The following is a 57,671-nucleotide window of genomic DNA, read 5'->3' as shown; positions in this document are numbered from 1 at the left end:
TGTTACAGGGTTTTATCAACCTGCCCGACGAGCACTTGCACAAACAGCACCTGGCCCTGGACGGCCAGACACGCTGGCTCAACCTGCACAAGGCCGCCATCGACGAGCCCCTGGCCCCCGGCAACAGCGGCCTGGTGCTGCTGGTGGAAGACCTGACCGACACCCAGATGCTCGAAGACAAGCTGGTGCACTCCGAGCGCCTGGCCAGCATTGGTCGCCTGGCCGCCGGCGTGGCCCACGAGATCGGCAACCCGATTACCGGTATCGCGTGTCTGGCGCAAAACCTGCGCGAAGAGCGCGAGGAAGACGGCGAGATCACCGAGATCAGCGGGCAGATCCTTGAGCAGACCAAGCGTGTGTCACGCATCGTGCAATCGCTGATGAGCTTTGCCCACGCGGGCGCCCATCAGAATCAGGACGAAGCGGTGTGCCTGGCAAAAGTCGCCCAGGATGCCATTGGGCTGCTGGCCTTGAACCGGCGCAATTTCGAGGTACAGTTCTTCAACCTGTGCGACCCGGAACACTGGGTCGACGGCGACTCACAACGCCTGGCCCAGGTGCTGATCAACCTGTTGTCCAACTCCCGCGATGCAACGCCCGCCGGCGGCGCGGTGCGGGTCAAGACCGAGGCTTTCGAGCACACGGTCGACCTGATCGTGGAAGATGAAGGCAGCGGCATTCCACAGAACATCATGGACCGATTGTTCGAACCTTTCTTCACCACCAAGGATCCCGGTGAAGGCACCGGTCTGGGCCTTGCGCTGGTCTATTCCATCGTTGAAGAGCATTATGGACAAATCACCATCGACAGCCCGGCTGACCTTGAAAGCCAACGCGGCACCCGTATACGGGTGACCTTGCCGCGTCATGTCGAAGCGACGTCCGCTGTGAACTGAGACCGTCGAGAGAATTGAATCAATGCCGCACATTTTGATCGTCGAAGACGAAACCATCATCCGCTCTGCCTTGCGTCGCCTGCTTGAGCGCAATCAGTACCAGGTCAGCGAAGCAGGCTCGGTGCAGGAAGCGCAGGAGCGATTCAGCATTCCCACGTTCGACCTGATTGTCAGCGACCTGCGCCTGCCCGGCGCACCGGGCACCGAGCTGATCAAGCTGGGCCAGGGCACCCCGGTGCTGATCATGACCAGCTACGCCAGCCTGCGTTCGGCCGTGGACTCCATGAAGATGGGCGCGGTGGACTACATCGCCAAACCGTTCGACCACGACGAGATGCTCCAGGCCGTGGCGCGCATCCTGCGTGACCGTCAGTCGTCCGGCGGCACACCGGCCGAACCGCGCCCGACCGGCAAAACCGCCGAAAAACCGGGCGTCGACAACAGCAATGGCGAGATCGGCATCATCGGTTCCTGCCCGCCCATGCAGGATCTGTACAGCAAAATCCGCAAAGTGGCGCCCACCGACTCCAACGTGTTGATCCAGGGCGAGTCCGGCACCGGTAAGGAATTGGTGGCGCGTGCGCTGCACAATCTCTCCCGGCGCGCAAAGGCGCCAATGATCTCGGTGAACTGCGCGGCAATCCCCGAATCCCTGATCGAGTCCGAGCTGTTCGGCCACGAAAAAGGCGCGTTCACTGGCGCCAGCGCCGGGCGTGCGGGGCTGGTGGAAGCGGCGGATGGCGGCACCCTGTTCCTTGACGAGATTGGCGAACTGCCACTGGAAGCGCAGGCGCGGTTACTGCGGGTATTGCAGGAAGGCGAGATTCGACGCGTCGGCTCGGTGCAGTCGCAGAAGGTTGATGTGCGCCTGATCGCCGCGACCCACCGGGATCTCAAGAGCCTGGCCAAGATCGGCCAGTTCCGTGAAGACCTGTATTACCGCCTGCACGTGATCGCCCTCAAGCTGCCCGCCCTGCGTGAGCGTGGCGCCGACGTCAACGAGATCGCCAGTGCGTTCCTGCTGCGCCAGAGCGCGCGCATCAACCGTACCGACCTGAAGTTTGCTCCGGACGCCGAGCAGGCGATTCGGCACTACTCGTGGCCAGGTAACGTGCGCGAACTGGAAAACGCAGTGGAGCGCGCGGTCATCCTGTCGGAGAGCCCGGAGATTTCCGCCGAGCTGCTGGGTATCGATATCGAACTCAGTGATCTGGAGGATGACGACTTCATCGGCCTGGCGCCGCAACCGGGCGGCAGCAACACCAGTCATGAGCCGACCGAAGACCTGTCACTGGAAGATTACTTTCAGCATTTCGTGCTGGAGCACCAGGATCACATGACCGAGACCGAACTGGCGCGCAAGCTGGGTGTGAGCCGCAAATGCCTGTGGGAACGGCGTCAGCGCCTGGGCATTCCGCGGCGCAAGACCGGCGTTGCCAGCGAGAGTTGAGGGGGCGCCCTCACAGGTAACACCCTCAGATGTGAAAAAACTGTTACCGCGGATATTTCGCGTAACAAAAGCCGGGGCTTACGGTAACGAAGCCCCGGCTTTTTTTCGTCGGCAAAAAACCTGAAACCGTCTCAACCCCCTGCTTTTGCTGGGCGTCGCTAAAGTTGGCACGCACCCTGCTATATGCTTAGTACAAAAACAATAACAAGCTCTGAACAAGACAATAAAAATAAGACGAATCGACTCACGCATAACAAAAACAACACGGCGGAGGCGCAGCTAACTGATTCTTTTGGAGAGGCGTTGCATTTGGGGCTTGCCCCGCAACCAGGCCGAGAACAACAAAAACTGCCCTAAGGCAGAGCCTGAACTGGTTGGATCGTAGATCAGCAACACAGCGACCAAAGCAATCCGTTTGCTCTTGGCTCCCAATTGGGAGTGTCATGAAGGTGAAGCTTCCTGACGAGGGCGATCAATAAAAACAAGAAGCCCGACACTAATAATAAAAATAGAGTACGCAACTACTTCTGGGGGAGCTTCGGCTCCCCTTGTAGTTTCTGCGTTTTACCCCTCCCGGCAGTCGTTTGAAGCTTTCAGAGCAACGCTTGCAGCTTGTTCCTACACCATCCCCTGACTAAATGCTAGAATCCCGGCCCATCATGCGGTCATTCCTCGTTATGGCCGAACATTCCTTCAAACAGTGCATCCCATGCTGAAGAAGTTGTTCCAGTCATTCCGTTCTCCCGTGCGTCGTACGCAACACATTCGCAGCACGCCTGAAGTGCTTAACAGCAATCAGCATTCATTGCAGCGCGCTCAGTTCAGCCGCTACGCGGTGAACATCGTCGAACGTTTGCAGAACGCCGGCTACCAGGCCTATCTGGTGGGCGGCTGCGTACGTGACATGCTGCTCAATATCACGCCCAAGGATTTCGACGTCGCCACCAGTGCCACGCCCGAACAGGTGCGTGCCGAGTTTCGCAATGCGCGCATCATCGGTCGCCGTTTCAAGCTTGTGCACATTCACTTCGGTCGCGAAATCATCGAAGTCGCGACCTTCCGTGCCGGTCATCCGCAAAACGATGAAGAGGAAGACACCAACCAGTCTTCCCGCAACGAAAGTGGGCGCATCCTGCGCGATAACGTTTACGGCACTCTGGAAGAAGACGCGCAGCGCCGCGACTTCACCATAAATGCGCTGTATTACGATCCGGTCAGCGAGCGCATCCTCGATTACGCCAATGGCGTGCCCGATATTCGCAACAACCTGATCCGCCTGATCGGTGAACCGACGCAGCGCTACCAGGAAGACCCGGTACGTATGCTGCGGGCCGTGCGCTTTGCCGCCAAGCTGAATTTCGGCATCGAGAAACACACCGCCGCACCGATTCGCGAACTGGCCCCGATGCTGCGCGAAATCCCCTCGGCGCGGTTGTTCGAAGAAGTGCTCAAGCTGTTTCTCTCGGGTTATGCGGCTGACACCTTTGAAATGCTCGTCGACCTGCAGCTGTTCGATCCTCTGTTTCCGGCCAGCGCCGAAGCCCTGGAATACAACCCGACGTACACCCACACCCTGATCAGCGAAGCGTTGACCAACACTGACCTGCGCATCAAGCAGAACAAACCGGTCACCCCGGCGTTCCTGTTTGCCGCGCTGCTATGGCCTGCCTTGCCCAAACGCGTGTTGCGCCTGCAGGATCGCGGCATGCCGCCGATTCCGGCGATGCAGGAAGCCGCTCACGAGCTGATCACCGAGCAATGCCAGCGCATCGCCATCCCGAAACGTTTCACCATTCCCATCCGCGAGATCTGGGACATGCAGGAGCGCCTGCCACGCCGCAGTGGCAAACGCGCCGACATGCTGCTGGACAACCCGCGCTTCCGTGCCGGCTACGATTTCCTGCTGCTGCGTGAAAGCGCCGGTGAGCAGACCGACGGCCTGGGCGAATGGTGGACCGATTACCAGGACGCCAACGACAGTGGGCGCCGCGACATGATTCGTGACCTGGGCAGCAAAGGCGACGGCGAAGGCGCTGCGCCCAAAAAGCGTCGGCGCAGTAGCAGCAGCAAGCGCAAACGCAGCGGCACCGATGCCTCGGGCGCCGCAGGCGAGTAAACGTGGAACGTATCTACATCGGCATGGGCAGCAACCTGGCTGCCCCGGATCAGCAATTGCGCAGCGCCATTGAGGCGCTGGCGCAGTTGCCAGGCACCACCGTGGTCGGTGTCTCCGCCTTCTATCAAAGTGACTCCCTGCTCCCGGGCCAACCGCGCTACACCAACGCGGTTGCCGCCCTGAACAGCAGCCTTGCGCCCCTTGAACTGCTGGATGCGTTACAAGCCATCGAGAACGATCAGGGCCGCGAGCGCATTGAGCGTTGGGGGCCACGCACACTCGACCTGGACATCCTGTTGTTCGGCGATCGTGTTATCGACGAGCCTCGTCTGAAGGTGCCGCATTACCACATGCACCTGCGGGCATTTGTGCTCTATCCACTGGCCGAATTGGCGCCGGCAAATTTCCATTTACCGGACGGCCTGCCTTTAAGCCACTTGCTGGCAACTTGCCCGTTCGAAGGCCTGGAACGTATTCCCCAGAACTGACGCGGTCAATGTGGGAGCTGGCTTGCCTGCGAAGGTATCGACCCGGTCTAACTGAAAGACCGAGGTGCCTGTATGGCAGGCAAGTCTGCTCCCACCTTTGATCGTCATCGCCTTCAACCTGCTGAATCGGGTCAGTAACAGCGGTAACAACGCCCTCGTAACAATGCGGTAACACATCCAATTGACTTCCCGTGTCCTCCTCACGACTATAGGCGTCCCGCTGCCGCCAACCCGGCGCTGAAGGGCGCAATCCAGGCCTTATAAGCACTGCTCTCAAGACGGTGCGCCTGTATAAACGAAGACTCACGCGCGTTACTCGCTGTTTCCAAGCGCCTGAACGAGGACCCTTTCGATGCCAGACATTACCCTGACCACCTTGCAGAGCCTCAAGCTCAAAGGTGAAAAAATCACCATGCTGACCTGCTATGACGCCACCTTCGCCAACGCCTGCTGCCAGGCGGGCGTCGACGTGTTGCTGGTAGGTGACTCCCTGGGCATGGTTCTTCAAGGGAATGACAGCACGCTCCCCGTCACCACCGATGAACTCGCCTACCACACCGCCAGCGTCAAGCGCGGTAACGACGGCGCATTCATCATCGCTGACCTGCCGTTCATGGACTACGCCACCGTCGAACAGACGTTCCTCAACGCCAGCAAATTGATGCGCGCCGGTGCGCACATGGTCAAGGTCGAAGGTGCGCTGTGGCTCGCCGAGTCGATCCGCCTGCTGGCCGAGCGCGGCGTACCGGTGTGCGCCCACATGGGCCTCACACCGCAGTCGGTGAACCTCCTCGGCGGTTACAAGGTGCAAGGTCGCAACGAAGCCCAGGCGCGCCAGATGCTGGCTGATGCCATCGCCCTGGAACAAGCCGGGGTTGCCATGATTCTGCTCGAATGCGTGCCCAGCGAACTGGCCGCAGAAATCACCCAGGCCGTCAGCGTGCCGGTCATCGGTATCGGCGCGGGCTGTGCCACCGACGGTCAGGTGCTGGTATTGCACGACATGCTGGGCCTCTCGATCACCGGTCGAGTGCCCAAGTTCGTGAAGAACTTCATGGCCGGCCAGGACAGCATCCACGCAGCATTGAGCGCGTACGTCGCCGCCGTCAAAGGCGTGACCTTCCCCGCCGCCGAACACGGATTTTCTGCATGAACACCGTAAAAACCCTGCGTGAACTGCGCGCGGCCGTGACCCACGCCCGCAGCGCCGGCAAGCGCATCGGCTTCGTGCCAACCATGGGCAACCTGCACGACGGTCATGCCACACTGGCGACCAAAGCCGCGCAGCAGGCCGACTTCGTGGTCGCCAGTATCTTCGTCAACCCGCTGCAATTCGGCGCCAACGAAGACTTGGACAAGTACCCGCGCACCCTCGCCGCCGACCAGGAAAGACTCTTGCAGGCCGGCTGCAACCTGCTGTTTGCACCCACCGTTGAGGAGATGTACCCCGAAGGCATGAGCGGCCAGACCCGCGTCAGCGTCCCGCACGTGTCTGAAGGCCTGTGCGGCGCCAGCCGTCCCGGGCACTTCGAAGGCGTGGCCACGGTGGTCAGCAAGCTGTTCAACATGGTGCAGCCGGACATCGCCGTGTTTGGCCAGAAGGACTACCAGCAGTTGGCGGTGATCCGCGCCATGGTGCATGACCTGAACATGCCGATCCAGATCATCGGCGAGCCCACCGTGCGCGCCGAAGACGGCCTGGCGCTGTCCTCGCGCAACGGTTTTCTCTCCGAGCAGGAGCGCGCAATCGCACCGGTGCTGTATCGCAGCCTCAGCCATATCGCTGCCGCCATCAAGGCCGGCGACCATGATTTCGCCAGCCTGCGTGCCGAACAGGTACGGCAGATCGAAGCCGCCGGGTTGCGCCTGGATTACCTCGAAGTGCGCCAGGGCGTGCACCTGCGCCCCGCCACCGCGCAGGACCAGGACATCGTGATCCTGGTCGCGGCGTTTCTGGGCAGCACCCGGCTGATCGATAACCTGCACCTGAACCTCAGCTGACCCGCCCAGGCAGCCCGCCTGTTGCCCTGATCGCCGGGTCGGTATAAAAAAGTACCGGCCGCGGCGCAGACAAAGCCAAGACATATCGACACGCTAGGTTTAATGTAATCGCCCGGCGCTAAGGTTAGCGCTGTCCGCAACCCAATTGTTGCGACAAGACTGGACGTTCCGGGCTTTGAAGTGTCCTAAAGGCAGTCCCCGTAATAAAAGGAAACCCGCAGCGATGGCGTACTACCGCACTCCTCATGACGTTACCGCGCTGCCCGCCTGGCAAGCGCTCACTCAACATCGCCAAGCCATGCAGGATTTCAGCATGCGCGAAGCCTTTAATGCCGATCCGCAGCGCTTTTCCCAGTTCACCCTGAGCAGCTGCGGGCTTTTCCTCGATTACTCGAAGAACCTGATCACCAGCCAGACCCGTGACCTGCTGGTAGGGTTGGCCGATGAAGTAGGCCTCAAGGACGCGATCAACGCGCTGTATGCCGGCGAACCGGTCAACTCCTCCGAAGGCCGCCCTGCCCTGCACACCGCCCTGCGCCGCCCGGTGGGCGACAAGCTGTCGGTCAACGGCGTGAATATCATGCCGGACGTGCACAAGGTGCTGAACCAGATCACTGACCTGGTCGGCCGCATTCACGACGGCCTGTGGCGTGGCTACACCGAAAAGCCGATCACCGACGTGGTGAACATCGGTATCGGTGGTTCGTTTCTCGGCCCGGAACTGGTCTCCGAGGCGCTGTTGTCCTACGCCCATAAAGGCGTGCGCTGCCACTACCTGGCGAACATCGATGGCAGCGAGTTCCACGAGCTGACCATGAAGCTGCGCGCCGAGACCACGCTGTTTATCGTCTCGTCGAAATCCTTCAACACCCTGGAAACCCTGAAAAACGCCCAGGCCGCCCGCGCCTGGTACCTGGCCCAGGGTGGCTCGGAAGCCGAGCTGTACCGCCACTTCATCGCGGTGTCGAGCAACAACGCGGCGGCGGTGGCCTTTGGTATCCGCGAAGAAAACATCTTCCCGATGTGGGACTGGGTCGGCGGTCGTTATTCGCTGTGGTCGGCCATTGGTTTGCCCATCGCCCTGGCCATCGGTATGTCTAACTTCAAGGAGCTGCTGTCGGGTGCCTACACCATGGACCAGCATTTCCTGACCGCACCGTTCGAACAGAACATGCCTGTGCTGCTGGGCCTGCTGGGCGTGTGGTACGGCAACTTCTGGGGCGCGCAGAGCCATGCGATCCTGCCGTACGACCACTACCTGCGCAACATCACCAAACACCTGCAGCAGTTGGACATGGAATCCAACGGCAAGAGCGTGCGCCAGGACGGCACGCCCGTGGCCACCGACACCGGCCCGGTCATCTGGGGTGGCGTGGGCTGCAACGGCCAGCATGCGTACCATCAGTTGTTGCACCAGGGTACCCAACTGATTCCGGCCGATTTCATTGTGCCGATCGTCAGCTTCAACCCGGTGTCCGACCACCATCAGTGGCTCTACGCCAACTGCCTGTCGCAAAGCCAGGCGCTGATGCTAGGCAAGACCCGCAGCGAAGCCGAAGCGGAGCTGCGCGACAAAGGCATCGCAGAAGACGAAGTGCAGAAGCTGGCCCCGCACAAGGTGATCCCGGGCAACCGTCCGAGCAACACCATCGTGGTCGAACGCATCAGCCCGCGTCGTCTGGGCGCACTGGTGGCAATGTATGAGCACAAAGTGTTCGTGCAGAGCGTGATCTGGGGCATCAATGCTTTCGACCAATGGGGCGTGGAGCTGGGCAAGGAGCTGGGCAAGGGCGTCTACAACCGCCTGACCGGCGCCGAAGAAACCTCCGCCGAAGATGCTTCCACCCAAGGCCTGATCAACTACTTCCGCGGTCGTCATCGCGGCTGATACCTGCCTCAACGCGACCCCGGCCTGCTCTGGCCGGGGTTAGCTGTTAAACTCCCCGCCCCTGTTTTCCTCATTTACAGCAAGGCGCGCTCCATGTCCCCCCTGAACCAGGCGCTGCGCGCCGCCCTCGATTATCGCCAAGACCTGATCAACGAACTGCACGCCCAGGGCACCGACTGCTATCGGCTGTTCCACGGCAGCCAGGAAGGCGCCGGCGGCCTGACCATCGACCGCTATGGCCTGCAATTGCTGGTGCAAAGCTTTCATCAGTCGCTCGACACCGCAGACCTGCTGGACCTGCACCAACAGATCAATCAGTTCATGGGCCTGGAATTGCTGCTGGTGTACAACGACCGTTCCCGGGGCAACTCGCGCATCGACCGTGAAGACACGGTGTACCGCGCAGACCCGGCGGCATTGGAAGACCTGATCGGCCACGAATGGGGCCTCAATTACCGCGTACGCGGGCGCCATGCCGGGCAAGACCCGCTGTTGTTCCTGGACCTGCGCAACACCCGTGGCTGGATCAAGGCGCACAGCGCCGGCAAAAGCGTGCTGAACCTGTTCGCCTACACCTGCGGCGTTGGTTTGAGCGCGGCTGCCGGTGGTGCGCGCGAGGTGTGCAACCTGGACTTTGCCGAGGGCAACCTGGCGGTCGGGCGGGAGAACGGCCTGTTGAACCCGCAATTGCCGACCATGGAGTTCGTGCAGTCCGATTACTTTCCGGCGATTCGCCAACTGGCCGGCCTGCCGATCACCCAGCGTCGCGGCCATACACTGCCCGCTTATCCGCGCCTGGAGCAACGCCAGTACGACCTGGTGTTGCTCGATCCGCCCGCGTGGGCCAAGAGTGCGTTCGGCACGGTCGATCTGCTGCGTGACTACCAGAGCCTGCTCAAGCCAGCGCTGCTGGCAACCGCCGACAATGGCGTGCTGATCTGCTGCAATAATCTGGCAAAAGTGGGCATGGACGACTGGCGTGAGCAGGTGCTGCGCTGCGCCGAAAAAGCCGGGCGACCGGTACGCGACTGGCAGATCATAACGCCGGGAGCCGATTTTCCGTCGCAGGATCAACAGCCGCCGCTGAAAACCCTGATCCTGCAGTTGTAGTCCTTTTCCCAATAGGCCCTGTGCTTCGGAACCGACAACCCGTGCCATACTCCAAGGCACTCCTGTTCGATATAGATGGCGTCGCCCATGTCCAAAGGATTGATCCGCGCCATCGGCGCACTGCTGACCGCACTGGCCCTGTACAGCTTGCTGGGCTTTCTGATTCTGCCGGGCATCGCGCTTCGTATTGCCAACCAGCAACTGGCCCATTACGCCACGGTGCCGGCGAGACTGGAGCGTATCGAACTCAACCCATTCAGCCTGGAGGTGACGGCCTGGGGCCTTAAAGTCGGGGAACCGGGCAAGGAACAGGTCGGTTTTGAGCGCCTGTATGCCAACCTTCAGCTCGACAGCCTGTGGACCCGCGCGCTGCACCTGGCGGATGTACAGCTGGACCAGCCCAAAACCGAGCTGCTGTTCGACAAGTCCGGCACATTGAACCTGGCCCGGCTGTTCAAGCTGCCGCCCAGCGAGCCCACCCCGAAAGACCCGGACGCCAAGCCATTCCCGCTGCGTATCGACAGCGTCAAGTTGGCCGGTGGCTATGTGCACTTTCAGGACCTGCGTCCAAGCGAGCCCATCGAATTCCTCTACGACAAGCTCGACTTCGAGCTGAAAAACCTCAGCACGTTGCCTGAAGACAATGCCGACATGACCCTGGTGGCCGCCGGCCCTGCGGGCGGGCAAATCGACTGGAAGGGCAATTTCAGTCTGGTGCCCATCACCTCTGAGGGCACCTTGAAAGTCACCGACGGCAAGATGAAAGCCTGGTGGCCCTATGTGCGTGACGCCTTGCCACTGGTGCTGGAAGACGGGGTGCTGAATTTCAACACCCATTACACCTTCAGTCTGGCCAAGGAAACCGAACTCAAACTGACCAACACCACCGCCAGCATCGCGCCGTTTGCCATCAAGGCCCCGGATGGCCGGCCGCTGGTACGCCTGGAGCGCCTGGATGTAAGCGACACCACAGTCGACCTGGCCAGGCAGCAAGTGGTGGTTGGCAAAATCCGCAGCAACAATCTGGAAACCTGGGCCGCCCGCGAAGCCGATGGGCAACTGGACTGGCAGAAACTGTTCGCCAGCCAGCCGAACAAACCGGCCAGGGCGCCGGAACCAGCCAGCGCTCCGGCGACGGCCGACTCGCCCAAACCTGCCCCTGCAGCACCAAGCAAACCGTGGCAAGTGCTGCTCAAGGACGTGCAACTGCGCAATTATCAGGTACACCTGGCTGACCGTCAGGCTCAACCCGCCGTCGCGTTGGAACTGGGCCCCCTGAACGTCGATGTGCAGAACTTCGACAGCCTCAACCAGAAACCCTTCACCCTCAAGCTCGACAGCGGTCTGGGCAAGCAGGGCAAACTCCAGGCCAGCGGTGAGGTGAACCTCAACCCGGTCAGCGCCAGGCTGAAGGTGAACACCCAGGACATCGACCTGCGAGTGGCGCAGTCCTATATCAGCCCCTTCATCCGCCTGGAACTGCGCAGCGGCATGCTCGGCAGCAACCTGGATGTAAACCTTACCAGCACCGATCCGCTGAAGCTGCAGGTCACCGGCCGAGCGCAGGTCGACCAGCTACACACGCTCGATACCCTCAAGACCCGCGACTTTCTCAAATGGCAGCGCTTGGTGCTCGAAGGTGTGAACTACCAGCACGGCGACAGCCTGTCGATCGACAAGGTCAACCTGCTGCAGCCCTATGTGCGCTTCATGATCAACGATGATCGCACCACCAACATCGACGACCTGCTGATTCCGCAGCCGGCCGACAGTGGCGCCAAGTCGACTGCCAAGCCGGCAGCGAGCAAAGACAAGCCGCTGGGTATCCGCATCGGCCAGGTCGCGATCAATGACGGCTCGGCCAACTTTGCCGACTTCAGCCTCACGCCCAACTTCGCCACCGCCGTGCAACAACTCAACGGGCAAATCGGCACGATTGACAGTCGCCAGGGCAAACCGGCCAGTGTCGACATCAAGGGCAAGGTGGACCGCTATGCGCCGGTGACCATCAAGGGCAGCGTGAATCCGTTTGATCCGATGGCCGCGCTCGACATCGCCACCAGCTTCAAACGTGTCGAGCTGACCACGTTGACACCCTACTCGGGGAAATTCGCGGGTTTTCGCATCCGCAAGGGCCGCCTGAATCTAGATTTGCACTACGTGATCATCAAGGGCCAGTTGAAGGCCGAAAACAAGGTGGTGGTCGAACAACTGCAACTGGGTGAAAAAGTCGACAGCGCCGATGCCGTGGACCTGCCGATTCGCCTGGCGATTGCACTGCTCAAGGACACTAACGGCAGAATATCCCTCGAATTGCCGGTGAGCGGCGACTTGAATAATCCACAGTTCAGCGTGATGCCGATTGTGTGGCAGACGCTGCGCAATCTTGTCGCCCGTGCGGCCACCGCGCCGTTCAAGTTCATTGGCGGGCTTGTGACAGGTGGGGGGTCGGAGGATCTGGGCAGTGTGTCGTTTGCGGCAGGCTCCAGTGACTTGGACAAGAATGCCGAAGGCGCGCTGAACACGCTCGCCAAGGCCTTGAAGGAACGCCCTGCGCTGCGCCTGGAAATTGAAGGCACGGCGGCGGCCAGCAGCGACGGGCCGTTCCTGGCACACGAGCGTCTGGAGCGTGAATACCAGTACAACTACTACAAGATTCTGCAGCGCCGTGGCGACAAGGTTCCCGCCCAGGCATCACTGCTGGAAGTACCGGAGAAGGAAAAGGCGCCATTGCTTGAAGGTATCTATCGCACGCGTCTCAAGCAGCAACCGCCCGCTGAATGGAAAGGCTTGGGTGACACTGAGCGCGCGGCAAAACTGCGCGACGGTGTGCTCAAGTTCTGGAGCGCCAGTGATGTGTTGCTGCGTCAGCTGGGTCAGGACCGGGCCAGTACCATCAAGGACTACCTGGTGGACAAGGGGCAGCTCGAAGATGACCGGGTGTACTTCATCGACACTCAACTGGGGCAGGCAGAGAAAGACGGCCGTGTAGTCACACCGATGCATCTGGATGCCGAGTGACCTGAAGACCCTATAGATCCAAGCCCCCTCCCATTTTTTTGGTTTGGGTATTTCAGCCCCACAATAAAACAGGCCCCGGCACAAGTGCCGGGGCCTGTAATGACCACATCCGTGTGGTCGGTCGCATGAACTCCAGGGTGCGTTGGGTGGATATCTGACTCACCCGCCGCCGCCATTCAGTTCAGTCGAATCGTTGCGTTACTCTGCTTTCAGGCCATCAGCCGATACAGCTTTAACGCCTTTGATTTTCTTGGCGATGTTCACAGCAGTGGTTTTCTGAGCTTCAGTTACCGCTACGGTGGAAGACAGGGAAACAACGCCTTTGTTGGTTTCGACTTTAATGTCGGTGCCAGGAATGCCTTTCTCGGTTACCAGGTCAGCTTTGACTTTGGTAGTGATCCAAGTGTCGCTGGTGGTTTCTTTGGCGTCATGAGCTGCGCCTTTGGTCTTGTCGATGTTGTCTGCCTTGGTAGCGCCGCCAGCCATCAGGCCGTCAGCGGAAACAGCAGTCACACCTTTGATTTTCTTGGTGATGGCTACAGCGGTCGCTTTCTGCGAATCCGAGATAGCTACCTTGGAGGACAGGGAAACCACACCTTTGTTGGTCTCAACCATGATGTCCGAACCTGGGATGCCTTTTTCAGTCAGCAGATCAGCTTTGACTTTGGTGGTGATCCAGGTGTCCGAAGTAGTTTCTTTGGCCTTGGTCATTTCACCAGCAGCCAACGTCATCGGGGCTTGGGAAGTCTGAGCAAAGGCTACGTTAGCACCCATGGCCAGAGTCAGAGCGGTAGCAGTAGCGAAAGCGAACTTCTTCATACGAGTAACTCCTGTTTTATTAAAAGTCTGCAGCGTGTAAACCTCGATGCTGCAGCGTTAACGGGGATATTGCAGGCAGTGTGCCAAGTCGACAAATCCGATTAAGTCCTTTAAAAACAGTAAGTTACAAAAACTCCAATTTTCCGAAATCGTGCAACTTGCATGAAGGCGGGTGTATCTGCATGCAAGTTGCGGCTTTTGCCTGTGGCGCTAAGCGCCTGATTACGCTTGCCTTTCGTGCGCCCATAAAAAAAGGACTCCGAAGAGTCCTTTTTCAGCGTGAAGCCTGGGGGGTGATTAAACGCCCGAGGCCTTGGCTGCTGCAACGTCTTTGATGGACAGCTTGATACGGCCGCGGTTGTCCACGTCCAGTACCAGCACTTCCACTTCCTGGCCTTCTTTCAGAATGTCGGTCACTTTCTCTACGCGAGCATCGCTGAGCATGGAGATGTGAACCAGACCGTCTTTGCCCGGCAGAATGTTAACGAAAGCGCCGAAGTCGACGATGCGCTCAACCTTGCCGACGTAGATCTTGCCGATCTCGGCTTCGGCGGTGATGCCCAGAACGCGCTGACGCGCAGCCTCGGCAGCTTCTTTGGATTCGCCGAAGATCTTGATCGAGCCATCGTCTTCGATGTCGATCGAAGCCTTGGTCTCTTCACAGATCGCACGGATGGTCGCGCCGCCTTTACCGATGACATCACGGATTTTGTCGGTGTCGATTTTCATCGCGATCATGGTCGGAGCATTTTCCGACAGCTCGGTACGCGACTGACCAATGATCTGGTTCATCTGGCCGAGGATGTTCAGGCGCGCTTCCAGGGCTTGGCCCAGGGCGATTTCCATGATCTCTTCGGTGATGCCCTTGATCTTGATGTCCATCTGCAGCGCGGTCACACCTTTGGCGGTACCGGCTACCTTGAAGTCCATGTCGCCCAGGTGATCTTCGTCACCCAGGATGTCGGTCAGGATGGCGAACTTCTCGCCTTCCTTAACCAGGCCCATGGCGATACCGGCAACCGGTGCCTTCATCGGCACACCGGCATCCATCAGTGCCAGGGACGCACCGCACACGGAAGCCATGGAGCTGGAACCGTTGGATTCGGTGATTTCCGACACAACGCGGATGGTGTACGGGAACACGTCGGCAGCCGGCAGCATGGCAGCGATCGAACGACGGGCCAGACGGCCGTGACCGATTTCGCGACGACCAGCGCCACCCATGCGACCACACTCACCGACCGAGAACGGCGGGAAGTTGTAGTGCAGCATGAACGGGTCTTTTTTCTCGCCTTCGAGGGTGTCCAGCAGTTGCGCGTCACGCGCAGTACCCAGGGTTGCAACAACCAGGGCCTGGGTTTCACCACGGGTGAACAGGGCCGAACCGTGAGTCTTGGGCAGCACACCGACTTCGATGTTCAGCGGACGCACGGTGCGGGTATCACGGCCGTCGATACGTGGCTTGCCGTTAACGATATTTTCGCGAACGGTGCGGTATTCGATTTCACCGAAAGCGGCTTTGACTTCGCTGGACGAAGGCTGGCCTTCTTCACCGGACAGTTTGGCCACGACCTGATCCTTCAACTCACCCAGGCGAGCATAACGGTCGGCCTTGACGGTGATGGTGTAGGCGTCAGAGATGGCAGCGCCGAACTCGGAGCGGATAGCACCCAGCAGTTCGGTGGCTTCGGCTTGTGGAGCCCAGGCCCAGGTAGGCTTGGCCGCTTCGGCAGCCAGCTCTTTAACGGCGTTGATCACCGACTGGAACTCGTCGTGAGCAAACAGCACCGCGCCCAGCATCTGGTCTTCGGTCAGCTCTTTGGCTTCCGATTCAACCATCAATACCGCTTCGGAAGTACCGGCAACGACCATGTCCAGGCTCGAAGCTTTCTGCTGCTCGTAAGTCGGGTTCAGCAGGTAGCCGGTGCTTTCGTGGAAAGCAACGCGGGCGGCGCCGATCGGGCCATCGAACGGAATGCCGGAGATGGCCAGGGCAGCCGAGGTACCGATCATCGCAGCGATGTCCGGATCGGTCTTCTTGCTGGTGGAAACGACGGTGCAGACAACCTGCACTTCGTTCATGAAGCCTTCGGGAAACAGCGGACGGATCGGACGGTCGATCAGTCGGGAAGTCAGGGTTTCTTTTTCGGAAGGACGACCTTCGCGCTTGAAGAAGCCACCAGGGATCTTACCGGCAGCGTAAGTCTTTTCCTGGTAGTGAACGGAAAGAGGGAAGAAGCCTTTGCTCGGGTCAGCGGTCTTGGCGCCAACAACGGTCACCAGTACGGTAACGTCGTCATCAACGGTAACCAGCACTGCGCCGGAGGCTTGACGGGCGATACGGCCTGTCTCGAGGGTAACGGTCGACTGACCGAACTGGAATTTTTTGATAACCGGGTTCACGGTGTCCTACCTTCTTTGTGGCTCTTGGGGAACTTGTTTTCTTGCGAAATTCTTGGGCAATGTCGGGAATCGGCCCAACGCCTGTCCAGGGTAAAACGTGTATCCAGATAAAACTTGAGGCTGGGAGCCTGCCGTGGGCCAGCGGGAATCCCACTGACACACGGCAGACAACCAACCTCTAGCGCAATCGCTTGTTAGCGACGCAGACCCAGGCGACCGATCAGAGCCTGATAACGACCCAGATCCTTGCCTTTCAGGTAGTCCAGCAGCTTACGGCGCTGGTTTACCATGCGGATCAGACCACGACGGGAGTGGTGGTCTTTACCGTTGGCCTTGAAGTGACCTTGCAGCTTGTTGATGTTGTGGGTCAGCAGTGCAACTTGCACTTCTGGCGAACCAGTGTCACCAACAGCTTGCTGATAGTCAGCTACGATTTGTGCTTTTTCTTGAACGTCGAGAGCCATGAGGCAATCCTTTTTTCAGGAAACCACCCAAGGGGTGATCTCAATAGGCCAGGGACAAATCCCTGTATCTAAAAATGAGAAGTGACCGTGCCTATTAACAGCCACCCTCGTTCGGTCATTCTGACCGAATCAGTCGACGCGGCGCTATGCGCCCGTCTTCGCTCACTTCACCGATACCGATGAAGCGACCGTTATGATCCTGTACCCGCACCATGCCGAACTTCGGGGCATCCGGGGCACGTACCGGCTGGCCGTTGAGCCAGTAGAACGCGCTGTGCTCCGAAAAGTGCAGCAACGGCCAATCGAGCAAACCGCTGTCCGATGGCATCAGGAAGCGATCAACCGCTTCGTTGCCGCCTTCGGCGTGAACCGCTTCCAACTCTTCCAGCGTGACCGTCTGAGCCAAGCTGAAGGGCCCTGCCTGGGTACGTCGCAGTTCTGCTACGTACGCGCCGCAACCAAGCTGTTCACCTATATCTTCCACGAGGGTACGGATATAGGTGCCCTTGCTGCAATCCACGGCCAAGCGTGCGGTGTCGCCTTCACAGGCGAGCAATTCCAAGCGCGCAATAGTAACAGAACGCGGTTCGCGCTCCACTACTTCGCCCGCACGAGCCAACTTGTAAAGAGGTTGGCCATCACGCTTGAGAGCCGAGTACATCGGCGGTATCTGGCTGATTTGCCCACGAAAACCGGGTAAAGCCGCCTCGATATCAGCACGACCAACGGTCACATCGCGCACCTGCAAAACATCACCTTCGGCGTCAGCCGTGGTGGTGGTCTTGCCCAATTGCATCAGGGTTTCGTAACCCTTGTCGGAATCGAGCAGGTATTGCGAGAACTTGGTGGCTTCGCCAAAGCACAACGGCAACACGCCGGTGGCCAGGGGATCGAGACTGCCGGTGTGTCCGGCTTTCTCGGCATTGAGCAGCCAGCGAACCTTCTGCAACGCGGCATTGGAGGTAAATCCAATGGGCTTGTCGAGCAGGATGATGCCGCTGACGTTGCGACGGATACGTTTGACCTGAGCCACCGCTTACTCCTTGGCGTCTTCAGGTGTGGACGGGTGCTGGCTGTCTTCGGCCACTGCGCGCTCGATCAGTGCCGACAGGTGCGCGCCACGCACGACACTTTCGTCGTAGTGAAAGTGCAACTGGGGCACGCTGCGCAGCTTCATTTCACGGGCCAACTGCATGCGCAGGAAGCCTGCGGCCGAGTTGAGTACCTTGATGCTCTGCGCGATTTCTTCGCTGTTGTCCTGGCCCATTACGGTGATGAAGATCTTGGCGTGACCCACGTCACGGCTCACTTCAACGGCGGTAATGGTGACCAGGCCGACACGCGGGTCTTTGACTTCGCGACGGATCAGTTGAGCCAGCTCGCGCTGCATCTGATCGCCGATACGCTGGGTACGGCTATATTCTTTTGCCATGTCTTGTTACCTGTTACTGCCACACGGTGAAACCCGTGGGGTCTGAAAGCGGCAAACGCCCGGCCTGACAAAAGCCAGACCGGGCGTTGCGTTTAGAGTCCGGACGCCGCGTGGGGCATTGCATGCCTACACGCCGCGTGGCTCCTGAAGTGCGCGAGTCAGAGGCTGCGAGCAACCTGAACCTTCTCGAAGACTTCGATCTTGTCGCCAACCTTGACGTCGTTGTAGCTCTTGACGCCGATACCGCATTCCATGCCGGCACGTACGTCAGCAGCGTCGTCCTTGAAGCGGCGCAGGGATTCCAGCTCGCCTTCGAAGATAACGATGTCATCACGCAGTACACGGATTGGACGGTTACGGTACACGGTACCTTCAACCACCATGCAGCCGGCGATCGCGCCGAATTTCGGCGAGCGGAACACGTCACGCACCTCGGCGATACCCAGGATGTTCTCCCGAACGTCGCTGCCAAGCATGCCGGTAAGGGCTTTCTTGACGTCTTCGATGATGTCGTAGATGACGTTGTAGTAACGCATGTCAAGGCCTTCCTGCTCGACGATCTTGCGAGCGCCAGCATCGGCACGCACGTTGAAGCCGAACAGTACAGCGTTGGAAGCCAGTGCCAGGTTGGCGTCGGACTCGGTGATACCACCGACACCGCCACCGACAACGCGCACTTGCACTTCGTCGTTACCCAGGCCATTCAAGGCGCCGTTCAACGCTTCGAGGGAACCACGAACGTCAGATTTGAGGACGATGTTAAGCGTCTTCTTCTCTGCCTGGCCCATGTTCTCGAAGATGTTTTCCAGCTTGCCGGCGTGAGCACGGGCCAGTTTGACTTCGCGGAACTTGCCTTGACGGAACAGAGCCACTTCACGGGCTTTCTTCTCGTCCGACAGCACGCTCATCTCGTCGCCAGCGTCCGGGGTACCGTCCAGGCCGAGGATCTCGACAGGGATGGAAGGACCGGCTTCCTTGATGGGCTTGCCGTTTTCGTCGAGCATGGCACGTACACGGCCATAGTTCGAACCGACCAGTACCATGTCGCCCTGACGCAGGGTGCCGTCTTGAACCAGAACGGTCGCAACCGGGCCACGGCCCTTGTCGAGACGCGATTCAACCACAACACCGCGACCCGGGGCCGATGGGGTTGCTTTGAGTTCAAGTACTTCAGCTTGCAGCAGGACCGCTTCGAGCAGCTCGTCCACACCGGTACCGACTTTCGCCGAGACCGAGACGAATGGCGTATCACCGCCCCACTCTTCAGACGTCACGCCGTGAACCGACAATTCGCTACGGATGCGATCGAGATCGGCGCCCGGCTTGTCGATCTTGTTCACAGCAACCACCAGCGGAACACCGGCAGCCTTGGCGTGCTGGACCGCTTCAATGGTCTGCGGCATCACGCCGTCGTCCGCTGCAACCACCAGAATCACGATGTCAGTCGCCTTGGCACCACGGGCACGCATGGCGGTAAACGCGGCGTGACCCGGGGTGTCGAGGAAGGTGACCATGCCGCGCTCGGTTTCAACGTGGTACGCACCGATGTGCTGGGTGATACCGCCGGCTTCGCCAGCCGCTACCTTCGCACGACGGATGTAGTCGAGCAGGGAAGTTTTACCATGGTCAACGTGGCCCATTACGGTCACGACTGGCGCACGGGAGAACGTCTCACCTTCAAACTTCAGCGACTCGGCCAAGGAATCTTCCAGGGCGGTGTCGCTGACCAGGGTGACTTTGTGACCCAGCTCTTCGGCTACCAGCTGAGCAGTTTCCTGATCGAGCACCTGGTTGATGGTGGCTGGAGTGCCCAGCTTGAACATGAACTTGATGATTTCAGCTGCCTTGACCGACATCTGATTGGCAAGATCGCCAACCGTGATGGTCTCGCCGATCTGCACATCACGCACGACAGGGCCGGTTGGGCTCTGGAAACCGTGGGCATTGCGCTTCTTCAGCTTGGCCTTGCCGCGACCACCACGACGGAAGCCATCGCTTTCTTCGTCGGTAGTACGGGGGGCAACGCGCGGTGCAGGCGCTTTCTCTTTGACCGAAGCACGATGCGGAGCGTTTTTGCGCTCGCCATCGCCACCGCCGCTGCGACGATTGTTATCGTCGGCACGTGGTTTGTCCGGACGACGAGGTTCGTCGCGCTTGCGAGCGTCAGCTGCCGGAGCGGGCGCGGCGGCAACCGGAGCGGCCTCACGCACGGCTTCAACAGGTGCAGCAACCGCATCAGTGGCAGCAGGTTGCGCAGCAGCAGGCTGGCGACGCGCTTCTTCTTCGGCGCGACGCTTGGCTTCTTCTTCAGCCTTCTGACGTGCAGCATTTTCTACTGCGCGACGTTCTTCCAGATCGCGTTTGCGCTCGGCTTCGATTTCTTCCGGGCTGCGCTGTACGAAGACTTTCTTCTTGCGTACTTCAACGCTGATGCTCTTGCTACCCGCAACACGCAGGGTGCTGGTGGTTTTGCGCTGCAATGTAATCTTGCGCGGTTCTTCCACTTTCGCCTTGTGGCTGCTCTTCAAGTGAGTCAGCAAAGACTGCTTCTCACTATCGCTCACACCTTCGTCGGCGGCGGTGTGCGGCAGACCTGCCTCACGCATCTGCTGCAACAGGCGCTCTACCGGTGTTTTGACCTCATCGGCCAGTTGTTTCACCGTGACTTGCGTCATGCACTTCTCTCCTCAGGCCGCGCCTAGTTACTCGAACCAATGGGCTCGGGCGGCCATGATCAACTTGCCGGCACGATCTTCGTCAATGCCGTCGATGTCGAGCAGATCGTCAATAGACTGCTCGGCCAGGTCTTCGCGGGTAATTACGCCGCGCACCGCCAGTTCCATCGCCAAATCCTTGTCCATACCCTCAAGCGAGAGCAGGTCTTCGGCCGGATGGGCGTCTGCCAGCTTTTCCTCAGTAGCGATGGCTTTAGTCAACAAACGATCCTTGGCCCGAGCGCGAAGCTCGTTGACAGTGTCTTCGTCAAAGCCGTCGATGTTGAGCATTTCTTCCAACGGTACGTAGGCAATCTCTTCCAGGCTGGTGAAGCCTTCATCTACCAGTACCTGCGCCAGGTCTTCATCGACTTCCAGCTCTTCGATAAAGTTTCGCAGGATGTCACCGGTTTCAGCTTGCTGCTTAGCCTGGATGTCCGATTCGGTCATCACGTTCAGGGTCCAACCGGTCAGTTGGCTGGCCAGACGCACGTTCTGCCCACCACGACCAATGGCCTGAGCCAGATTGTCTGCGCCAACGGCGATGTCCATTGCATGGGCATCCTCGTCAACGATAATTGCCGCCACTTCAGCCGGCGACATTGCGTTGATGACAAACTGAGCCGGGTTGTCGTCCCACAGCACGATATCAACACGCTCACCGCCCAACTCACCCGACACTGCCTGTACACGCGAACCGCGCATACCGATGCAAGCGCCCTGCGGGTCGATGCGTTTGTCCTTGGAACGGACCGCGATCTTGGCGCGCGAACCCGGATCGCGGGACGCAGCCATAACCTCGATCAGGCCCTCGGCGATTTCCGGCACTTCGATGCGGAACAGCTCGATCAGCATTTCCGGCGCCGTACGCGACAGGATCAGCTGAGGGCCGCGGTTCTCGGTGCGAATTTCCTTGAGCAGTGCACGCAAGCGCACCCCTACACGGAAGGTTTCGCGAGAAATGATGTCTTCGCGAGCCAGCAACGCTTCGGCGTTGTTGCCCAGATCGACGATCACATTGTCGCGGGTAACTTTTTTGACGGTGCCGGAGATGATTTCACCCAGGCGCTCGCGATAGGCGTCAACGACTTGAGCGCGCTCGGCTTCGCGAACCTTCTGCACGATGACCTGTTTAGCGGTCTGTGCAGCGATACGGCCGAACTCGATCGATTCGATCTTTTCTTCGACAACATCACCTACATTGGAGCCAGGATGCGTTTCGGCAACCTTGCTCGGCCAGGTTTCGATGGCCGGATCATCAAGATCGGCTTCTTCAACGACCGTCCAGCGACGGAACGTCTCATAGGCACCGGTGTGGCGGTTGATTTCCACACGCAGATCAACTTCGTCTTCAAAACGCTTTTTGGTAGCAGTGGCCAGGGCCAGCTCCAGCGCTTCAAAAATCACGTTTGCCGGTACACCCTTTTCATTGGATACCGACTCAACAACCAGCAGTACTTCTTTGCTCATCGTACGCCTCGCCTTTCGCAAGCCATTGGATCCGCGGGATCCGCGTCTCAGTCAAAACTGGGAATAATGTTGGCCTTGTCGATCATATCGATCGGCAACAGGAACTCATGGTCTTCTACCTGCACCACGACATCCTGTTCTTCTACACCGCGCAGAAGGCCCTGAAAGTTGCGTCGCCCTTCAAAGGGAGAGCGCAGCTTGATCTTCACTTGTTCACCGGCAAATTTTGCAAACTGATCAATAGTGAACAGTGGGCGTTCCATGCCTGGCGAGGAAACTTCGAGGGTGTATTCAACGGAAATCGGATCTTCAACATCCAGCACACCGCTGATCTGTCGGCTGACAATGGCACAATCGTCCACCAGCACGCCGCCCTCTTTATCGATATAAACGCGCAACATTGAGTGGCGACCTTGAGCCGAGAACTCAATACCCCAGCATTCATAGCCTAGGGCCACGACCACCGGGGCCAGCAAGGCCTGCAACTCTTCTAGCTTGCTCGACACCTGAACCCCCTCGTGCATGTATGTGCATGCTGTGCAAAATAAAAAAATGGGCGAAACGCCCATCCTTGAAACGCCGTCGAACAGCGGCGTTGAAAGTGTCCAGCTAACAAAAAGCCCCTTAAAAGGGGCTCCGCTAAAACTGGTTGCGGGGGCCGGATTTGAACCGACGACCTTCGGGTTATGAGCCCGACGAGCTACCAGACTGCTCCACCCCGCGACAAAGCTGGGGCGGAAGTATACGACCGATCCCTTACAGGGTCAATGTAACCTTCCACCTACAAGAAAGCCCGCAACAGCGGGCTCTCTTGATAATTGGTACCGAGAAGGGGACTCGAACCCCTACACCCTATGGGCACAACCACCTCAAGGTTGCGTGTCTACCAATTCCACCACCTCGGCAATACAGCGTTTACAACCCTTCTTACTTCTGCTCTTGAGCTGGAGGTACGTCAGTCGCTGGAGTAGCCGACTTTTGCTCTTGAAGCACCGGGACATCATCAGAAGCCGGTTTCGCCTTTGGCACTTCCAACACTGCTGGATTTGGCAAACCTGCTTGAGTCAGCACATGAGCTTTCTCTTTAGCAAAGTAACCTAACCCCAAGCTGGTTATGAAGAAACCGGCGGCGAGTATAGCAGTAAACTTACTAAGAAAGGTAGAGGAACCTTGGCTTCCGAACACAGTATTTGAAGCACCTGCACCGAAAGACGCACCAGCATCCGCACCTTTGCCCTGCTGCAGCAAAACCAGGGCAACTACGCCCAGGGCAGCCAACAGATGAAAAACGACTACGACTGTTTCCAGCATTTTTTCAGTTTCCCGCGGCGCGACAGATCGCACCGAACTCATCTGCATTCAGGGAAGCTCCACCAATGAGCCCCCCATCGATATCCGGCATGCCGAACAGTTCGACCGCATTGGCCGCCTTCACGCTGCCGCCGTATAGAAGACGCACACCTTGTGCGACTTCAGAATTCTTTTCCGCCAACTGCGCACGAATGGCTGCGTGCACATCCTGTGCTTGTTGCGGTGTGGCAGTCAGCCCGGTGCCAATGGCCCAGACTGGCTCGTAAGCAATGACCGCGCGTGCAAACGCATCAACACCCAGCTCGTCAATGATGCTATCCAACTGACGCGAGACAACTTCAATCGTCTTGCCAGACTCGCGCTGCTCAAGGGTCTCCCCTACGCACAACACCGGAATCAAGCCACTGGCCTGTGCCGCTGCGAACTTGCGATTGAGCATCTGATCGCTTTCGCCCATCAACTGTCGACGCTCGGAGTGCCCAACCAATACATAGGCGCAACCCGCATCAACCAACTGACTAGGTGCAACTTCACCAGTCAAGGCACCTTGCCCGGGCTCCACCGCAGAATTCTGCGCGCCGACCTGAATCGACGTACCTTTCAAGCCATCAACCACTTGGCTGACATGCAACAAAGGCGGGAAAACCGCAACATCGACACCGCCAGGCAGGGCCAACTCACGAAGGCCGTCGATCAGCTCAGCGACACTGGCGCGGGTACCGTGCATCTTCCAGTTACCAGCTACCATCGTGCGACGCATGCTGTACCCCGTCGGTCAAAGTGGGCGCAGATGTTACCCAACCACACCATCACTGGCAAGCCGAATTCAGGCACAAACTTCAGTTACCAGTTTTGCCAGGTCTTCGGCATGGCCGCGAACCTGTGTTTCGTCTTCACCTTCGACCATGACGCGCACCAGAGGCTCTGTACCGGACTTGCGCAGCAACACGCGCCCGCGCCCTTCCATTGCCAGTGTCACGCGCTCGCAGGCCTCTTTGACAGCCGGATGCTCGATTGGGTTTTCACCGCCAGCGAAACGCACATTGAGCAATACCTGCGGACACTTGCGCAGGGCCTGACGCGCCTGCGCCAGACTCTCCTTGCGGCGACGCAGGGCCAGCAGTACCTGCAGCGCGGCAATAATTGCATCACCCGTGGTGGTGTGCTGGAAGCACACGACGTGCCCTGAGTTCTCGCCACCCACCAGCCAGTTACGCTCGAGCAGCTCGGCAATCACATAACGGTCGCCGACATTGGCACGGATAAACGGAATACCCAGGTCAGCCAGCGCGAGCTCAAGCCCGAGGTTGCTCATCAGTGTGCCGACGACGCCACCTTGCAGCTTGTTACGCTCATGCAAGTCCCGCGCGATGATGAACAGCAGGTCATCACCATCCACCACGGCGCCCGTATGATCCACCATCAGCACGCGGTCACCGTCACCGTCAAAGGCAATCCCCAGATCGGCGTGCTCGGCAAGCACTGCTGCCTGCAATTGCTCCATGTGGGTGGAGCCGCAGTTGTCGTTGATGTTCAAGCCGTTGGGCTGGGCTGACAGCACGGTCACGTCAGCACCCAGCTCCTTGAATACGCTTGGCGCGACCTTATAGGTGGCGCCATGGGCGCAATCAACCACAATCTTCAACCCGGCAAAACTGGTGCTGGTTGGCACACTGCTTTTGCAGAACTCGATATAGCGACCGGACGCGTCGTTGATCCGCGACACTTTGCCCAACTTGCTGGATTCAACCACCGTCATAGGCGCGTCCAGCAATTCTTCGATCATCAACTCGATCTCGTCCGGCAACTTTGTGCCCTGCCCCGAGAAAAACTTGATGCCGTTGTCATCATGCGGGTTGTGCGAAGCACTGATCACGATACCGGCTTCAGCGTGAAAGGTACGCGTCAGGTACGCAATGGCAGGCGTAGGCATTGGGCCCAGTAACATCACGTCGGCACCGGCAGCGGATAGACCTGCCTCCAGGGCGGACTCGAACATGTAGCCTGAAATGCGTGTGTCCTTGCCTACCAGGATGCGGCACGCGCCCATGCTGCGGAACGCCATACCTGCCGCCCAACCCAGCTTGAGCATGAAATCAGGGGTAATCGGAAATTCGCCGACCCGACCACGGATACCGTCGGTGCCAAAGTATTTTTTAGTCATAAGTGCTCCATCATTCTTATTCGGCTGATTCTACAGCGGCAATCATGCGCACCACATCAACAGTCTCGGCAACATCATGCACTCGCAGAATGCGCGCACCTTTGGCTACAGCAAGCGCGGCCAATGCAAGGCCGCCATACAAACGCTCACCTACCGGGCGATTCAAGGCCAGCCCTATCATGCTTTTTCGTGAAACCCCGACCAGCAGCGGTCGACCAAGCGCATGCAGGACTTCCATATGTTTGAACAGGCTCAAATTATGCTGCAGCGTCTTGGCGAAGCCAAAACCCGGATCAAGAATGATCTTTTCAGGCGCAATGCCTGCAGCGGCACACTGCGCCATGCGCCCAGCGAGAAAGCCACTTACCTCGCCCACCAGATCATCGTAATGAGGATTGTCCTGCATATTGCCGGGCTCGCCCAGCATATGCATCAGACAGACAGGCAGACCGGTCGCCGCAGCAGCATCCAGAGCGCCATCACGCCTCAGCGCACGCACATCATTGATCAGGCCGGCGCCCAACCGCGCGGTCTCGCGCATTACAGCGGGCGTCGATGTATCCACCGAAATGATCACGTCCAGCTCGCGAGCGATGCGCTCGACAATCGGCGCCACCCGCTCCAACTCCTCCAGGGGGGAGACCACGCGCGCGCCCGGCCGGGTCGACTCACCACCTACATCAATCAAGGTGGCGCCAGCCGACACCATGGCCTCTGCATGACGCAAGGCTGCATCCAGATGACTAAAGCGGCCACCATCAGAGAAAGAATCGGGGGTTACATTGAGAATGCCCATAACATGTGTATGGGCCAAATCAAGAACCCGATTGCCGCAAGGCAACCGGGTGGAGGACAACGCAGAAGTCATTTCAAACCTTAGTGGTCAGCTGCAGGACCGCCAATCGGGGCTTCAGGACGTTCGTTCTGAACCACGGGCGGAGTGCCCGAAGTGCCCGAACCACCTTCCCAGTCGCGCGGCTCACGTGGAGTACGACCGGCCATAATGTCATCTATCTGATCAGCATCAATGGTCTCGTACTTCATCAGCGCGTCAGCCATTGCGTCCAGCTTGTCGCGATTGTCAGTCAGGATCTGCTTGGCCGTGCCATAGCACTGGTCGATGATACTGCGTACTTCAGAATCGATCAGCTTGGCAGTTTCACCGGAGAAGCTGGCACTTTGACCGCCACCACCACGACCCAGGAACACTTCACCTTCTTCCTCGGCATACATCAACGGACCCAGCTTTTCCGACAGCCCCCATTTGGTCACCATGTTCCGCGCAATCTGGCTGGCGCGCATGATGTCGTTGGAGGCACCGGTGGTCACACCGTCGAAGCCCAGGGTCATCTCTTCGGCAATCCGGCCACCATACAGCGAGCAGATCTGACTGATCAGCGCGCGCTTGGAGAGGCTGTAGCGATCCTCTTCCGGCAGGAACATGGTGACACCCAGTGCCCGACCACGAGGAATGATCGACACCTTGTAAACCGGGTCGTGCTCAGGCACAACGCGACCGACAATGGCGTGACCCGCTTCGTGATAAGCGGTGTTCTGCTTTTCTTTCTCGGACATGACCATGGATTTGCGCTCGGCGCCCATCATGATCTTGTCTTTTGCCAGCTCGAACTCTTTCATTTCAACGATGCGCTTGCCGGTACGAGCGGCAAACAGCGACGCCTCGTTCACCAGGTTGGCCAAGTCGGCACCGGAGAAGCCTGGCGTGCCACGGGCAATCACGGCAGGAGCCACGTCGTCGCCCATTGGCACTTTGCGCATGTGTACTTTGAGGATCTGCTCGCGACCACGGATGTCCGGCAAGCCGACCACCACCTGACGGTCGAAACGACCTGGACGCAGCAGCGCAGGGTCCAGTACGTCCGGCCGGTTGGTAGCCGCGATGACAATGATGCCATCATTCATTTCGAAGCCGTCCATCTCTACCAGCAACTGGTTGAGGGTCTGCTCACGTTCGTCATGACCACCGCCCATGCCAGCACCACGATGGCGACCAACGGCGTCGATTTCATCGATAAAGATGATGCACGGGGCGTGTTTCTTGGCCTGTTCGAACATGTCACGAACACGGCTGGCGCCGACGCCGACAAACATCTCGACGAAGTCAGAGCCGGAAATCGTAAAGAAAGGCACCTTGGCTTCACCGGCAATCGCCTTGGCCAGCAAGGTTTTACCAGTACCCGGAGGACCAACCATCAGCACACCGCGAGGAATACGGCCGCCAAGGCGCTGGAACTTGCCAGGATCGCGCAGGAACTCAACCAGTTCGCCCACTTCTTCCTTGGCCTCGTCGCAACCCGCAACGTCCGCCAATGTGGTCTTCACCTGATCTTCTGAGAGCAGGCGCGCCTTGCTCTTGCCGAAACTCATTGGCCCGCCCTTGCCTCCCGCACCGCCTTGCATCTGGCGCATGAAGAACATGAACACTGCAATAATCACCAGGATCGGGAAGCTCGCGACCAAGAGCTGAGTCCAGATGCTCTGCTGCTCAGGTTGCTTGCCCTCAACCACCACGTGGTTATCCACCAGATCGCCAATCAGGCCATTGTCCTGGATTGCCGGACGGATGGTCTTGAAGCTGTCACCATCGCTGCGCTTACCGGTAATCACGTAGCCATCAACCGCTACGCGCTCGACCTTGCCATCCTTGACCTGCTGGATGAAGTCGGAATAGTTGAGGGTCTGCGGCTCGTTAGGGCTGGAGAAGTTGTTCATCACCGTCACCAGGACAGCCGCAATGATCAACCACAGGATCAGATTCTTTGCCATATCGTTCAATTAACTACCCTCTGAAGCAAGCTCCGCTGCTGGCGCGCGCTTCGCATGATATTCACCGGCCTAACTTACTACATTACCTACAACTCTTGCAGACGCCGTCTGTAACCCTTTGTGAAACTTTGACTGCACAATATTCGTAAAGCTTCATTACGAAAGCGATTTAAAAAAACCTATCGCCCTGCTCGAACACATCAGAATCGCTCTTCGCTTGCCGCACCCTCTACTCCGCGAAACCCGCGGCACAGCAGATACTGTTCACGGGACCTGTCTCGCGAAGAGTCCGGCTTGCGCGTCTGCACCTTGTCGAACAGCTTGCGGATGTTCTTGTGGTACTCGTCAAACCCTTCGCCCTGGAAGACCTTCACCAGAAAATCACCACCTGGGCGCAACACCCGACCTGCCAGATCCAGCGCCAGTTCACAGAGGAACATGGCGCGCGGCATATCTACAGCCGGTAACCCACTCATATTGGGGGCCATGTCGGAAATCACAAGGTCCACCTGAGAATTTCCCACGGCTTCCAGAATCTCGGCCAGGACCGAATCCTGGGTAAAGTCGCCGTGTACAAAGGTCACATCGGGGATGCTGTCCATCTCAAGGATGTCGGAAGCGATCAAACGGCCTTGCCCACCAATCAGACGACTGGTCACCTGAGACCAACCACCCGGTGCCGCGCCCAGGTCAATGACGCTCATGCCTGGACGAATCAATTTGTCCTTGTCCTGGATCTCCAGCAATTTGTAGCTGGCCCGAGAACGGTAGCCGTCCTTCTGCGCCTTTTTGACGTAAGGATCGTTGAAATGCTCTTGCAGCCACTTAAGGCTAGTTTTGGAACGGGCCACGGGCCACCTCGAAAATAAAACGGGTCGTGATTAACTGGGCGGTCCCGGACTCGCTCGGGTAAACTGGCCGCCGCTTTTTACAAGATCAGACGCAGGGGTCAGATTATGCCGCTCACTCAAGAGCAGAAGAAACAGTACAAATCCATTGGCCACCATCTGAAACCAGTTTTGATTGTGGCTGACAACGGTTTGACTGAAGGTGTCTTAGCCGAACTTGAACGCGCATTGGGCGATCACGAACTGATCAAGATCAAGGTCAACATCCTTGATCGCGAAGCGCGCCTGGCGGCCATTGCAGAACTGTGCAAGGCCGGCAAGGCAGACCTGGTCCAGGTCATCGGCAAGATGGCGCTGCTGTATCGCAAGAACTTCAGCGTCAACAAGCAACTGTCGAACGTTCATCGCTTCAAGTAATGAAAAGGGTCAAGGGCGTGCCTCGCGCGCCCCGCCACTCCACCCCGGCGCCGGCTGCATCACCAGCACCAGACCGGAAAACCCTAACACAAGATAGCTGAACAGCTGCCAGCGCAACGCTTCCGGCAGCCAGATATGCACCGCGCAAAACATTGCACAGGCATACAACGCCATCAGCAATAGTTGCCCGCGAATATCCCGCAACAAACTCCCAATACCCTCGGCTGTAACCAGCACCAGTGCCTGGAGCGTCACGCATGCGGCCGCAAAACCTACCAGCAGCGCACTCAATAACCCATCAATCTCATCAATCAGCATCGGCGCCAGGCCAATCAGACCCAATGCCGGCAACACGCCAATGTGCAATAACCACAGGCCTCCGACCCACAGCATCTGGGCCAGTTGCCAAAGCATGGCGCCCGCACGCAGCGGGCGCGGCGCTTCAGACGTGACGAACTTCAACAATCTCGTACTCGATCACGCCACCGGGCGTCTTCACCGCCACTACATCACCCTCTTCCTTGGCGATCAAGGCGCGGGCCAGCGGTGAACCCACGGAGATCTTGCCGAGCTTGAAGTCAGCTTCGTCCTCGCCGACGATGTGGTAGACCACGCTTTCGTCAGTCTCGACGTTGGCGATTTCCACGGTCGTGCCGAAAATCACCTTGCCGGTCTTCGGAATCGTCGTCACATCAATGACCACCGAATTCTGCAGGCGACCCTCGATGTCGCGAATACGCGCCTCGACCATGCCTTGCTGCTCGCGAGCGGCATGGTATTCAGCGTTTTCCTTCAGGTCACCCAGCTCGCGGGCCGTACCGATGTCCTGGCTCAGCTTTGGACGTACGACCTTGGTCAGGTGGGCGTGCTCCTCTTCCAGGGCCTTGAAGCCCTGGACGGTCATTGGGTATTTGGTCATGCCTTCAATCCTGCGTGTAGATCCTGCAAGCGACGCACGGTCTTTTCTGGACCGAACTTGAGCGCTTCGCAGATGGCTTCGCCAGCAGCAATGGTGGTGGTGCAGTAAATCTTGTGCTGCAAGGCATTACGACGAATGGAGTAGGAATCCGCGATCGACTGGCGACCTTCGGTGGTGTTGATGATCAACGTAACTTCGTCGTTCTTGATCATGTCGACCACGTGCGGACGGCCTTCCGTCACCTTGTTCACGCGACGTACTTTCAGGCCGGCAGCTTCGATCAGCTTGGCGGTCCCGGCGGTAGCCACGACTTCGAAGCCCAAGTTGATCAGATCACGGGCAACCCCTGCAACCAGTGGCTTGTCGTCATCACGCACGCTGATGAACGCAGTTCCGCCAGTCGGCAGCACTTCGCTGGCGCCCATCTGGGCCTTGGCGAAGGCTTCGCCAAAGGTGTCGCCCACGCCCATCACTTCACCGGTGGACTTCATCTCTGGGCCCAGGATCGGGTCCACGCCAGGGAACTTGGCGAAGGGGAAAACCGCCTCTTTCACACTGTAGAAGTTCGGAATAATTTCCTTGGTGAAGCCGATTTCCTTCAAGGTCTTACCGGCCATCACACGGGCGGCAATCATCGCCAGGGAAACACCGATGCACTTGGAAACAAACGGCACGGTACGCGAGGCGCGCGGGTTGACTTCGATGACGTAGATGTCTTCGCCTTGCAGCGCCAACTGCACGTTCATCAGGCCGACCACGCCCAACTCCAGGGCCATTTTCTTGACCTGCTCGCGCATCTCGTCCTGGATGTGCGCCGGCAGCGAGTAAGGCGGCAGCGAGCACGCGGAGTCACCGGAGTGAACGCCCGCCTGTTCGATGTGCTGCATGATTGCGCCGATTACCACGTCAGTGCCGTCGCACACCGCATCCACGTCCATCTCGATGGCGCAGTTGAGGAAGTGGTCGAGCAGCACCGGACTGTCGTTGGACACCTTCACCGCATCACGCAGGTAACGCTTGAGTTCTTCTTCTTCGTAGACGATTTCCATCGCACGACCGCCCAGCACGTAGGACGGACGCACCACCAGCGGGTAGCCGATCTTGCTGGCGGCACGGATAGCTTCGTCTTCGCTGCGCACGGTGGCGTTTGGTGGTTGACGCAGGTTCAGGCGCTCAACCATTTGCTGGAAGCGCTCACGGTCTTCGGCACGGTCGATGGCATCCGGGCTGGTACCGATGATCGGCACGCCGGCGGCTTCAAGGGCACGCGCCAGTTTCAGCGGGGTTTGGCCGCCGTACTGGACGATCACGCCCTTTGGCTTCTCGACGCGGCAGATTTCCAGCACGTCTTCCAGGGTCACCGGCTCGAAGTACAGGCGATCGGAGGTGTCGTAGTCGGTGGAAACAGTTTCCGGGTTGCAGTTGACCATGATGGTCTCGTACCCGTCTTCGCGCAGGGCGAGAGCAGCGTGCACGCAGCAGTAGTCGAACTCGATGCCCTGACCGATACGGTTGGGGCCGCCACCCAGAATCATGATCTTGTCGCGACCCGACGGCGCGGCTTCGCACTCCTCCTCATAGGTGGAGTACATGTAGGCGGTGTCGGTGGCGAACTCGGCGGCGCAGGTGTCAACGCGCTTGTAGACCGGGAAAATGTCCAGCTTGTGACGATGAGTGCGCAGGTTTTTCTCGGTCACACCCAGCAGCTTGGCCAGGCGCTGGTCGGAAAAGCCTTTGCGCTTGAGGCGGAACATCAGGTCGCGGTCGATAGACGACAGACCGAGGGTCTTGACCTTCTCTTCTTCCTTGATCAGATCTTCGATCTGCACCAGGAACCATGGATCGATCATGTTCATGCCGAAGATGTCTTCGACCGACAAGCCGGCGCGGAATGCGTCCGCCACGTACCAGATGCGCTCGGCGCCTGGCACGGTCAGCTCGCGCTTGAGAACGCTCATGCTTTCCGGGTTGCTCAGGTCGAGCTTCTCGTCCAGACCACACACGCCGACTTCCAGGCCACGCAGGGCTTTCTGCAGGGATTCCTGGAAGGTCCGGCCGATGGCCATAACTTCACCCACGGACTTCATCTGGGTAGTCAGGCGCGCGTCGGCCTTGGCGAACTTCTCGAAAGCAAAGCGCGGCAGCTTGGTCACAACGTAGTCGATGGATGGCTCGAAAGACGCCGGCGTCGCGCCGCCCGTGATTTCGTTTTGCAGCTCGTCCAGGGTGTAACCGATAGCCAGCTTGGCAGCGATGCGCGCAATCGGGAAGCCGGTCGCTTTCGAGGCCAACGCTGAAGAGCGCGATACGCGAGGGTTCATCTCGATCACGACCATGCGACCGGTGTCCGGGCAGATGCCGAACTGAACGTTGGAACCGCCGGTTTCAACGCCGATTTCACGCAATACCGCCAAAGAGGCGTTACGCATGATCTGGTATTCCTTGTCCGTCAGGGTCTGTGCCGGCGCAACGGTGATCGAGTCACCGGTGTGCACGCCCATCGGGTCGAAGTTTTCGATGGAGCAGACGATGATGCAGTTGTCCTTTTTGTCGCGGACAACCTCCATCTCGTACTCTTTCCAGCCGATCAGGGATTCGTCGATCAGCAGCTCTTTGGTTGGCGACAGGTCCAGGCCACGGGCGCAGATTTCTTCGAACTCTTCGCGGTTGTAAGCAATACCGCCACCGGTGCCGCCCATGGTGAACGACGGACGGATGATGCACGGGAAGCCCAGCTTTTCGAGAACCGCGTTGGCCTCTTCCATGCTGTGGGCGATACCGGAGCGCGGGCAGTCCAGACCGATGGATTTCATGGCCTTGTCGAAACGCGAACGGTCTTCAGCCTTGTCGATGGTGTCGGCGTTTGCGCCGATCATCTCTACGCCGAATTTCTCCAGAACGCCTTCGCGCTCCAGGTCCAGAGCGCAGTTCAGAGCGGTCTGGCCACCCATGGTCGGCAGCAGTGCGTCCGGACGCTCTTTCTCGATGATCTTGGCAACGGTCTGCCATTTGATCGGCTCGATGTAGGTAGCGTCGGCCATGTCCGGATCGGTCATGATGGTGGCCGGGTTGGAGTTCACCAGGATGACGCGGTAGCCCTCTTCGCGCAGTGCCTTGCAGGCCTGGGCGCCGGAGTAGTCGAATTCGCAGGCCTGGCCGATCACGATCGGGCCGGCGCCAAGAATCAGGATGCTTTTTATGTCTGTACGTTTTGGCATGGGTTTGTCACTCAAATCCGCAGGTCAGTCGGCAAGCCGTCTTGAACAATCTTGAATGCCTGCGGGGGCCACCGACAGTCGGGGCCGCCCGCTGGCCGCTCAGTCAGCGTCGCTTGGCCATTTCATTGATGAAACGATCGAACAGCGGCGCTACGTCGTTCGGGCCCGGGCTCGCTTCAGGGTGGCCCTGGAAGCTGAACGCGCTCTTGTCAGTGCGCTCGATGCCTTGCAGGGAACCGTCGAACAGCGACTTGTGAATTGCGCGCACGTTGCTCGGCAACGTCGCCTCATCCACCGCAAAACCGTGGTTCTGGCTGGTGATCATCACAATGCCAGTGTCCAGGTCTTGCACCGGGTGGTTGGCACCGTGATGACCGTGACCCATTTTCAGGGTCTTGGCGCCGGAGGCCAGGGCCAGCAGCTGGTGGCCCAGGCAGATGCCGAACACCGGAATCTCGGTTTCCAGCACATCCTTGATGGCCTGGATCGCGTAGTCGCAAGGCTCGGGGTCGCCCGGACCGTTGGACAGGAACACGCCGTCCGGTTGCAGGGCCAGCACGTCGCTGGCCGGGGTTTGCGCCGGCACCACCGTCACGCGGCAGCCACGCTCGACCAGCATGCGCAGGATGTTGTACTTCACGCCGTAGTCGTAAGCGACTACGTGATAAGGCAGCTCGGCGGCGTCGATGGTCGCGTGGCTGTCGGTCTTCAAGTCCCAGACCGTGGAGCGCCACTCGTACTTCTCTTTGACGCTGACGACTTTTGCCAGGTCCATGCCTTTGAGGCCTGGGAAGCCCTGGGCTGCGGCAATCGCCGCCTCTTCGGAAATATTGTCACCGACCATGATGCAGCCGTTCTGCGAGCCTTTTTCACGCAGGATGCGCGTGAGGCGGCGCGTATCGATACCGGCGATTGCCACAACATTGTTGGCTTTCAGGTAATCGGACAGCGACATCGTGTTACGCCAGTTGCTCGCTACCAGCGGCAGGTCACGAATGACCAGACCGGCCGACCAGACACGATCAGACTCGACGTCTTCCGGTGTGGTACCGGTGTTGCCGATGTGCGGATAGGTCAGAGTAACGATCTGTTGGGCGTAGGAAGGATCGGTAAGGATTTCCTGATAGCCGGTCATGGCAGTGTTAAACACTACCTCTCCAACGGTCTGACCGTCGGCTCCAATGGCTTCGCCGCGAAAAATGCTGCCATCAGCAAGGGCGAGTATGGCTGGCTTAGTCAAGAAGACCTCCCGTAAATAAAGCCTGAAAGGGCGATCGCAGGTTGTAAAAAAGCGGAGTGACGTATGGACACGTCACCCCGCTTCTTCACTGAATTATTCTGCGCGCTTTTAGTGAACACACTAAAGCTGTAGGTTACAGAAAAAGGCTTTTTGGGTCCACCGCTAATAAGCCTTGAAGGCAGGAGAATGCGACAGGGCGTCGCTTAGCGGGTAAAACGGAGCCCAGGAATAGTCCCGAGCCCCTTTTTTGGCTACGGCTCAGTGCAGGTCCAGCACGTCGCGCATGTCGTAAAGGCCAGGCTCACGACCCTCCAGCCAGAGCGCAGCACGTACGGCGCCCTTGGCAAACGTCATACGACTGGAGGCTTTGTGCGTGATCTCCAGCCGCTCACCTTCGGTGGCGAACAACACGGTGTGATCACCTACCACATCCCCACCACGAACGGTGGCGAAACCAATCGTGTCACGCGCGCGCGCGCCGGTATGGCCTTCACGCCCATAGACCGCGACCTTCGACAAGTCACGACCCAAGGCATCGGCAATCGCCTCACCCATGCGCAACGCAGTACCCGATGGCGCGTCGATCTTGTGACGATGATGGGTTTCGATGATCTCGATATCCGCCTCATCACCCAGCACGCGCGCCGCCAGATCCAGCAACTTAAGCGACAGGTTCACGCCCACGCTGAAATTGGCCGCGAAGACCACCGGAATATCCCTGCCCGCCTCCACCAGCAACTGCTTCTGCTCGGCGCTGAGGCCCGTGGTGCCAATCACCATGGCCTTGCCCGCCCTGCGGCAGAACGCCAGGTTTTTCAGCATCACATCCGGCAGCGTAAAGTCGATCAGTACGTCGAACTCTTCAGCCACCTGCTCCAGGTTGCCGGACAGCGACACACCGATGCGCCCCAGCGAGGCCAGCTCACCGGCGTCCGCGCCGATCAGCGTACTGCCCGGACGCACAATCGCCGCAGTCAGCCCCGATGCCGGCGAGCGCTGCTGCACCGCCTCGACCAACGTCTTGCCCATGCGCCCGGCAGCGCCCATCACGGCTATACGTCGCATACTCATTCCTTACAGATCGCCGAAAAAGCGCTTCACACCATCGAAGAAACCCGTGGTCTTCGGCGAGTGGGAGTCGTCGCCCTCCAGCGAGCTGCGGAACTCTTCCAACAGCTCACGCTGGCGACGGCCCAGATTGACCGGAGTTTCTACCGCAACACGGCACATCAGGTCACCCGCACCGCCACCGCGCACCGGCGCAACGCCTTTGCCACGAATACGGAACTGCTTGCCGGTCTGGGTGCCTTCCGGGATCTTGAGTTTCACGCGACCATCGAGCGTCGGAATTTCCAACTCGCCACCCAACGCAGCGTCCACAAAGCTGATCGGCACTTCACAAAACAGGTGCTTGCCATCACGCTGGAAGATCGAGTGCTCACGCACGCTGATCACCACATACAGGTCGCCCGTAGGCCCACCCTGGGCACCCGCCTCGCCTTCGCCTGACAGACGAATGCGGTCACCGGTATCCACACCGGCCGGCACTTTCACGGAAAGGGTCTTGTACTCTTCGACACGCCCTTCGCCATGGCAGGAATCGCACGGATCGGAAATGATCTTGCCCTGACCATGGCAACGCGGGCAGGTCTGCTGCACCGAGAAGAAACCCTGCTGCATGCGCACCTGGCCAATGCCGCCACAGGTCGGACAGGTAATCGGCGAGGAGCCCTTCTTGGCACCCGAACCATCGCACGGCTTGCAGTTGACCAGCGTCGGCACACGGATATTGACGCTGGTACCGCGCACGGCTTCCTCAAGGTTCAGCTCAAGGGTGTAGCGCAAGTCGCTGCCACGCTGGGCGCCACCGCGCTGACCACCCCGGCCACCGCCAAAGAAGTCGCTGAATACATCACCGAAAATATCGGAGAAATTCTGCCCACCAAAGCCGGCACCGCCGCCGCCCATGCTCGGGTCGACGCCGGCATGACCGTACTGGTCGTACGCTGCACGCTTGTTAGGGTCCGACAGACATTCATAGGCCTCGTTGGCCTCCTTGAACATCTCTTCGGATTCCTTGCTGTCCGGATTACGGTCCGGGTGATGCTTCATCGCCAGGCGACGGTAGGCCTTTTTCAGGTCCGCCTCGCTGGAGCCACGCTCCACACCCAACACTTCGTAATAGTCACGCTTTGCCATAAGTCTTTGCACTCTTAAGGACGTTCGGCCAGACCCTCCTGAGCCTCGCCAAACTCGTTGAGCCCCAATACAGGCCCGGACCCAACTCACGTCAATTCAACGATCCTGGTCGTTACTGCTTTTTAGCCAGGCAACCGGCCAAAAGCGCGGTATTTATTGCTCGGAAAGCAGGAGCATTCCCGATCACACCGCCAGCATCCGAACGCTGTCGCATGCTGTAAAAATTCGCATACCCCAGACACGCCAACGCGGGAGCAAGCTCCCGCGCGGCGACATCCTACCAGTCACCGCTGGAAAGCGGTCAACCGGGCGACCTATTACTTCTGGTCTTTGACTTCTTCGAACTCGGCATCAACCACGTCATCGTGCTTGGCTTCAGGCTCTGCCTGCTGCGCAGCGCCTTCGGCTGGCTGACCTTGCTCGGCGTACATTTTCTGAGCAACCGGCGCGGAGACTTTCGACAGCTCCTCGACCTTCGCTTCGATCGCAGCCTTGTCGTCGCCTTTAACGGCAGCTTCCAGGGCAACCACGGCAGCTTCGATCGCGGCCTTCTCTTCAGCAGTCACTTTGTCGCCAGCGTCAGCGATCATTTTGCGAGTCGAGTGAACCAGCGCGTCACCCTGGTTACGGGCACCGGCCAGCTCTTCAAACTTCTTGTCCGCTTCGGCGTTGGTTTCAGCATCACGAATCATCTGTTGAATTTCTTCATCAGAAAGACCGGAGTTGGCCTTGATGGTGATCTTCTGCTCTTTGCCGGTGGCCTTGTCTTTCGCGCCAACGTGCAAGATACCGTTGGCGTCGATGTCGAAGGTCACTTCGATTTGCGGCACGCCACGTGGTGCTGGTGGAATCTCGGCCAGGTCGAACTTGCCCAGGGACTTGTTCTGCGCAGCCTGCTTACGCTCACCTTGCAGCACGTGAATGGTCACGGCGCCCTGGTTGTCATCGGCAGTCGAGAACACCTGGGATTTCTTGGTAGGAATCGTGGTGTTTTTCTCGATCAGCGCGGTCATCACGCCGCCCATGGTTTCGATACCCAGGGTCAGTGGGCTGACGTCCAGCAGCAATACGTCTTTAACGTCACCTGCCAATACCGCGCCCTGGATGGCAGCACCCATGGCCACTGCTTCGTCCGGGTTCACGTCCTTACGTGCTTCCTTGCCGAAGAACTCGGTCACCAGCTTCTGCACCAGCGGCATACGGGTCTGACCGCCGACGAGGATGACGTCGTTGATCGCGCCCACATCGATGCCGGAGTCTTTCAGCGCGATGCGGCAAGGTTCGATGGTGCGCTGAACCAGGTCTTCAACCAGCGCTTCGAGCTTGGAGCGCGAGATTTTCACGTTCAAGTGCTTTGGACCGGTAGCGTCTGCAGTGATGTACGGCAGGTTCACATCGGTCGACTGCGAAGAAGACAACTCGATCTTGGCTTTCTCGGCAGCCTCTTTCAGGCGCTGCATGGCCAGCGGGTCACCTTTGAGGTTCATACCGCTTTCTTTCTTGAATTCGTCGACGAGGTAGTCGATCAGACGAATGTCAAAGTCTTCACCACCCAGGAAGGTGTCGCCGTTGGTGGCCAACACTTCGAACTGGTGCTCGCCGTCAACTTCGGCAATCTCAATCACGGAAACGTCGAACGTACCGCCACCCAGGTCGTAAACGATCACGGTATGGTCGCCCTTGGCCTTGTCCATGCCGTAAGCCAAAGCAGCTGCGGTGGGTTCGTTGATGATACGTTTAACGTCAAGACCCGCGATGCGGCCGGCATCTTTGGTCGCCTGACGCTGGCTGTCGTTGAAGTAGGCCGGAACGGTGATCACCGCTTCGGTCACTGTTTCGCCCAGGTAATCTTCGGCAGTCTTCTTCATCTTCTTCAAGATTTCAGCCGAGATTTGCGGCGGCGACATTTTCTGGCCGTTTACTTCAACCCAGGCGTCACCATTGTCAGCCTTGGCAATTTTGTACGGCACCATCTTGATGTCTTTCTGTACGACTTCTTCGTCGAACTTGCGACCGATCAGGCGCTTGACCGCGTACAGGGTGTTGTGCGGGTTGGTCACAGCCTGACGCTTGGCCGACTGACCCACCAGAATTTCGCCATCGTTGGCGTAAGCGATGATCGACGGCGTGGTACGCGCGCCTTCGGCGTTCTCGATAACTTTAGCTACGCCGTTTTCCAGCACGGAGACGCAGGAGTTGGTGGTCCCCAGGTCGATACCGATAATTTTGCCCATGATTTACTCTCCCGAAACTTGAATTTGGATGCCGCAGCAGTGGTGGCTATCTGCGGTAGCACTTAAACGCTTGACTTATAAATGGGGGCCTTGCGGCGGATTTCAAGCCTGCTCATCAATAGAAGGTGCAGCCGGTGCAGGCGCCTTGCTAACCACCACCATTGCCGGGCGCAGCAAGCGACCGTTAAGTTGGTAACCCTTCTGGAACACCTTCAATACGCTGTTAGGCTCCAGGTCGTGGCTTTCCTGCATGGCCATGGCCTGGTGATGCTCGGCGTTGAACGGCTCGCCGCCTTGCGGATCGATGGCTTCCAACTGATAACGCTTCAGGGTGTCCTGGAACATTTTCAGGGTCAGTTCGATACCTTCGCGCATCGGGCGGATGTTTTCGTCGTCCGGATTGGACAATTCAAGCCCACGCTCCAGGCTGTCGATGATCGGCAGCAGGTCGTTGGCGAATTTTTCCAGCGCAAATTTATGAGCCTTTTCCACATCCTGCTCGGCGCGGCGGCGGACGTTCTGCAGGTCGGCGGCAACACGCAGAGACTGGTCCTGCGCGGCGACCAATTGCTCTTCGAGCACTTGCACACGAGTCGCCAGTTCATCGCCGACAGCCGAATTGGCGTCTGGCGCTTGCGTATCCTGCGTCTGTTCGTCAGCCATAGATTTCTCCTTTCAAAATCATGCGCGAACTCAACTCGCGCTTCTGTTCCGGTATATGGGGCCACAATTTTCAGGTTCAAGAGCGCGGTCGTTACCAAAAGTCTTTCGTGCACTCACGCGCACGTCCTGCGCATTCATTCTCCATTGCGCTAAAAAAAACGATTGACCAAGCAAATCGAGCTAAGCAGGAGGATTGTCAGCCCTGAATAAAACACTGTATAAATAACCAGACCTAAAGCCTGGGAGCGGCCGTCATGCTCGTGCACCTGTCCGTACACAACTACGCCATCGTTGAACACCTGGATCTTGAACTGGATCGCGGGATGAGCGTAATCACAGGCGAAACCGGCGCCGGCAAGTCGATCATGCTCGACGCCCTGGGCCTGACGCTCGGCGACCGTGCCGACAGTGGCGTGGTGCGCCCCGGCGCAGACAAGGCCGACATATTGGCGACCTTCGACCTGGCGGACATCCCCGAGGCAGAAACCTGGCTGGCCGAACGCGACCTGAACCATGAAGGCCCCTGCATTTTGCGCAGGGTCATCACGGCCGAAGGGCGTTCGCGCGGCTATATCAATGGCACGCCCTGCCCCCTCGGCGACTTGAAGGCCCTGGGTGAATTGCTGATCGATATCCACAGTCAGCATGAACATCAGTCGCTGCTGAAAACCGATACCCACCGCCGGCTGCTCGACGAATACGCAGGCGCCACCGAGCTGGCGCGCCAGGTCCAACTGGCCGCTCAACGCTGGCGCCAGACCCGTCAGGAGCTGGAGCGCCTTTCCAATTCCGGCGACGAGCAGCGTGCTCGCCATCAGTTGCTCAGCTATCAGCTCGAAGAACTGGAAAGCCTGAGTCTTGGCGAAAGCGAACTGGAACAGCTGGAACAGGAACACAAGAACCTCACCAACGCCGAAACCCTGCTGGGCATATGCCGCCAGGTGGTAGAGCAATGCAGCGAAAGTGATTCTGGCAACGTACTGAACGCACTCACGGCGAGCCTCAATCGGCTTTCCAGCGTCAACAACGCATCCGGCTCGCTAAACGAAGCCACTACCCTGCTCACCAGTGCGCAGATCCAGGTAGAGGAGGCCGTGGGCGAACTCAACCGCTTCCTCGACCACTTCGATGCCGACCCTGCACGCCTGCAGCAAATCGAAGAACGCCTGGACACTATCTATACCCTGGCGCGCAAACATCGCATCCAGCCGACCGAAGTGGCCGCGATGCAACAGAAACTGATGGATGAAATCGAGACTCTGAACGCCAATGATGAATCCATTGAGCGACTGGGCGAGGAACTCGCTTCGTTCGCCCGGCATTATAAGGAAAAGGCAAAGGAGCTGAGCGAGCTTCGCCAGCAGGCATCTACCCGCCTGGCCGGCGCAGTGGAACAAGAGATCCAGCGATTGGGCATGCCGGGCGGCCGCTTCGTGATCGAGCTTCGCGCCAATGCCAACAACGAACTGCAGCCCCATGGCCTGGAGCAGGTGGAACTGCTGGTCAGCGCCAACCCAGGGCAACCGCTCAAGGCACTGGCAAAAGTGGCATCGGGTGGTGAGTTGTCACGCATCAGCCTGGCGATCCAGGTCATCACGGCCCAAACCTCACGCGTACCGACGCTGGTGTTCGACGAAGTGGACGTGGGGATCGGCGGGCCGACCGCAGAGATTGTTGGTCAACTGTTGCGTCGGCTTGGGGATCGCGGCCAAGTGCTAACCGTGACCCACTTGCCGCAAGTGGCCGCCCAGGGTCATCAGCATTTGTTTGTACACAAGGTTCGAGGCAGTGATGCGACTCATACGGCCGTGTCCAAGTTGAACAAATCAGAGCGTGTGGAAGAAGTGGCGCGGATGCTTGGAGGCATCGACTTGACCAAGGAGTCTCTGGCTCACGCGAAAAAAATGGTGGTGGCGGCCAAAGCTTGAGCTGAGGTTTTCTTCCTTATAGAAAGCACGAAGGCGACCCTTGGGTCGCCTTCAATCGTTTTGCAGAACGAAATCTGCAGCGATTTTTACTTTTTCTTACGTATGTAGAGCACCAGATTGTGATCAACCAGATCGAAGCCATGGTCCTCAGCAATCTTGTGCTGCAGGGCTTCGATTTCCGGACTGGTGAACTCGATAACCTCATTGGTATCCAGGTCAACCATGTGGTCGTGATGACCACCGTCAGCCAGTTCGAACACTGCATGACCGCCGTCGAAATTATGGCGAACCACCAGCCCTGCGGCTTCAAACTGAGTCAGCACACGGTAAACCGTGGCCAGGCCTACGTCCTCGTTAGACTCCATCAGTGCCTTGTAAACATCCTCGGCACTCATGTGGCGTTGCTCTGCAGAATCGAGCATTTGTAGAATCTTGACTCGAGGCAGAGTCACTTTGAGACCGGCTTTGCGTAGTTCGCTATTTTCAACCATGGTTAGCTTTCTCGCGGATGCTGCTTCGCAGCTTCTCTTAATACGGGTATGATCGGCGTTTACGTTGTCCCAGCCAAGATAGTGGAAGTCGCCCACCGATGCAAAACACCAAGCTCTTGCTAACCAGTTTCACCTTTGTGGGACTGCTCGCACTCGCCGGTTGTTCATTCCCCGGGGTTTACAAAATCGACATCCAGCAGGGCAATGTCGTCACGCAGGACATGATAGACCAGTTACGCCCCGGAATGACCCGACGGCAAGTACGGTTTATCATGGGTAATCCCCTGCTGACCGACACTTTCCATGCCGATCGCTGGGATTATCTGTACAGCCTTCAACCGGGTGGCGGGGAACGCCAGCAGGAACGCGTCAGCGTCATTTTCAATGGCAATGATCAGCTCGTCAGCCTTTCCGGTGACTTCATGCCTGGCGTGAGCCGTGATGAAGCCCTGCTCGGCAAGGACAGCGCCAATGCGCCCGTGCCGGCTCCCGCGCAGCAAACCGAACAGCCCAAGTCTGAAGTACCAGCCAAGCCTGGCTCTTTGCTGGACAAGATCCAGAAAGACGTCGACGGCGTGGAAACCGTTCCAGTCCCGTCGCCACAGCCTCTGGACACCAGCCCGCAATAAAAACGCGGCGCTCGATAAAAAGCCCGGCATGCCGGGCTTCTTTTTGCCTGTCAAATGGCAAGCCTAGCTGTTTTGCTGCCTGGCCAGCGCAGCCTTGGCCGCTCGCAGCCTGCGTACTTCCTTGGGGTCTGCCAGCAGTGGGCGATATAGCTCGATGCGGTCACCCGACTGCACAGCACGCGTTTCGGCGTCCGCCACCACCTTGCCGAAAATACCCAAGGGGCAGTCGGCGAGCTCCACTTCAGGAAACTGCGCAGCCATTCCAGACGCTTGTACAGCGGCACGCAGACTGGTACCCACCGGCACGCTCACAGCCAGTAACACCTGACGCTCGGCAGTGGCATACACCACTTCAATCTCAACCATGCAGTTGCTTGGCTCGCTCACAGAAGGCATCGACCAACGTATTTGCCGCCTGATTGAACAATGGCCCCAACGTCGCCCGTACAATCGGTCCTGCGTAATCAAAGGACAGATCCAGGCTGATCTTGCAGGCCTTCTCGGTCAATGCCTTGAACACCCACACCCCATGCAACTGTGTAAAAGGGCCTTCCTGCAGATTCATTTCGATGGATTTGCCAGGCACCAGAATATTGCGCGTGACAAAGTGCTGGCTAAGGCCGCCCTTGGCGACGCCAACACTGGCGACCATGTACTCGTCACTGCCTTCCAGCACTTCGGCGGTCGAGCACCAAGGTAGAAACTCCGGGTAACGCGCCACGTCGTTGACCAGGTCATAGAGCGCCTGCGCCGGATAAGGCAGCAGGGCCGAACGTTGAATATGCGTCGTCATGTGAGCGTTATTTCCACTGCTGAGACAAACATCGCGAAAAAAACAGCCCGATCCGCGAGAGAAAAAAACCAAAGAACTGCCCGCATTGTCCGGGATTCGCTCAACACGCTCAAGCACGCAGCTTGACCGTAGCCGACTCGCTCGCAACTCCCTATAATGCCGCCCCTATGGCTAAACAAAAGAAACACCCTACAGGGACCATCGCGCAAAATAAAAAGGCGCGACACGATTACTTCATCGAACATCGTTTCGAGGCTGGTCTGGTCCTGGCCGGCTGGGAAGTAAAAAGTCTGCGCGCCAGCAAGCTGCAACTGGTCGACAGCTATGTGCTGCTCAAGGATGGCGAGGCGTGGCTGCTCGGCAGTCATATCACCCCGCTGACCACCGCGAGCACTCACGTGATTGCCGACCCGGTACGCACACGCAAGCTGTTGCTCAACGCCCGCGAACTGGAAAAGCTCGCCGCTGCCGTGCAACAGAAAGGCTACGCTTGCATCTGCCTGTCTTGGTACTGGAGCAAGCACCTGGTCAAGTGCGAGATCGCGTTGGGCAAGGGCAAGAAAGAATACGACAAGCGTGACACCGAGCGCGAGCGCGACTCCAACCGCGAGCTGCATCGCGCCGTGCGCAACAAGGGCAAGGAAGACTAACCTTGTCACCTGTAGCCTCGGGAACCTCCCGTGGCTACAGGCCCACGCGTGGAACCTCCCACAGACCCCTCCCAATAAAGCCCCCATCACGCCAGCGCACGCTTGCCTTCACCGGTATGCTGATGATCTGTACGTAATAGGATAGGAATCGACACCGTAAAGCGTCTGCGGTGTCCGCTATTTTTGGAGGAGCGATGAGTCTGCCTGCTGCTTTCCTGAGCGATATCGCACAGCTGATCCCGAAAAATCGGCGTTTCGACGACCCTCTTTCGACCCTCGCCTTCGGCACCGATGCCAGTTTCTACCGACTAATCCCACAGTTGGTGATCCGCGTCGAGTCGGAAGACGAAGTGGTTGCGCTGTTGCAATGGGCACAACGCGATGGCGTGCCAGTGACCTTTCGCGCCGCAGGCACCAGCTTGTCCGGGCAGGCCATCAGCGATTCGGTGCTGATCGTTCTGGGCGACAATTGGAACGGCCGCGAGATTCGTGGGCAGGGCATGCAAATCCGCCTACAGCCCGGCGTAATCGGCGCCCAGGCCAACGCTTGGCTCGCTCCATTCGGGCGCAAGATCGGGCCGGACCCGGCGTCAATCCAGGCCTGCAAAATCGGCGGCATCGTCGCCAACAACTCCAGCGGCATGTGCTGCGGTACAGCGCAGAACACCTATCACACCCTCGCTGGCATTCGCCTGGTGCTGGCCGACGGCAGCCGCCTGGACACAGAAGACGCGGCAAGCATTACGGTATTTCGCAATCGACACGGCGCGCTGCTTGAGCGTCTGGCGACACTCGGTCGCCAGACGCGGGCGAATACCGAATTGGCCGCACGCATCCGCCATAAATACCGTCTGAAAAACACCACAGGCCTGTCACTCAACACCCTGGTTGACTTTGATGACCCGCTGGAGATCCTCAGCCACTTGCTGGTGGGCTCCGAAGGCACCCTGGGCTTTATCAGCGCCGTGACCTACAACACGGTAGTCGACCGCCCGAACAAAGCGTCGGCGCTGATCGTGTTCCCGAATGTCGAGACCTGCTGCAACGCCGTAACCGTCCTGAAAACCCAGCCAGTCTCCGCCGTGGAACTGCTGGACCGACGCAGCCTGCGCTCGGTGCAAAACAAGCCAGGCATGCCCGCATTCGTACAGCACCTGTCGAAATCGGCCTGCGCCTTATTGATCGAATCCCGCGCAGCATCGCCTTCATTACTTCGTGAGCAACTGGCGCTGATCATGAAGGCCCTGGCCTGCTTTGCGGTTGAAAAACAGATCGACTTCACCGAAGACCCCGTGGAAAACGCCCGGCTGTGGGCCATTCGCAAAGACACCTTCCCCGCCGTCGGCGCGGTGCGCAAGACCGGCACCACCGTCATCATCGAAGACGTGACCTTCCCGGTCGAGCAACTGGCCATCGGGGTAAACCGCCTGATCGCGCTGTTCGACAAACATCACTACGACGAAGCCATCCTGTTCGGACACGCCTTGGAGGGCAATCTGCACTTCGTGTTTACCCAAGGCTTCAATAGCGCGGAAGAAATCACACGTTATCAAGCGTTCATGGATGACGTGGCACAGTTAGTGGCCGTGGAGTTCGGCGGCTCGCTGAAGGCCGAGCACGGCACCGGCCGCAACATGGCGCCATTCGTCGAGCTGGAATGGGGCCGCGAAGCCTATCAACTGATGTGGCAGCTCAAGCGCCTGCTGGACCCCAACGGCATTCTCAACCCGGATGTAGTGCTCAGCGAAGACCCGCAAATCCACCTCAAGCACCTCAAGCCCCTGCCGGCCGCCGACGAGCTTGTGGATAAGTGTATCGAATGCGGATTTTGCGAGCCGGTGTGCCCGTCGAAAGGCCTGACCTTGAGCCCGCGCCAGCGCATCGTGATCTGGCGTGACATCCAGGCCAGGAAACGCGCGGGCGTGGATACCGCCGAAGTCGAAGCCGCTTTCCAGTACCAAGGCATCGATACCTGCGCCGCCACCGGGTTGTGCGCCCAGCGCTGCCCTGTAGGTATCAATACCGGTGACCTGATGGAAAAGCTGCGCAGCCGAGACGCCGACCGTACGAAAACTGCCGAATGGCTTGCCACCCATTTCGCCACTGCGCTGCAGGGCGTGCGCTTCACCCTGCATGTCGCCAACGGCGCGCGCATGCTATTGGGCGCCCCGCGCCTGGCAAAGTTGTCGGCGCAGATGAGCAGACTGTCCAAGGGGCAGGTCCCGCAGTGGACCAACGCCATGCCACAACCGGAAAAAGCCATTCGCTTCAACCCCGCAGTCACCGACGAACGTCCGCGCGTGGTTTACCTCGCCGCTTGCGTCTCACGCGCGATGGCTCCGTCGGCTGCAGATAAAGAGCAAATGTCGCTGTACGAAAAAACCCGCAGCCTGCTGGAAAAAGCCGGTTACCAAGTCGTCATCCCCGAGAACCTCGAAAGCCTGTGCTGTGGCCAACCCTTCGCCTCCAAAGGCTACGCCGAACAGGCCGATCACAAGCGTCAGGAACTGATCGGCGCCCTGCTCCAGGCCAGCCGTGGCGGTCTCGATCCAATCTACTGCGACACCAGCCCATGCACCTTGCGCTTGGTGCAAAACCCCGGCGAAACACGCCTGGACCTGTACGACCCCGTACGATTTATCCGCACCCACCTGATGGATCGCCTCGACTTCACACCCCAGCAAGCGCCAATCGCCGTGCACGTCACCTGCAGCACCCAACACCTGGGCGAAGGCCAGGCACTGATCGACCTGGCCCGACGCTGCGCCAACACCGTGGTCATCCCGGAAGGTATCCACTGCTGCGGCTTTGCCGGCGACAAAGGCTTCACCACGCCAGAGCTGAACGCCCACGCCCTGCGCTCACTCAAGAGGGCAGTGCATTCTTGCAGTGAAGGCATTTCAACCAGCCGAACCTGCGAGATCGGCCTGAGCCAGCACGGCGGCATCGACTACCACGGGTTGGTGTACCTCGTTGATCGAGTCACAAAGGCACGCGCACATTAAACGCGCAAAAAATAGAACCCCTGCGCGCCGGCGTAGTCATCTGCATAGGCCTCGACGAACGAGGCTCATCAGTGATGTCGCTGGCAGCCGTTCAACGCCAGTAGCGTCGAGCCCCTTTGCGCAAGGAGATACCCCATGAAGCGTTCCGCTCTTGCTGGCTTGTTTGTAACCGCTGCGATGCTGGCCTCCCCTGTGTTCGCCGCGGGTAATGACGCAGACCTGTGCCAGATCAACCTCGACAAAATCAACAACGGCAAAGCCCTGCTCGCCACCGACACCAGCGGCAAAAGCGGCGAAATCGACACCGCCGTCTCCCAGGCCAAGGCTGCTCATGCGGCGGGCGATGACAAGAAGTGCATCGAGATCAGCTCCAAGGCCCTGCAGGACCTGCAAAACAGCGACAAAGGCGGTCAGTAAGCGATAGGGCCAACCTTCGGGTTGGCCTTCCGTGACCATTTGGCGTACACTGCACAGGCTTGTCACTCACTAAGAAACAACGAGTTACAAGCACGGGGCCGTTTAGGATTCGACGCCGGTCGCGAAACTTTAGGTGCATGCCGAGTTGGTAACAGAACTCGTAAATCCACTGTTGCAACTTCTTATAGTTGCCAATGACGAAAACTACGGCCAGGAATTCGCTCTCGCTGCGTAAGCAGCCTTAGCCCTGAGCTTCTGGTACCTTCGGGTCCAGCAATCACCAGGGGATGTCTGTAAACCCAAAGTGATTGTCATATAGAACAGAATCGCCGTGCAGTACGTTGTGGACGAAGCGGCTAAAACTTACACAACTCGCCCAAAGCACCCTGCCCTTCGGGTCGCTGAGGGTTAACTTAATAGAAACGGCTACGCATGTAGTACCGACAGCGGAGTACTGGCGGACGGGGGTTCAAATCCCCCCGGCTCCACCATTTGATCAATTAAAGACGTCCACGGACGTCTTTTTTTGTGCCTGAAATCCAGTGAAATCAAGGATTTAAGCGCTACTGGGCTCTGCAGAGGTTTTTTGAGTTCCAGCCGTTTGGGTATTCCAAATGGTATTCCAAGCCATCCGGTGCTATTTTTTGGAATACCAAAACGGTGTCAGAGGTAGCTCTCATGCCTGCTCCAGCCCTTCGCCTTTCCGACCGCCAGCTCAAGGCAGTCAAGGCAAAAGACAAGGATTACGTCCTCAGCGATGGTGACGGCCTTCAGCTCCGAGTCAGGAGCAATGGCTCGATGCTATGGAACTTCAACTACCGCGAGCCGGTAACCAAAAATCGTATCAATATGGGGCTGGGCACATACCCAGAGCTCTCGCTAGCGAACGCCAGGAAGAAAGTGGTGGAAGCACGCGAGCTGCTTGCACAAGGCATTGATCCCAAGGTGCAACGCAATGCACAGGACGAAGCCAAACGAGCGGAGACGGAACATACGTTCGAGAACGTGGCCACCGCCTGGTTCGAGCTGAAGAAGGACTCCGTCACGCCGGCGTACGCCGAAGACATTTGGCGATCGCTCACGCTGCATGTATTTCCAGACCTGAAAACAACGCCGCTCTCGAAAATTACCGCACCGATTGTCATCGAACTGCTTCGCCCAATCGAGGCCAAAGGCAGCCTCGAGACAGTGAAGCGATTGAGCCAACGGCTCATCATCTAAAGACGTCCACGGACGTCTTTTTTTGTGCCTGCAACCTCCCCTACCCCCTCCCCCTCCGCTCAAACGCCGCCAACACCGTCCGCTCCGACTGCACCAAATACCCCTCCAACATCACCACCGCATCCCCCGCGCGACCTTCCTCCACACATCGAAGTATCGAAGCATTCATATCCAGAAACGGCAGATGCAAAAACTGCGGATCATTAAGCAACCCAAACGCCAGCCGTAACTCAGCCGAGATCTGCCCGTAGAACACCAGCAGGCGCGGGCTGTCGGCGAGTTCGACGATGGCGGTGTGGAACGCCATGTTGGCCGTGCCCACCGCTACCCAGTCTTTGGCTTCGCGGGCGCGGGCGCCGGCTTCGACGGCTTGCTGCATGTGCAGGGCGCCGGGGTGTTGGGGGTAGCCTTGGGCGATGGCCTTGCATTCGATGAAGCGGCGCACGCGGTAGATGTCGATGATCGAGGCCATATCGGGCGCTGCGACGGTGACGCCGCGGTTGGGTTCGTGTTTGAGCAGTCCTTCGCGGGTCAGCACTCTGAATGCTTCTCTCAGGGTGTTGCGCGAAATATCCAGGGTGTCGGCCAGTGCGGCTTCGGACAGGCGTTGGCCGGGCACGAGTTCGCCTTCGACCAGCATTCTGCGTATTTCCTGGGTGATGGATTCTCCCAGCGTGCGAGGAAGAGTGGGAGCTGCGTCGTTCATAAGAAATCCAAGGTAGGAATAACCGCGCGGTTATTCCATCAGAGCTGGGTGCAAGGCACAAGGATGACGCAGGGAGCGTGCTTCATTAAGTAGCAGCTTGGGTGCCCTGGGTAACAATTGAGTGCATATGAATGACTCATCGATAGTCGATTGTTCAACAATAAATTCTTTATCAACCAACACTTAAGCACTGAAACATGGCTTCTGGCACACACATTGCTCAGTCGAGGTATCTCTCACCGTAGGAACGATGCCGTGACACAGACTCCTCAAGCGTTCACCAAAGACCGGCGCGCCTCTCTGGTGGCTGCGATTTTCATGATGGCGACGTCGGCCATCGGGCCAGGTTTCCTGACGCAGACGGCGACGTTCACGGCAACCCTCGGCGCGGCATTTGCGTTTGGCATCCTGGCGTCGATCCTGATCGACTTCGTGGTGCAGTTGAACGTCTGGCGCATCGTGTCGCTGACCCGGATGCGTGCAGCCGACCTGGCCAACGCGGCAATCCCCGGGAGTGGTTACCTGCTGACGTTGCTGGTGCTGTCCGGCGGTCTGGTGTTCATGCTGGGCAACATCGCCGGTGCGGGCCTGGGCTTGAATGCATTGACCGGTCTGGACCCCAAATGGGGCGGGGCATTGAGTGCGTTGCTTGCGATTGCGATTTTCTCGTCACATCGCGCCGGTATTGCCATGGACCGCATCATGATGGCGCTGGGCATTCTCAAGGTGTGCCTGATCCTGTTCGCAGCCTTCGCCACCCATCCGCCGTTGGGCGAGGCCCTGCGTCAATCGGTGTGGCCTGACTTCATCGACTTCGCCGCCATCACCACCATCGTCGGCGGCACGGTCGGCGGCTACATCACTTATGCCGGTGCGCACCGGCTGCTCGACCGGGGCACGGTGGGTGTGGAAAACATTGAAGCGGTTTCCAGGGCTGCACTGACAGGCATTCTGGTCACGGGTGTGGCGCGCTATGTGCTGTTCCTGGCGATACTCGGGGTGGTGGCCAGTGGCGTCGTCATCGATGTGTCCGGCCAGGGCGCCAACCCTGCGGCCCAGGCGTTCCATGCGGCGGCGGGTAATATCGGCATGATGATGTTCGGCCTGGTGCTGTGGGCGGCGGGGATCAGCAGTGTGATCGGCGCGTCGTACACGTCGATGTCCTTTATCACCGTGTTTTCAAAGCGCATCACCGAGCGTGTGCGTCATCTGGCCACCGTCGTGTTTATCGTCATTTCGCTGGCTGTTTATCTGATGCTGGGCAAACCACCGGCGGCGCTGCTGGTGTTCGCTGGCGGCTTCAACGGGCTGATCCTGCCGCTCGGCCTGAGCATCTTCATGTACGTGGGCTGGCGCCGCTCCGATCTCATGGACGGCTACCACTATCCTCGCTGGTTGCTGGTGCTTGGTATCCTGACCTGCCTGTTGTCGTGGTTCATGGCCTACAAATCGGCGGGTGCCATCTTTGCCTTTATCGGCGCGGCCTGATTTAACCGGAGGTAACCTTTGATGCGTGCAATTGATCTTAACAGCGACCTGGGAGAGAGCTTCGGCGCCTGGAGCATGGGCGACGACAGCGCGATGCTCGACGTGGTGACCAGCGCCAACGTTGCTTGCGGTTTTCATGCCGGCGACCCGGCCGGTATTCTGCGCACCTTGCAAGCCGCCGCCGCCAAAAACGTCACCATTGGCGCCCATGTGGCCTACCCGGACAAGGTCGGCTTCGGTCGCCGCAACATGGACCTGGCCAGCGATGAACTGACCGCCGACGTGATCTACCAGATCGGCGCGCTTCAAGGTTTGGCCAGGGCTGCCGGCACGTCGGTGCGCTATGTAAAACCCCATGGCGCGCTGTACAACACCATTGCCCATGACCGTCGCCAGGCGCTGGCAGTGATCGCCGCCATCCGCGCCATCGACCCCACGCTGATACTGGTGGCCCTGGCCGGTTCCACGCTGATCCAATGGGCGCGCGACGAGGGCTTGCAGTGTGTCGCCGAAGCCTTCGCCGACCGCGCCTACACGCCGCAAGGCACGCTGGTGTCGCGACGTGAACCGGGCGCGGTGCTGCACGATCCGAAGCTGGTGGCCCAACGCATGCTGCGCCTGGTCGAAGACGGCACCATTGAGGCCATTGATGGCACGCGCACCCGAATCGAGGCCGACTCCATCTGCGTACACGGCGACAGCCCCGCAGCCGTGGACATGGCCCGCGAACTGCGACGGGTGCTGGAGCAGGCCAACCTGTCCGTGCGGCCTTTTGCGGGAGATCGCCCATGAATGCGTTCGCCCGCGCCCGCGAGGCGGCCATTGGCGCTGCCCGGCAAGCCCGTAAAACCTACCGTGACGGGCTGATCACCCCCACAGCCGGTATTGCCCCGGGCATGACCCAGGCCAATCTGATCGCCCTGCCGCGCGAATGGGCCTACGACTTTCTGCTGTACGCCCAGCGCAATCCCAAAGCCTGTCCGGTCCTTGACGTCAGCGACGCGGGCAGCCCGAGCACGCTGCTGGCGCAAGGTGCAGACCTGCGCACCGACCTGCCCCTGTATCGCATCTGGCGGGACGGGAAAATGGTCGACGAAGTCAGCGATGCCACCCAGGCCTGGGCCGAGCACGACGACATGGTGGCGTTCCTGATCGGTTGCAGCTTCACCTTTGAAACCGCCTTGCAGGAAGCGGGCATCGAAGTGCGCCATATCGCCGATGGCTGCAACGTGCCCATGTACCGCACCCACCGTGCCTGCCGCCCGGCGGGACGCCTGCACGGTGAAATGGTCGTATCCATGCGCCCCATCCCGCCGGATCGCGTGGCCGAGGCCAGCGCAATCTCTGCGCGCTATCCCTCCGTCCACGGCGCTCCGGTGCACATCGGCGAGCCTGCGCTGCTGGGCATTCAGGATTTGAGCCGCCCCGATTTTGGCGACGCCGTGCGCATCGAGCCTGGCGAGGTTCCGGTGTTCTGGGCCTGCGGCGTGACGCCCCAGGCGGCAGTGGCGGCGTCGGGCGTGCCCTTCGCCATCACCCACGCGCCCGGCCATATGTTCATCACCGATGTGCCTGACAGCACTTACCACGTCTAGGAGTTTCCCGTGCGCTTTCTACCGGTCAACCTGGACACCCTGCTCGTCGAATTGAACGACCTTGACGAAACCCTGGCCCTGTTCGACGCCCTGATGGCGGAACCGATTGCCGGCGTGGAAGAAATCGTCCCCGCCGCGCGAACGCTGCTGATCCAGTTTCGCCCCAGCGCCATCGAGCGCCAGGCGCTGGTCGAGCGCATCGCCGGCCGGGACCTGAGCCAGCGCCGCGAAGGCGAGCAGCGCAGGGTGGAGATCCCCGTGCACTACAACGGCGAAGACTTCGACGAAGTCGCTACCCTGCTGGGCATCAGCCGCGCCGAAGTCATACAGCGGCACACCGCCCATGACTACAGCGTGGCCTTTTGTGGTTTCGCTCCGGGCTTTGCCTACCTCACCGGCGGGGCCGGTTTCCAGGTGCCGCGCCGGCAAACCCCGCGCACCCGCATACCGGCCGGCGCCGTGGCCCTGGCCGGGGACTTCAGCGGCGTCTACCCCCAGGCCAGCCCCGGCGGCTGGCAGATCATCGGCGTCACGCCGTTGCAGATGTGGGACCTGAACCGCGCCGAACCGGCCCTGCTGCGCCCTGGCTATAAAGTGCGATTCACCGACGCCGGCCCGCTCCCGGTTGGCGGCTTGCCCGCCCCCGCTGCCGCACCGCGTGCCGCCGACCCCGGCGGCGCCTGCCTGGAAATCATCAGCCCCGGGTTACACAGCGTGTTACAGGACATGGGCCGACCCGGCCAGACCGATCAGGGCGTGTCGCGTTCCGGCGCGCTGGACCTCGGCGCCCTGCGCGCGGCCAACCGCGCCGTGGGCAACCGCTCTGACATGGCTTGCGTGGAATCGGTACTCGGCGGCCTGAGCTTTGTTTGCCACGACCGCGCAGTGATCGCGGTCACTGGCGCACACACGCCCGTCACCGTTACCAGCGCCAGCGGCCTGCAATGGACAGCCGACAACTACCAGCCTGTCGAACTCGACGTGGGTGACCGGGTCAGCCTGGGCGCACCGTTGGCGGGGCTGCGCAGCTACCTGGCGATTCGTGGCGGCTTTGACGTCACGCCAGTGCTCGGCAGCCTGTCCACCGACACCCTGGCGCAGGTTGGCCCCCCGGCACTCGCCGTCGGCGACCGACTGGGCTTTACCCCTCGCACCACCGGCACCAGCGTGTCGCTGCAGGAAGCACCGGCCTTCGAACTGCCGACGGCGGCCGACATCGTCACCCTCGATGTGGTGATGGGGCCCCGCACCGACTGGTTTACCGAAGAGGCTGTGCAGCGCCTGAGCAGTCAGTTGTGGCGCGTCACCTCGCAGTCCAACCGCGTCGGCATTCGCCTGGCCGCAGACATGCCGCTCACGCGCAGCAACCATCAGGAATTGCCCAGCGAAGGCACTGCCGTCGGCGCCATCCAGGTCCCGGCCAGTGGGCAACCCGTGCTGTTTCTGGCAGACCACCCGCTGACCGGCGGCTACCCGGTGATCGCTGCCGTGGCCAGTCACCACCTGGACCTGGCCGGGCAGATACCGATCAACGCGCAGATTCGCTTCAACCCGCTGGGCGCCTTCAGCGACATCCAACCGCGCACAGATGCCTCTTTTTCAACTGCCGATGCGAAGAAAACCCCATGAAAAAATTATTGATCGCCAACCGTGGTGAAATCGCCGTCCGCATCGCCCGCGCCTGCCGTGACTATGGTGTGCAATCGGTTGCGGTGTACGCCGACGCCGACATCGACGCCCTGCACGTGCGTCAGGCCGACGAAGCCTACGCCCTGGAAGGCCAGCGCCCGGCAGACACCTATCTGAATATCGAAAAGCTCCTGGCCATCGCCAAACGCAGCGGCGCGGACGCCGTGCACCCAGGCTATGGTTTTCTGTCCGAGCGCGCCGACTTCGCCCGTGCGGTGATCAACGCAGGGCTGGTGTGGGTAGGACCGAATCCAGAGACCATCGACGTGCTGGGCGACAAGGTCCAAGCGCGCAAACTGGCGCAGCAGGTCGGCGCACCGCTGGTCGCCGGCACACCCGGCCCGGTCGAAAACGCGGCCCAGGTACTGGCGTTTGCCGAGCAGCACGGCCTGCCGATTGCCATCAAGGCCGCCTTTGGCGGTGGCGGACGCGGCATGAAAGTGGCCTGGCGCCTGGACGAGGTCGCCGAATTGTTCGCCTCGGCCGTGCGCGAAGCCGAAGCGGCGTTTGGTCGCGGAGAATGTTTCGTCGAGCAGTTCCTTGACCATCCTCGACACATTGAAGCGCAAGTTATCGCCGACAAACACGGCAAGGTCGTGGTGGTGGGCACGCGTGACTGTTCGCTGCAACGCCGCAACCAGAAGCTGGTGGAAGAAGCCCCCGCGCCCTTCATCAGCGACGCCCAGCGCGAGCGTATCCATCAGTCGGCCCACGCTATTTGCGCCAAGGCCGGTTACGTCGGCGCCGGCACGGTCGAGTTTCTGCTTAGCCAGGATGGCACGCTGTCGTTTCTGGAGGTCAATACGCGCCTTCAAGTCGAGCATCCGGTCACCGAAGAAACCACCGGCGTGGACCTTGTGATCGAGCAACTGCGCATCGCCGACGGCCTGCCCTTGTCGTTCAGCGAAACGCCGGTGCCGCGCGGCCACAGCTTTGAATTTCGCATCAACGCCGAAGACCCGGGCAAAGGCTTTTTGCCTACCCCCGGACACATAAGCGCGTTCCAGCCCCCTTCCGGCCCCGGCGTGCGCCTGGACAGCGGCGTGGTCAGTGGCTCGAACGTGCCCAGCACTTTCGATTCGATGATGGCCAAGCTCATCGTCAGCGGCGCCACCCGCGAACAGGCCATCGCCCGCGCCCGCCGCGCCCTGGCGGAATTCAACATCGAAGGCATCGCCTCGGTGCTGCCCTTCCACCGGGCCGTGATGGAACATGCCGACTTCACCGGCGCCGACCGGTTCGCCGTGCACACCCGCTGGATCGAGACCGACTTCGCCGAACAGATCACCCTCGCCCCGCGCAGCGCAGCGTCGGCCGACCCCGAGGTGCTGCGCACCTTCGTCGAAATCGACGGCAAACGCCACGAACTGGGCCTGCCCGCCGCCCTGCTGCGTGGCATCAGTCTGAACGGACCGGCCCCCGCCAGCGCCAGCCAAAGCGAAGTGGCAGACCCACAAGCGGTGCTGACGCCGGTAGCGGGCAACCTGCATGCCTGGGTCGTCAGCGACGGCGAATCGGTCAGCGCCGGCCAAGTGATCGCCGTGGTGGAAGCGATGAAAATGGAAACCTCGATCCTCGCTCCGTGTGCGGGCGATGTTCAGATTGTCAAACAGGCGGGTACTTACTTCGAGGCTGGCTGCGTGATTGGCCGTATCAGGACAGCCAATTGAGTTGAGCGCTGTGTTCATAGGCTGCACGTGCAACGGGTTGATAAGCCCGGTTACGCGTGCTTTCCACGGAGATCGGATTTTTCCTGCAAGATGCATAGCTGTTGGTGAACTGGCGTAAACCATACGACGACGATAGCCTTCATCGTCGCTGCAAAGAACGAATCCAGAACCGCCAGACATTCTTGCCCTTGACGTTAAAGCAAAGATTGAATAAAACCACTATCAGCTCAGTACAGCGCGCAGGCAATTGTTAGAACCTGCCCAGCAGTCCTGAGCTTTTTTTTGCCTGGAGAAAAGTGAGTGAAACGAATAGCCGTTCTTATCGATGGTGGTTTTTTCTTTCAACGCATTTTATTTTTCAGGCGAAAGTATTTCCGGGAAACCCTGTTGCCAAGCGCAGAGCAATTCGCTCAGATCCTCAGAAAGCTTGTGAAGCTTCATATTGAAGGTGAGCGATCCATGAGTGAGCTATACCGCGTTTATTACTATGACTGCCCTCCTCCAACACATCAGATACGTCTTCCGTTGATACCCGTAAATCACAAAACACCCGGCCATATCAATTTCAACACACACCCCCCGTATCAACTGAGGCGTGCTTTACACGAACAGTTACGTCGCACCAGGAAAACCGCGCTGAGGCTAGGTGAGCTCGCAAAAAGTGGCGAATGGAGTCTTAACTCGCACGCCCTCAAAGCCTTACTAAGGGGTGAAAAAAAGTGGGATGAACTGACCAATGAAGATTTTCATTACCACCTCGAGCAAAAATGCGTCGATACCAAGCTGGGCATGGATATCACTACCCTCGCCATGGACAGGCTGGTTGATGTCATTGTGCTGGTAGCTGGCGACTCTGATTTTGTCCCTGCTGCGAAGTTGGCCAGAATGAAAGGAATTGACTTTATCCTGGATCCTATGTGGGCCAATACATCCAGCAGCTTAAGTGAACATGTGGACTGAACGAGCCCCATGAAAGACAGGACACCGTTTCCCCTTACGATAAGGGATAGGCAAACGGTTATGTTTATGACTAATAGCAACGACAAGAGTGGGGAGCTTTTGGGCCAGGAGCGGCGGCGCCGCTGGAGCCCGGAGCAAAAACTGGCCATGGTTCGCG

At 59.2% G+C, this 57,671-nt stretch carries 47 protein-coding genes, 2 tRNA genes, 1 other RNA gene and 1 pseudogene (1 of these 51 running past the window's edge); 23 read left to right on the top strand and 28 right to left on the bottom strand.

Features of this window, described 5'->3' with window-relative positions; genetic code table 11:
* From TU75_RS24300 to TU75_RS24260, 9 genes are all read left to right on the top strand, one after another.
* A protein-coding gene (locus TU75_RS24300) for a sensor histidine kinase (RefSeq protein WP_162276121.1) crosses the window boundary here: on the top strand, positions 1–896 show its 3' portion. Its footprint begins 2,059 nt before the window's first position; 896 of the gene's 2,955 nt are visible here — the last part of the coding sequence; the start codon falls outside the window, past its left edge; its stop codon occupies positions 894–896.
* Positions 897–918: 22 nt separating this feature from the next.
* Positions 919–2,346, top strand: coding sequence for a sigma-54-dependent transcriptional regulator (locus tag TU75_RS24295; RefSeq protein ID WP_003235006.1), 1,428 nt, complete (start codon positions 919–921; stop codon positions 2,344–2,346).
* 709 nt (positions 2,347–3,055) lie between these two features.
* Positions 3,056–4,462 (top strand): polynucleotide adenylyltransferase PcnB, encoded by a 1,407-nt coding sequence (locus TU75_RS24290; RefSeq protein ID WP_003235008.1) that lies wholly within the window; start codon positions 3,056–3,058, stop codon positions 4,460–4,462.
* A gap of 2 nt (positions 4,463–4,464) precedes the next feature.
* Positions 4,465–4,950, top strand: coding sequence for a 2-amino-4-hydroxy-6-hydroxymethyldihydropteridine diphosphokinase (folK, locus tag TU75_RS24285; RefSeq protein WP_060550392.1), 486 nt, complete (start codon positions 4,465–4,467; stop codon positions 4,948–4,950).
* A gap of 352 nt (positions 4,951–5,302) precedes the next feature.
* A complete protein-coding gene (gene panB, locus TU75_RS24280; RefSeq protein WP_060550391.1) occupies positions 5,303–6,103 on the top strand; it encodes a 3-methyl-2-oxobutanoate hydroxymethyltransferase in 801 nt (266 codons plus the stop codon).
* Positions 6,100–6,951, top strand: a complete 852-nt coding sequence (gene panC, locus TU75_RS24275; RefSeq protein WP_060550390.1) for a pantoate--beta-alanine ligase — start codon at positions 6,100–6,102, stop codon at positions 6,949–6,951. The genes panB and panC overlap by 4 nt, the downstream gene beginning before the upstream one ends.
* Before the next feature lie 223 nt (positions 6,952–7,174).
* On the top strand, positions 7,175–8,839 hold the full coding sequence (pgi, locus tag TU75_RS24270; RefSeq protein WP_060550389.1) for a glucose-6-phosphate isomerase: 1,665 nt from the start codon (positions 7,175–7,177) through the stop codon (positions 8,837–8,839).
* 93 nt (positions 8,840–8,932) lie between these two features.
* Positions 8,933–9,949 carry a class I SAM-dependent rRNA methyltransferase gene (locus tag TU75_RS24265; protein WP_060550388.1) on the top strand — a complete coding sequence of 339 codons (1,017 nt, stop codon included), beginning with the start codon at positions 8,933–8,935 and terminating at the stop codon, positions 9,947–9,949.
* Positions 9,950–10,036: 87 nt separating this feature from the next.
* Entirely contained in the window at positions 10,037–12,970 is a 2,934-nt protein-coding gene (locus TU75_RS24260; protein ID WP_060550387.1) for a DUF748 domain-containing protein, read from the top strand.
* Positions 12,971–13,168: 198 nt separating this feature from the next.
* On the opposite strand, the gene TU75_RS24255 is transcribed toward TU75_RS24260, so the two are convergent.
* From TU75_RS24255 to rlmE, 16 genes are all read right to left on the bottom strand, one after another.
* Positions 13,169–13,789, bottom strand: a complete 621-nt coding sequence (locus tag TU75_RS24255; protein WP_003235018.1) for a BON domain-containing protein — start codon at positions 13,787–13,789, stop codon at positions 13,169–13,171.
* Positions 13,790–14,086: 297 nt separating this feature from the next.
* On the bottom strand, positions 14,087–16,192 hold the full coding sequence (pnp, locus tag TU75_RS24250) for a polyribonucleotide nucleotidyltransferase (protein WP_060550386.1): 2,106 nt from the start codon (positions 16,190–16,192) through the stop codon (positions 14,087–14,089).
* Positions 16,193–16,386: 194 nt separating this feature from the next.
* Positions 16,387–16,656 (bottom strand): 30S ribosomal protein S15, encoded by a 270-nt coding sequence (gene rpsO / locus TU75_RS24245; protein ID WP_003176135.1) that lies wholly within the window; start codon positions 16,654–16,656, stop codon positions 16,387–16,389.
* A 115-nt stretch (positions 16,657–16,771) separates the two neighbouring features.
* Positions 16,772–17,689 carry a tRNA pseudouridine(55) synthase TruB gene (gene truB, locus TU75_RS24240; protein WP_003235022.1) on the bottom strand — a complete coding sequence of 306 codons (918 nt, stop codon included), beginning with the start codon at positions 17,687–17,689 and terminating at the stop codon, positions 16,772–16,774.
* Between the two features lie 3 nt (positions 17,690–17,692).
* Positions 17,693–18,088 (bottom strand): 30S ribosome-binding factor RbfA, encoded by a 396-nt coding sequence (gene rbfA / locus TU75_RS24235; protein ID WP_003176137.1) that lies wholly within the window; start codon positions 18,086–18,088, stop codon positions 17,693–17,695.
* A gap of 158 nt (positions 18,089–18,246) precedes the next feature.
* Positions 18,247–20,763 carry a translation initiation factor IF-2 gene (gene infB / locus TU75_RS24230; RefSeq protein WP_003235024.1) on the bottom strand — a complete coding sequence of 839 codons (2,517 nt, stop codon included), beginning with the start codon at positions 20,761–20,763 and terminating at the stop codon, positions 18,247–18,249.
* A 27-nt stretch (positions 20,764–20,790) separates the two neighbouring features.
* Positions 20,791–22,272 carry a transcription termination factor NusA gene (nusA, locus tag TU75_RS24225; protein ID WP_003235027.1) on the bottom strand — a complete coding sequence of 494 codons (1,482 nt, stop codon included), beginning with the start codon at positions 22,270–22,272 and terminating at the stop codon, positions 20,791–20,793.
* 47 nt (positions 22,273–22,319) lie between these two features.
* Entirely contained in the window at positions 22,320–22,778 is a 459-nt protein-coding gene (gene rimP, locus TU75_RS24220; RefSeq protein ID WP_003235029.1) for a ribosome maturation factor RimP, read from the bottom strand.
* A 140-nt stretch (positions 22,779–22,918) separates the two neighbouring features.
* A tRNA-Met gene (locus tag TU75_RS24215) sits at positions 22,919–22,995 on the bottom strand.
* A 96-nt stretch (positions 22,996–23,091) separates the two neighbouring features.
* Positions 23,092–23,177, bottom strand: a tRNA-Leu gene (locus TU75_RS24210).
* Positions 23,178–23,199: 22 nt separating this feature from the next.
* The gene (secG, locus tag TU75_RS24205) at positions 23,200–23,583 is read right to left on the bottom strand and encodes a preprotein translocase subunit SecG (protein WP_003235031.1); all 384 of its coding nucleotides are present in this window, start codon (positions 23,581–23,583) and stop codon (positions 23,200–23,202) included.
* Positions 23,584–23,587: 4 nt separating this feature from the next.
* A complete protein-coding gene (gene tpiA / locus TU75_RS24200) occupies positions 23,588–24,343 on the bottom strand; it encodes a triose-phosphate isomerase (RefSeq protein WP_060550385.1) in 756 nt (251 codons plus the stop codon).
* A gap of 66 nt (positions 24,344–24,409) precedes the next feature.
* Entirely contained in the window at positions 24,410–25,747 is a 1,338-nt protein-coding gene (gene glmM, locus TU75_RS24195) for a phosphoglucosamine mutase (protein ID WP_003235035.1), read from the bottom strand.
* A 16-nt stretch (positions 25,748–25,763) separates the two neighbouring features.
* On the bottom strand, positions 25,764–26,615 hold the full coding sequence (gene folP / locus TU75_RS24190; protein ID WP_003235037.1) for a dihydropteroate synthase: 852 nt from the start codon (positions 26,613–26,615) through the stop codon (positions 25,764–25,766).
* Between the two features lie 8 nt (positions 26,616–26,623).
* On the bottom strand, positions 26,624–28,534 hold the full coding sequence (gene ftsH / locus TU75_RS24185; protein ID WP_003235039.1) for an ATP-dependent zinc metalloprotease FtsH: 1,911 nt from the start codon (positions 28,532–28,534) through the stop codon (positions 26,624–26,626).
* A gap of 200 nt (positions 28,535–28,734) precedes the next feature.
* Entirely contained in the window at positions 28,735–29,385 is a 651-nt protein-coding gene (gene rlmE / locus TU75_RS24180; RefSeq protein WP_003235041.1) for a 23S rRNA (uridine(2552)-2'-O)-methyltransferase RlmE, read from the bottom strand.
* Between the two features lie 105 nt (positions 29,386–29,490).
* On the opposite strand from rlmE, the gene yhbY reads away from it, so the two are divergent.
* Positions 29,491–29,799 (top strand): ribosome assembly RNA-binding protein YhbY, encoded by a 309-nt coding sequence (gene yhbY / locus TU75_RS24175; RefSeq protein ID WP_003235044.1) that lies wholly within the window; start codon positions 29,491–29,493, stop codon positions 29,797–29,799.
* A 9-nt stretch (positions 29,800–29,808) separates the two neighbouring features.
* Here the strand turns inward: yhbY and TU75_RS24170 are convergent, their stop codons facing one another.
* From TU75_RS24170 to grpE, 8 genes are all read right to left on the bottom strand, one after another.
* Positions 29,809–30,213: a hypothetical protein gene (locus tag TU75_RS24170; RefSeq protein ID WP_032870846.1), complete on the bottom strand. Its 405-nt coding sequence runs from the start codon at positions 30,211–30,213 to the stop codon at positions 29,809–29,811.
* 28 nt (positions 30,214–30,241) lie between these two features.
* Positions 30,242–30,718, bottom strand: a complete 477-nt coding sequence (greA, locus tag TU75_RS24165; RefSeq protein WP_003235048.1) for a transcription elongation factor GreA — start codon at positions 30,716–30,718, stop codon at positions 30,242–30,244.
* The gene (carB, locus tag TU75_RS24160) at positions 30,715–33,936 is read right to left on the bottom strand and encodes a carbamoyl-phosphate synthase large subunit (protein WP_003235050.1); all 3,222 of its coding nucleotides are present in this window, start codon (positions 33,934–33,936) and stop codon (positions 30,715–30,717) included. The genes greA and carB overlap by 4 nt, the downstream gene beginning before the upstream one ends.
* Before the next feature lie 103 nt (positions 33,937–34,039).
* Positions 34,040–35,176 carry a glutamine-hydrolyzing carbamoyl-phosphate synthase small subunit gene (carA, locus tag TU75_RS24155; protein WP_003235052.1) on the bottom strand — a complete coding sequence of 379 codons (1,137 nt, stop codon included), beginning with the start codon at positions 35,174–35,176 and terminating at the stop codon, positions 34,040–34,042.
* Positions 35,177–35,434: 258 nt separating this feature from the next.
* A complete protein-coding gene (gene dapB / locus TU75_RS24150; protein ID WP_060550384.1) occupies positions 35,435–36,241 on the bottom strand; it encodes a 4-hydroxy-tetrahydrodipicolinate reductase in 807 nt (268 codons plus the stop codon).
* A gap of 9 nt (positions 36,242–36,250) precedes the next feature.
* Complete coding sequence (gene dnaJ / locus TU75_RS24145) at positions 36,251–37,375, bottom strand: molecular chaperone DnaJ (protein ID WP_003235057.1); 1,125 nt, start codon at positions 37,373–37,375, stop codon at positions 36,251–36,253.
* Positions 37,376–37,692: 317 nt separating this feature from the next.
* Entirely contained in the window at positions 37,693–39,609 is a 1,917-nt protein-coding gene (gene dnaK / locus TU75_RS24140) for a molecular chaperone DnaK (protein WP_003235059.1), read from the bottom strand.
* A 102-nt stretch (positions 39,610–39,711) separates the two neighbouring features.
* Entirely contained in the window at positions 39,712–40,272 is a 561-nt protein-coding gene (grpE, locus tag TU75_RS24135; protein ID WP_003235061.1) for a nucleotide exchange factor GrpE, read from the bottom strand.
* Between the two features lie 254 nt (positions 40,273–40,526).
* Here grpE and recN point away from each other — a divergent pair, with 254 nt between their 5' ends.
* Positions 40,527–42,200 (top strand): DNA repair protein RecN, encoded by a 1,674-nt coding sequence (recN, locus tag TU75_RS24130; protein ID WP_060550383.1) that lies wholly within the window; start codon positions 40,527–40,529, stop codon positions 42,198–42,200.
* An 86-nt stretch (positions 42,201–42,286) separates the two neighbouring features.
* On the opposite strand, the gene fur is transcribed toward recN, so the two are convergent.
* Positions 42,287–42,691: a ferric iron uptake transcriptional regulator gene (gene fur / locus TU75_RS24125; RefSeq protein WP_003235066.1), complete on the bottom strand. Its 405-nt coding sequence runs from the start codon at positions 42,689–42,691 to the stop codon at positions 42,287–42,289.
* A 98-nt stretch (positions 42,692–42,789) separates the two neighbouring features.
* On the opposite strand from fur, the gene TU75_RS24120 reads away from it, so the two are divergent.
* Positions 42,790–43,320, top strand: coding sequence for an outer membrane protein assembly factor BamE (locus TU75_RS24120; protein ID WP_003235067.1), 531 nt, complete (start codon positions 42,790–42,792; stop codon positions 43,318–43,320).
* Positions 43,321–43,383: 63 nt separating this feature from the next.
* Here the strand turns inward: TU75_RS24120 and TU75_RS24115 are convergent, their stop codons facing one another.
* Positions 43,384–43,686 (bottom strand): RnfH family protein, encoded by a 303-nt coding sequence (locus tag TU75_RS24115; protein ID WP_003235069.1) that lies wholly within the window; start codon positions 43,684–43,686, stop codon positions 43,384–43,386.
* Positions 43,679–44,113 (bottom strand): type II toxin-antitoxin system RatA family toxin, encoded by a 435-nt coding sequence (locus TU75_RS24110; RefSeq protein ID WP_003235071.1) that lies wholly within the window; start codon positions 44,111–44,113, stop codon positions 43,679–43,681. Before TU75_RS24110 ends, TU75_RS24115 begins: the two co-directional genes overlap by 8 nt.
* 167 nt (positions 44,114–44,280) lie before the next feature.
* Between TU75_RS24110 and smpB the strand changes: the two genes are divergently transcribed.
* From smpB to TU75_RS24085, 5 genes and pseudogenes are all read left to right on the top strand, one after another.
* Positions 44,281–44,763, top strand: coding sequence for an SsrA-binding protein SmpB (gene smpB, locus TU75_RS24105; protein WP_003235073.1), 483 nt, complete (start codon positions 44,281–44,283; stop codon positions 44,761–44,763).
* A 194-nt stretch (positions 44,764–44,957) separates the two neighbouring features.
* Positions 44,958–47,768 carry an FAD-binding and (Fe-S)-binding domain-containing protein gene (locus TU75_RS24100; protein ID WP_060550382.1) on the top strand — a complete coding sequence of 937 codons (2,811 nt, stop codon included), beginning with the start codon at positions 44,958–44,960 and terminating at the stop codon, positions 47,766–47,768.
* Positions 47,769–47,903: 135 nt separating this feature from the next.
* The gene (locus TU75_RS24095; protein ID WP_003235077.1) at positions 47,904–48,185 is read left to right on the top strand and encodes a hypothetical protein; all 282 of its coding nucleotides are present in this window, start codon (positions 47,904–47,906) and stop codon (positions 48,183–48,185) included.
* A gap of 94 nt (positions 48,186–48,279) precedes the next feature.
* Positions 48,280–48,676: a transfer-messenger RNA gene (gene ssrA / locus TU75_RS24090) on the top strand.
* Between the two features lie 187 nt (positions 48,677–48,863).
* Positions 48,864–49,397, top strand: a pseudogene (locus TU75_RS24085) (integrase arm-type DNA-binding domain-containing protein); the annotation flags it as partial.
* Positions 49,398–49,446: 49 nt separating this feature from the next.
* Here TU75_RS24085 and TU75_RS24080 read toward each other — a convergent pair.
* Entirely contained in the window at positions 49,447–50,112 is a 666-nt protein-coding gene (locus TU75_RS24080; RefSeq protein ID WP_082630561.1) for a GntR family transcriptional regulator, read from the bottom strand.
* Positions 50,113–50,367: 255 nt separating this feature from the next.
* Here TU75_RS24080 and TU75_RS24075 point away from each other — a divergent pair, with 255 nt between their 5' ends.
* The 6 genes from TU75_RS24075 to TU75_RS24050 all read left to right on the top strand — a co-directional run bounded on the left by TU75_RS24075 (position 50,368) and on the right by TU75_RS24050 (position 57,514).
* Positions 50,368–51,600: an NRAMP family divalent metal transporter gene (locus TU75_RS24075; protein ID WP_003235119.1), complete on the top strand. Its 1,233-nt coding sequence runs from the start codon at positions 50,368–50,370 to the stop codon at positions 51,598–51,600.
* A 21-nt stretch (positions 51,601–51,621) separates the two neighbouring features.
* Positions 51,622–52,392 (top strand): LamB/YcsF family protein, encoded by a 771-nt coding sequence (locus TU75_RS24070; protein WP_060550380.1) that lies wholly within the window; start codon positions 51,622–51,624, stop codon positions 52,390–52,392.
* Entirely contained in the window at positions 52,389–53,195 is an 807-nt protein-coding gene (locus TU75_RS24065; RefSeq protein ID WP_060550379.1) for a putative hydro-lyase, read from the top strand. The genes TU75_RS24070 and TU75_RS24065 overlap by 4 nt, the downstream gene beginning before the upstream one ends.
* A gap of 9 nt (positions 53,196–53,204) precedes the next feature.
* Positions 53,205–54,824 (top strand): 5-oxoprolinase subunit B/C family protein, encoded by a 1,620-nt coding sequence (locus TU75_RS24060; protein WP_060550378.1) that lies wholly within the window; start codon positions 53,205–53,207, stop codon positions 54,822–54,824.
* Positions 54,821–56,554, top strand: a complete 1,734-nt coding sequence (locus TU75_RS24055) for an acetyl/propionyl/methylcrotonyl-CoA carboxylase subunit alpha (RefSeq protein WP_060550377.1) — start codon at positions 54,821–54,823, stop codon at positions 56,552–56,554. The genes TU75_RS24060 and TU75_RS24055 overlap by 4 nt, the downstream gene beginning before the upstream one ends.
* A gap of 300 nt (positions 56,555–56,854) precedes the next feature.
* The gene (locus TU75_RS24050) at positions 56,855–57,514 is read left to right on the top strand and encodes an NYN domain-containing protein (RefSeq protein WP_231981897.1); all 660 of its coding nucleotides are present in this window, start codon (positions 56,855–56,857) and stop codon (positions 57,512–57,514) included.
* Positions 57,515–57,671 lie beyond the last annotated feature (157 nt).

The sequence above is a fragment of the Pseudomonas poae genome (assembly GCF_001439785.1).
Classification (GTDB): Bacteria; Pseudomonadota; Gammaproteobacteria; order Pseudomonadales; family Pseudomonadaceae; genus Aquipseudomonas; species Aquipseudomonas poae.
This window is presented reverse-complemented; position numbering and strand designations above follow the sequence as displayed.

Coding starts and splice junctions, on each gene's coding strand:
- nusA (WP_003235027.1), bottom strand. CDS start 22,272: ATGAGCAAAGAAGTACTGCTGGTTGTTGAGTCGGTATCCAATGAAAAG.
- TU75_RS24070 (WP_060550380.1), top strand. CDS start 51,622: ATGCGTGCAATTGATCTTAACAGCGACCTGGGAGAGAGCTTCGGCGCC.
- glmM (WP_003235035.1), bottom strand. CDS start 25,747: ATGACTAAAAAATACTTTGGCACCGACGGTATCCGTGGTCGGGTCGGC.
- greA (WP_003235048.1), bottom strand. CDS start 30,718: ATGACCAAATACCCAATGACCGTCCAGGGCTTCAAGGCCCTGGAAGAG.
- pgi (WP_060550389.1), top strand. CDS start 7,175: ATGGCGTACTACCGCACTCCTCATGACGTTACCGCGCTGCCCGCCTGG.
- TU75_RS24260 (WP_060550387.1), top strand. CDS start 10,037: ATGTCCAAAGGATTGATCCGCGCCATCGGCGCACTGCTGACCGCACTG.
- tpiA (WP_060550385.1), bottom strand. CDS start 24,343: ATGCGTCGCACGATGGTAGCTGGTAACTGGAAGATGCACGGTACCCGC.
- TU75_RS24100 (WP_060550382.1), top strand. CDS start 44,958: ATGAGTCTGCCTGCTGCTTTCCTGAGCGATATCGCACAGCTGATCCCG.
- panB (WP_060550391.1), top strand. CDS start 5,303: ATGCCAGACATTACCCTGACCACCTTGCAGAGCCTCAAGCTCAAAGGT.
- TU75_RS24115 (WP_003235069.1), bottom strand. CDS start 43,686: ATGGTTGAGATTGAAGTGGTGTATGCCACTGCCGAGCGTCAGGTGTTA.
- rbfA (WP_003176137.1), bottom strand. CDS start 18,088: ATGGCAAAAGAATATAGCCGTACCCAGCGTATCGGCGATCAGATGCAG.
- grpE (WP_003235061.1), bottom strand. CDS start 40,272: ATGGCTGACGAACAGACGCAGGATACGCAAGCGCCAGACGCCAATTCG.
- secG (WP_003235031.1), bottom strand. CDS start 23,583: ATGCTGGAAACAGTCGTAGTCGTTTTTCATCTGTTGGCTGCCCTGGGC.
- dapB (WP_060550384.1), bottom strand. CDS start 36,241: ATGCGACGTATAGCCGTGATGGGCGCTGCCGGGCGCATGGGCAAGACG.
- folP (WP_003235037.1), bottom strand. CDS start 26,615: ATGACTTCTGCGTTGTCCTCCACCCGGTTGCCTTGCGGCAATCGGGTT.
- TU75_RS24080 (WP_082630561.1), bottom strand. CDS start 50,112: ATGAACGACGCAGCTCCCACTCTTCCTCGCACGCTGGGAGAATCCATC.
- smpB (WP_003235073.1), top strand. CDS start 44,281: ATGGCTAAACAAAAGAAACACCCTACAGGGACCATCGCGCAAAATAAA.
- TU75_RS24065 (WP_060550379.1), top strand. CDS start 52,389: ATGAATGCGTTCGCCCGCGCCCGCGAGGCGGCCATTGGCGCTGCCCGG.
- dnaJ (WP_003235057.1), bottom strand. CDS start 37,375: ATGGCAAAGCGTGACTATTACGAAGTGTTGGGTGTGGAGCGTGGCTCC.
- recN (WP_060550383.1), top strand. CDS start 40,527: ATGCTCGTGCACCTGTCCGTACACAACTACGCCATCGTTGAACACCTG.
- TU75_RS24095 (WP_003235077.1), top strand. CDS start 47,904: ATGAAGCGTTCCGCTCTTGCTGGCTTGTTTGTAACCGCTGCGATGCTG.
- TU75_RS24255 (WP_003235018.1), bottom strand. CDS start 13,789: ATGAAGAAGTTCGCTTTCGCTACTGCTACCGCTCTGACTCTGGCCATG.
- panC (WP_060550390.1), top strand. CDS start 6,100: ATGAACACCGTAAAAACCCTGCGTGAACTGCGCGCGGCCGTGACCCAC.
- TU75_RS24110 (WP_003235071.1), bottom strand. CDS start 44,113: ATGACGACGCATATTCAACGTTCGGCCCTGCTGCCTTATCCGGCGCAG.
- TU75_RS24055 (WP_060550377.1), top strand. CDS start 54,821: ATGAAAAAATTATTGATCGCCAACCGTGGTGAAATCGCCGTCCGCATC.
- TU75_RS24290 (WP_003235008.1), top strand. CDS start 3,056: ATGCTGAAGAAGTTGTTCCAGTCATTCCGTTCTCCCGTGCGTCGTACG.
- dnaK (WP_003235059.1), bottom strand. CDS start 39,609: ATGGGCAAAATTATCGGTATCGACCTGGGGACCACCAACTCCTGCGTC.
- TU75_RS24120 (WP_003235067.1), top strand. CDS start 42,790: ATGCAAAACACCAAGCTCTTGCTAACCAGTTTCACCTTTGTGGGACTG.
- TU75_RS24265 (WP_060550388.1), top strand. CDS start 8,933: ATGTCCCCCCTGAACCAGGCGCTGCGCGCCGCCCTCGATTATCGCCAA.
- rpsO (WP_003176135.1), bottom strand. CDS start 16,656: ATGGCTCTCGACGTTCAAGAAAAAGCACAAATCGTAGCTGACTATCAG.
- TU75_RS24295 (WP_003235006.1), top strand. CDS start 919: ATGCCGCACATTTTGATCGTCGAAGACGAAACCATCATCCGCTCTGCC.
- TU75_RS24170 (WP_032870846.1), bottom strand. CDS start 30,213: ATGCTTTGGCAACTGGCCCAGATGCTGTGGGTCGGAGGCCTGTGGTTA.
- fur (WP_003235066.1), bottom strand. CDS start 42,691: ATGGTTGAAAATAGCGAACTACGCAAAGCCGGTCTCAAAGTGACTCTG.
- infB (WP_003235024.1), bottom strand. CDS start 20,763: ATGACGCAAGTCACGGTGAAACAACTGGCCGATGAGGTCAAAACACCG.
- carB (WP_003235050.1), bottom strand. CDS start 33,936: ATGCCAAAACGTACAGACATAAAAAGCATCCTGATTCTTGGCGCCGGC.
- yhbY (WP_003235044.1), top strand. CDS start 29,491: ATGCCGCTCACTCAAGAGCAGAAGAAACAGTACAAATCCATTGGCCAC.
- ftsH (WP_003235039.1), bottom strand. CDS start 28,534: ATGGCAAAGAATCTGATCCTGTGGTTGATCATTGCGGCTGTCCTGGTG.